Source organism: Actinomycetospora atypica (genome assembly GCF_042653685.1).
Lineage (GTDB): Bacteria > Actinomycetota > Actinomycetes > Mycobacteriales > Pseudonocardiaceae > Actinomycetospora > Actinomycetospora atypica.
Genome location: NZ_JBHSIV010000031.1, coordinates 1 through 57,671 on the forward strand (window position 1 = coordinate 1; position 57,671 = coordinate 57,671).

Genomic DNA, 57,671 nt, shown 5'->3' on the forward strand with positions numbered 1-57,671 from the left:
ACGGACTGCCCTGGTTCCGACCACCCACCTGGCTCGACCCCACCCAGACCCTCCGACACAACCGCCCCTGGCAGGCCGTCGCATGACGCCTCGGAAAGAGCGAGGAGCAGCCGAGGGGTCAGCGCAGGCGGAGCACCGTGACGTGCAGCGTCCCGTTCACGACGGTCTCCCGCTCGAGCACCGGCGACCACGGCGCCAGCGCCTGGAGGGCCGGGCCGAACTCGCCCCGGGCTCCGAGCAGCACCACCTGGGCGCCGCGGGCGGCGTCGAGCTTGCGGCGGTCGGAGGCCGAGAGCGTCGGCATCGTCGAGGAGAGCCCGTGCGCGGGGCCGAGGTACTGGGCGGCGGCGCGGCTCGGGACCTCGTCGGGCAGCGACCCGGCGGCTGGAGGCTCGACCCAGGTCAGAGCCGGGACGTCGGCGGGCGGGACCGCGTCGGCCACCGAGGTCATGGTCGCGTAGGACGAGAGGCGGGAGAGGTCGGGCTGGCCGGTGACGGCGCCGTAGTCGGGCAGCGGGTAGCGCACCTGACCCGGCGCGTAGGAGCTGCGGGGCTGACCGGTGGTGAGCAGGAGCAGGCCCAGGGCGACCACCACGGTCGCCCCGATCCGCCACCACGCGCCGGCGAGCGCACCACCGACCACAGCCACCGCGACGACCAGCGCCGCCACGACCAGCCCGGACGGCACGACGCCGAACCGCAGCGGGCCGGTGACCGACTGCAGCACCGCGAGTCCGAGCACCAGCCCGGCGGTCCACCGCGAGGACGAGAGGCGTGCGAGCACGAGCACCGTCTTCAGGCAGGCGCCGGCCCAGAGCAGCGACGAGTAGAAGTAGTACTCCAGCGTAAAGCCGGTCCCGGCCTGGATCGCGAGGAAGGCCAGCGAGCCGAGCGCCGTCGCGAGCACGACGACGGCCTCGTCGCGCGGGGGTCGCTCCCCCAGCGTCCGGCGCCGTCGGACACAGACGCCCACCCACGCGAGCACGACGACGGCCGGCACCAGCAGGTAGGTCGCGCGTTGCGCCCAGGCCCAGGTCGACGAGTGCCACAGCCGCACCTGGTCGGGGCGCTGCAGGCGGGTGAGCTGGTCGATCGTCGGGCCGAGCAGGTCGGCGCGGCCATAGAGGACCAGGGCCCCGAGCACCATGAGCAGGGTCGCGACGACGATCCCGCCGACGACCAGGGCGAGGTCCACCGCCACCCGCCGGCCACGGGCTCGTCGGACCCCGGCGTGGCGGGAGAACCCGCTGGCCAGAACTGCCAGCAGGGCCGCGGCGACCAGCGGGAACGCCGCGGGGTGAGCGTGGACCGCGAGGCCCAGCGCCAGCCCGGCGAGGGCGCGGACGACGACGCGGCGCGTGCCCGTCGCTGGGAGGACCAGCAGCGGGAGGCCTGCGAGGAGGTAGGCCAGCGCGGCGCCGTCGGGGTAGTCCGAGCCCCACGCCATGAGCACGACCGGCGAGGTGAGGACGACGACGACCGCCAGCGCACCGACCGCGCGCGACCGGTGCCGCAGCCAGAGGTAGGCGGGCACGATCGCGACCAGGGCGAAGACGTAGCGCAGCACGACGAAGCCACCGACGTCGCCGAACGCCGCCGACGCCAGGCGCGCGGGGAGGATCTGGCCGAGGCGGACCCAGAAGTAGTCGTCGGCGCCGAAGCGGTCGAGCAGGTCGGCGCCGTGGCGGGCGTAGGCGGTGTAGAAGTTCGGGTCGACCATCGTCCAGCGGGTCTGCAGCCCCACCGACATGGGCGGGGTGCGCAGCAGGAGCGCGACGAGGCCGGGCGCGAGCAGCAGCCCGACCGCCTCGAGCCAGGGCGGGACGCGGCGGGCGGGTGCGGAGTGGCGGGCGGTGGTCGCGGGCGGGGCGACCTCGAGGGTGCTCATCGCGGAGCTCCGATCACGGTGACGAGTGCGTCCTTGGCCAGCGCGGCTGCGCCCATGCCGCCCGAGCGGGTCGAGGCGTAGTCGTGGGACCCGGTGGCGCGACGCGCGAGCACCCCGAGCCCCCGGGTGACGCGGGCCGACAGGGCGGCACCGTCGACCTCCCGGTAGGCGTCGGCGCGGCGCTCCCACCGACGGGCGAGGCGCTCGAAGTACCAGCCGCCGCCGGCGCCCACCGACTCGAGCCACGTCCCGTACTCCCGGGCGGTCGTCGCGCGGACGGCGAACTGGTCGGCGCCCACCGACAGCGCGCCCCACCACGCCGCGGCCCCGCGCACCGTCGGCGCCCCGGCCACGTTCGCGCCGTGCTGGCGGTAGAGCGCGAGCTCCTCGGCCAGCTCGCACCGACGCCCGCGGGCGAAGGCGATCAGGGAGACGAGGTGGTCGTGGTTCATGGCGCGCAGCGTCTGGTGCGAGTTCGGGCGGATCTGCCACATCAGCTCGTCGAGAGGATTGTGGGGCAGGTCCTCGAGGAGCTCACGGCGGAACACCGTCGCGAACCCCGACGGGACGTGCCAGGGGTCGCCGTGGAGGGGGTCGAGGCAGACGGTCTGACGGGGGTCGGGGTGGTTGAACCCGAGGGGTGCGGCGTCGGCGTCGACCACGCGGGCGGCGTGGTGGACGAGGTCGGCGCCGGTCTCGGCGAGGGCGTCGACGCAGCGCTCGAGCTTGGCGGGCAGCCAGACGTCGTCCTGGTCGCTCCAGGCGATGACCCGTCCCGACGAGGCGCGCAGGGCGTGCCGGAAGTTGTCGGCGAGGCCGGTGCGCGGCCCGTCGAGGACCCGGACGGCGAACGGGGCCCGGCGGGCGAACGCGGCGAGGAGCTCGGGGGTGCCGTCGTCGGAGCCGTCGTCGGAGACGACGAGCTCGTCGGGCAGGCGGGTCTGGGCGGCGAGGCTCTCCAGCTGCGCGGGCAGCCAGCGCGCGCCGCGGAAGGTCGCCATGACGACGGAGACGGTGGGGGTCACGCGGGCCTCTCAGGGGCGAGCGGAGCGACGGGGGGTTCGGCAGCGGCGAGCGGAGCGACGGGAGGGTCGACAGCGGCGAGCGGAGCGACGGGGGAATCGACGGGGCTGGAGGGGGCGGGCGACGACGGCGTCATGGCGAGGGCGGCCGCGGCGAGCAGCGAGTAGCAGCCCTGGCCGACGAGCCAGCCGAGGCCGAGGCCGGTCAGGGTGGAGCCGGGGGGCGTGAAGACGGCCCCGAGGGTGGTCGCGGCGAGGACGAGGCCGGAGCCGACGGTGTTGACCACGGTGAAGGCGACGATCCGGCCGGAGGCGTTGATGACGACGTCGGCGACGTAGTTGAAGGCGCCGAGCAGGCTCCCGAGCGCCATGAGGCGCAGGCACCAGGCGGCCGCGGTGTAGTCGGGGCCGAAGATCGCGAGCACCCAGGGGGCGATCACGACGACCACGAGGACGGCGGGCGCGACGAGCGCGTAGGTCCCCCGCAGGGCACGGCGCACGAAGGCCCGCCGGTCCCCCGACGCGGCCGACAGCTCGGCGAAGAGCGACTGGGAGATCGTCGTCGGGATGGCGTTCAGGGCCGTGACCAGCAGCAGCGCGCACGTGACGTAGGCGCTCGCGGCGGGGCCGAGGAGGGTGAGCGCGATGATCGGGGTGAACGCCAGCGGGGCGATCGAGACGAGCATCGAGACGTAGTTGCCGGAGGAGAACGACAGCTTGCCGGTGAGCGAGGCGAACGCGTGCCGGGCGGGCTCGTCGTCGGGACCGCGGCGCGCGCGGCGCACGCCGACGGTGAAGGAGATGGCGGCGGCGAGCGCGGTCGAGACGAGGAGGGCCGCGAGGAGGCCGTCCTCCCCCGCGCTCGCGAGCAGCGGGAGCGCGGCGATGCGGAGCGCCCCGGCCACCGCGTTCTTCACGACGATGCTGCCGGTCACCCGGAAGCCGACGATCACGGCGTCGACGACCGGGCCGATCGCCATCGCGACGACCAGCGCGACGACGAGCGTGGTCGAGGTGCTCCCGAGCGGCAGCCCGAAGCCGCCGGGGACGAGGACGATCACGGCGGCGGCGAGGCTCGCGACGGCCGCGACGGTGCCGACGGCGGCGAGCACGAAGGCGCGCTGATCGGGCTCGGTGTGCAGGAAGCGGACGACGGTGTTGGGCATCCCGACCCCGGCCGCCGCCGACGCGAACCCGAGCCCGGCGACGAGCGCGGACACGGTGCCGACGGTGGTGGCGGGCAGCATGCGGGCCGCGACGGCCCAGAACGCGAACCCGAGCATCCCGGAGATCACGTAGTTGGCCATGAGCAGGGCGGAGTTCCGGACGAAGCTCTCGCGGCCGAGGTCCCGGAGACGGGTCAGCCGGCCGGGGGCGACGGTGGTCATGCGCGACGCCACCCCTCGAGGACGGCGAGCTCGCGGACCGGGCGGGCGGGGACGCCGACGGCGAGGACCCCGGGCGGGATGACGCCGGTGACCACGGCGCCGGCCCCGATCACGGCGTGGGCTCCGACGAGGGCGCCGGGCAGCAGGGTCGCGCCCCGCCCGATCCAGACGTCGTGCTCGACGACAACGGGGGCGGTCCGGACGGCGGAGAGGTGGTCGACGGCGTGGTGGTCGGTGTCGTGGATGCCGACGAGGTCGCCGACGTGGACGTCGTCGCCGATCGTGATCGAGTCTGTCGCGACGATGCTCGCTCCCTGGTTGACGAAGACGCGGTCGCCGACGGTGAGCGTGCCGCCGCCGGTGGCGCCGAGCTCGACCCGCCCGGTGCGGGAGCGCAGCGAGACCTGCGCGCCGAGCCGGACGGTGCCGTCGGTGTGGACCAGGGGGAAGGAGCCCTCGCAGCGGACGAGGCCGGTGGTCGGGACGCCGCGGGCCCGCAGCAGGGCAGTGCAGGCGGCGGAGCGCAGGGCGAGGCGGACGACGCCGCGGGGCCGGGTCACTGGGGGGCTCTCTCCGGGAGGTCCGACCGGGTGGGGTCCGGGACGGAGCGGGGGGCGGGCACGGCGTGGCGGGGGGTGGGGTACCGCGGGGCGGGGATGGCGAGCCCGGTCGCTCCGCCGCGGACCCCGCGGGTGAACACGTCGCGGATGCTCGAGCCCGAGGGGACGGCCGGGTGAGCCGGCTCGGCCGGGGTGGTCGCCTCGGGCTCGGCGGCGGGCTCGGCCTCGGCGGCGGGCTCGGCCTCGGCGGCGGGCTCGGGCTCGGCGGTCGGCTCGGCCTCGGCGGCCGGTTCGACGGGCTCGGGGACGTCGGCCGGCTCGGCCTCGGCGGCGGGCTCGGCGGGGGCAGCCACGTCCGCAGCCACGTCCGCGGCCACAACATCGTCCGCAGCCACGAGAGCCGGGACCAGGAGACCGCCGTAGACCGCGGCGAGGGCCTCGGCGACGCGGTCGGGTCCGTGCTGACGGCCCTGCGCCACCACGTCGCGGCGCAACTCGGCGAGGCGGGCGGGGTCGGCGAGCAGCTCGCGCAGGGCGGTGGTGAGGGCCGGGGTGCAGTCGGGGTCCTCGGCGGGGACGAGGACCGCGGACGACGGGAGGTCGGCGCGCAGACCCGGGAGGTCGGTCGCGACGATCGCGGCGCCCGCGGCGACGGCCCGGTTGAGCACGCCGCTCTGCGTGGCCGAACGGTAGGGCAGCACGACGACCGCGGCGGTGGCGAGGAGGTCGTCGAGCTCGGCGTCGGAGACGGACCCGGAGAAGGTGACGTCCGGGCCCCGCCGGCGCAGGGCCGCCGCGTAGCGGTGGTCGCGGCGCCCGAAGGCGCGGAACAGGCCGCGACGGGGGCGGACGGCCCCGGCGAGGACGAGGTGGGCGTCGGGGACGTCGGCGACCGCGTCGATCGCGCGCTCGAAGCCCTTGTCGGGGTGGAGATAGCCGAAGCAGAGGACCCGGGCGGGGTCGGGGGTGGCGTCGGTGGTCGCGTGACCGAAGGCGCCGTGCGGGATCGTCGTGACGGCCTCGTCGGGAACGCCGCAGGTCAGCAGCGCGTGCCGGGCGCTCGGCGTGTGGACGACGATCATGTCGGTCGCGTCCGCGACGGCGCGGAAGAGCCGGCGGGCGAGGGGGCCGAGCATCGCGAGCTCGCGGGTGACCTCGTGGAGGGTGACCACCACGCGGACGCCGTCGGCGCGCAGGGCCCGGCAGGCGCGGACCAGGGCGTAGGTCGCGAGGCCCCAGGCAGGGACCGTGACCTGCACGTGCACGGTGCGGGCGCGGCGGGTCGCGGCGACGACGCGCCGGGCGGTGACGCGGCGGAGGCGGGTGACGTCGGCGGCCTCGGGGCCCGGGGACGGGGTCACGACGTCGACGGACGTGCCCTGCGCGCGGAGGGCCGCGACGAGGTCGGCGCTGTGGCGGGCGAGGCCGTCGGGCGCGGGAGCCCAGGGGGTGAGCAGGACGGTGTCGTGGCGACCCGCGAGCTCGTCGTACAGGTCGGCGTAGCGGCGGGCCGCCTCCTGCGGGTCGCGGGTGAGGGCGTGGAGGGCGGCGTGCCGGCCGAGGCACTGGCGCAGCGGGGCGCCGGCCAGGACGACGGTGCGCAGGGCCTCGGCGAGGGCGCCGACCGGCTCGCGGCCGGGCGGGTAGCGCAGGACGGCGTTCTCGGGGAGGTCGGCGAAGGCGGGGAGGTCGGGGACGAGGCACGCGGCGCCCGCGGCCATCGCGTGCAGCACCGAGGCGCTGGTGGTGACGTGGCGGAACGGGAGGACCACGGCGTCGGCGGCGGCGAGGAGCTCGGCGAGCTCGAGGTCGGGCAGGTGGCGCAGGTCGAGGTGCACCCGGTCCATAGGTGGTCCGTTTGTGACGTCCAGCGTCAGCATGGCCGCAGTGCTGACACCGGCGGCGCCGGCGACGACGAGGTCGACCCGCGGGAGGGCCGGCTCGTCGGTGAGCCGGCGCATCGCCGCGAGCAGGTCGTCGACCCCCTTGTAGGGCTCCACCTTGCCCACGAACACCAGGAGCACCGAGTCGCGCGGCACGCCGTAGTAGGCACGGACCTGGGCGGGCGTGCGGACGGGCGCGGGGACCCGGGGGGCGGGCAGCGGGATCGTCGTGACGGGACAGGCCGGGGTGAAGCGGGCGCGGACCTCGGCGGCGCCGGCGTCGGTCGGCGCGACGATCGCGTCGCAGTACCGGACGAGCGTGCGCCGCGCGGCCTCGTCGTCGTCGAAGACCGGGGCGTGGGGCATCGTGTTGTGCGCGGTCCAGACGATGCGCATCCCGAGCCGGTGCGCGGTCGCGAGGCAGAGGGCGAACCACCAGCGGAAGACGACCGCCAGGCGTCGTCCGGAACACCAGCCCGGCACGAACCCGAACACCCAGTGCACGTGCAGCACCCGGGTCCCGGCGCGGCGGGCCGCGATCAGCAGGAACGGGGCGAGCAGCAGGTTGAGCGATCGCGAGGGGGTCGGGCCGTCGAGGTAGTGCACCTCGTGGCGGTCGGCCATGGGTACGTAGAGCTCGTCCTGGAAGGGTCCGGGGTCGCGGGGCAGGGCGAGGATCCTCATCGGATCACCTCCTGGGCTGTCGTGACACGAGGCAGTTCGCGGAGCACGCCGGCGCCGTAGGCGAGGTGGTCGGCGAGCGTGAGCAGGGGCCGGTGGCGGCGGTTGCGCACCAGCGGCACGGCGAGCAGGAGCAGGTAGCCGGGCCACCGCAGGGCGAGGGGCAGGCCGAGCAGGAAGGCCGCGTAGACCGCGGGGACCGGGTCGCGGCGCAGCAGCGTGGGCAGCCGGTCGCGGTGCTTGGCGTAGAGCCGGACGCGGGCCCGGCCGTAGGCGTGGGCGCGGCGCAGCTGGCGGCGGGGGCCGCCCCAGTCGTGGGTGACGACCGCGTCGACGACGTTGCGGGCGCGGTGCCCGGCGGCGGCGAGACGCCAGGTGAAGTCGACGTCGGAGCCGTAGGCGAAGCGCTCGTCGAACCCGCCCACCTCGTCGAACGCGGCGCGGCGGAAGGCGAGGTTGATGGTGGGGGCGTCGTCGACGTAGCGGCCGGTCCCCCGCTGGGCGACGCCGCCGTAGAGGTCGTGGCCCGGGGACACGGCGGGCCCGCAGGCGACGGTGTCCTCGCCGCCGAGGATCGGGGCGAGCAGGGTCGCGAGCCAGCCGTCGGCGGGCACGCACCCGGCGTCGGTGAACACGACGACGTCGCCCCGCGAGACCGCGACGCCGACGTTGCGCTGGTGCGCGATCGACGTCGCGACGCCCGGGGGCGGGGTGAAGGCGAACCAGCGGACAAGCGGATGGCGGTCGCGGACGGGGTCGAGGCGCCCGGCGGAGGCGTCCACGACGACGACCTCGACGTCCGGGCCGGCGGTGGCCAGTGCGTCCAGGGTCGCGTCGAGGGCGGGCTCGTCCTTGGAGACGACGACGACCGAGACGGCCACCGCGGGGACGGTTTCGGCGCTCAACGGTGCCGCCACCAGGCCTGGAGGAACCCCACCAGGGTCGCCGCGTCCTCCGCGGCGGCCAGGTAGGAGAAGGCCGCCGACTCGGCGCGGGAGCGGCCGGACCGGGGGTAGAGCAGCACCGGCGCCGCCAGGGCGACCACGGGCATCGTCGGGAAGCGCAGGCCGGCGAGGGCGAGGGCCGCGAGCAGGAGGGGGAACGGGCGCAGCGGCGGCACTCCCCCGGCGCGGCGCCAGGTGCGGTGGTTGCCGCGGCCGTAGGCGCGGGCGCGGCGCAGGACGTCGGTCGGGCGCGGATCGAACTCGTGGTGGAGCACCACGGCGGGCTCGAAGCGGACCGCGGCCGCGCCGAACTCGGTGCGCAGGCGGCGGCAGAGGTCCTCCTCGTCGCCGCCGAAGCGGATGGCCGGGTCGAAGCCGCCGACCGCGTCGAGGGCGTCGCGGCGGACGAGCATGCTGGCGCCGACCAGGGAGGCGACCTCGCGTCCCACGCCGTCGGCCGGGGCCCGGCGGGCGGCGCGGACGTAGCCGGTGAGGCGGTCCAGGGCCGAGCCGGAGGCGGTGTCGACCTCGACCGGGGCGAGCGGGCGGGTGACGGCGGCGTAGCGGCGGGCGGCGGAGTCGGTGGACGCGGCGTGCACGGCTCCCCCGACCGCGACGGCCTGCTCGGGCAGGGCCGCGACGAGGCCGGCGAGCCAGTGCGGGCCGGGGCGGCAGTCGTCGTCGGTGAAGGCGACGAGCGGGGTGGAGGCGGCGGCGATGCCGGTGGTGCGGGCGGCGCCGAGACCGTGGTTGGTGCGGTGGCGCAGAACGGTCGGGCGCAGCGGGTGGGCATCGGCGAGGGCGGCGGTGGCGTCGGTGGAGCCGTCGTCGACGACGACGACCGCGGCCGGCGCGTGCTCCTGGGCGGCGAGGGCGTCGAGGCACGCGACGATGCCGCGGGCGCCGTTGCGGCTGCACACGATCACCGTCACCGCCGCGGTCGTCGGGACGGCCGCCGGGTCGACCTGCGGTGCGAGGGCGGGGGCGGTCACGTCGGGAGGCCGCCGTCGACGAGGACCGGCTCGGGCTCCCGGGGGGCGGGCACGACCGGCGGGCCGACCACCAGCGGGGGGCGCCGGGCGAAGCGGACGCGGCCGAGCGTGTGCAGGCAGGCCACGCCGTCGCGCCAGGTGATCTTCTTGCCCATCGAGTGGCTGCGCCCGTAGTAGCTGACCGGCACCTCGAAGGGCCGCACCCCGTGCCCGAGGAGCCAGGCGGTGAGCTCGGTGTCGAGCGCGAACCCGCGGGTGCGGGGCCGGAACTGGCGGAACAGGGCCGTCGGGACGAGCTTGAGGCAGGTGTGCAGGTCGGTGAGGGCGGCGTTGAACAGGACGTTGGCGGCGAAGGTCGTGAACTTGTTGCCCAGGGCGTAGTGGTAGCTGTGGTAGACGGTGTTCGCGCCGAAGAGCCGGGTGCCGTAGACGACGTCGCAGCGGCCGCGCAGCACCGGCTCGAGCAGGCGGGGGATGTCGTCGACGCTGTACTCGAGGTCGGCGTCGAAGGGCAGCAGGTGGGTCCCGTGGGCGACCGCGGCCGCCGTCGAGAGCGCCGCGCCCTTCCCGGCGTTGCGGGCGTGGGTGAGCACACGCAGGCCGGGGCCGGGCGGGAGGCCCTCGTCGCGCCGGGCCTGCTCCCTCGCGGCGTGCTCGCGCACCACCGCGGCGAGCTCGAGCGGGGTGGCGTCGGTGCTGCCGTCGTCGACGACGACGAGCTCGACCTCGCACGGGTAGCTCTGGGCGAGGACGGTGCGGACCGACTCCGCGATCGTGCGCTCCTCGTCGAGGACCGGCATGAGGACCGAGAGCCGCACCGGCCCCGGGCCGGAGAACATCCGGCCCGTGTGGGCCGAGGGCACGGCGACGTCGCTCACCCGGGGTGACGGGCCCGCGGGGGTCGCCGGCGGTGCCGTCACCGGGAGCGGGGTGGCCGGTGGGGGCACCGAGCGCAGGCTCCGCGCCACCGCCTCCCGCCGCTCCCGCACGCCGGCGCGCACCAGATCTCGAGTCACGTCGCTTCCCCCTGCACTTCTGGCTCCTCGCGACGTCGTCGTCAGCTACTGGCCGAGTTGACTGCTCCATTCGGGCTATCGAGGAGGGTGAGAGGTCTGTTAGCGCCCGGACTGATGACGGGCGGTCACGATCACGTCACGGACTGCGAGCAGGGCGTGTGCGCTGCGTGAGCGGGGGCTCCGGGACCGTGGTCGCCGGCCCTGTCGCGGGACATCGGGCCCGCGACAGGGCCGAACACGACCGGGCTCAGCAGGGGCGCTGCGCCGCCACGGCCTGCGCGTGGGCGCCGACCGCGCTGACGAGCGACGCGGCGTCGGCGCGCAGCGTGGCGGCGGAGGCCCCCCGACGGACGTCGGCCACCAGCACGGCCCGGGCCCGGTCGATCGCGGCCTGGGCCCGCGCCACGGCCGCCGGGTCGGCGGCCCGGCCCGGGAGCAGGCAGGGCTGCGGAGCGGGCGGGGGCGTCGTGGACGGGAGCACGACGGGCGGCTTCGTGGTGGTCGTACTGGTGACCGGGGGCTTCGTCGTGGTCGTGGTCGGCGGGGTGGTGGTCGTAGTGGTCGGCGGGGTGGTCGTCGTGGTCGGCGGGGTGGTCGTCGTGGTCGGCGGCGTGGTGGTGGTCGTGGTCGGCGGGGTGGTCGTGGTCGTCGTCGGCTCCGGCTCCGGCTCCGTCGGCACCTCGACCGGGACGAGCACCCGGCCCGTCTGCGGGTCCTGGTCGCCGGGCAGCATCGGGAGCCCGAAGGTGGTGCCGCCCGAGCCGTTGCGACACGTATCGCCCGCGAGCGTGTAGCCGGACGGGCATCCGAGCGGCGCATCCGCCGCGAACGCCGGTCCCGCCCCCGCGACACCCGCCGCGATCACGAGCCCGACGACCACCCCCGCCGCCCTGCGCCTCGTCGTACCCGTATCCGCGTGCCTGCCCATGGGCCTCTCCCCTCGTCGCCGGTCGGGCAGGGGTCGGCGGGCGGTCGGTGCGTCGTTACCGCGACATGCGGTGCGCCGCGCTCCTCCACTCGATGCGTGGACGACGCTGGACGCGGGGTGCTCGGCGTGCAGGGGACACAGCGTGCTGGGGGTACACCGGGGAGGTGAAGAGCACCGATGTCCTCGCCGACGCCTTCGGCCGGGTCCGCAGCGACGTCCACCGGGCGGTCGACGGCCTCGACGAGGCGGCCCTGAACCTCCCCCTCGACGACCACGCCAACCCCGTCGGCTGGCTCGTCTGGCACCTGACGCGCGTGCAGGACGACCACCTCGCCGACCTCGCCGGCGCCGGGCAGGCCTACACCGCAGCCCAGGAAGACGGGACCAGCTGGGCCGACCGCTTCGGCTTCGACCTCGACCCCGCCTCCATCGGCTACGGGCACACCGCCGAGCAGGTCGCCGCGGTGCACGTGAGCGACCCGGCGCTGCTCACCGGCTACTACGACGACGTGCACGAGCGCACGCTCGCCTACCTGCGCACGCTCTCCGACGACGACCTCGACGAGGTGATCGACGACGCCTGGGACCCGCCCGTCACCCGCGGGGTGCGGATCATCAGCGTGGTCGACGACGACATCCAGCACGCCGGGCAGGCCGCGTTCGTCGCGGGGATCGCGCGGCGGCGCTCCGGGAACTGACCTTCCCGGACGAGGAGGCCGGAAACTGGCACTCAGCGCAACGGTCTCCTCCTAATGCGTGTCCCCTGGTGTGGTTCAGGCAACACCGCTCTGGGCACTCCGCAGGCCACCAGCACCCATCCGATCGGGGAGGACGTCGATGTCGACGACGAGCGAGAGCCGCACCCAGAACCCCACCGCACCCGGCGGGGCCGCCGACCCGACCCGCAGCATCGCCGACCCGGGTCCCCTCGGGCTGGCCGCCTTCGCCCTGACGACCTTCGTCCTGAGCCTGTTCAACGCCGGCCTCGCCCCCGAGGCGCTCGAGCCGACCGTGCTGCCGCTCGCCCTGTTCTACGGCGGACTCGCCCAGCTCATCGCCGGGTTGTGGGAGTTCCGGAAGGCCAACACCTTCGGCGCGACGGCCTTCGTCTCCTACGGGTCGTTCTGGCTGGCGTTCGCGGCGTACGTCAAGTTCATCGAGCCGTCGATCCCCGAGGCCGACCACAGCACCGCGACCGGGATCTTCCTCATCGGCTGGGCGGTCTTCACCGGCTACATGCTGATCGCCTCGCTGCGCACCACCGGCGCGCTCGTCGCCGTGTTCGCCCTGCTGTTCCTGACGTTCCTGCTCCTCGCGGTCGGCGACCTCACCGGGGTCGACGGCATCGCCACCGTCGGCGGGTTCGTCGGTCTCCTGACCGCCATCGCCGCCTGGTACGCGTCGTTCGCGGTGGTCACCAACGCCACGTGGGGCCGCCAGGTCCTGCCGACCGCGCCGCGGTCGTAGAGCGCCTTCCCGACGACGGCCCGCCCGCCACCTCGAGCAGGTGGCGGGCGGGCCGTTCTCGTTCCAGGACGACGGACGCCGGACGACGGACGCCGGGACTACAGGCGCGGCAGGAGCTGCTCGATCGTCGTCAGGACCGCATCGCCCTGGCGGTAGTGCGTCGCGTAGTAGTTCGGCAGCGGGAACGCCCGGCCCTCGCGGACGGCGCGGAGCTGCGCGAACGCCGGCTGGGCGAGCAGGGCGCGCGTGTTGGCCTCCACCTGGCCCTGGGCGTCGGCGAGGTAGAGCAGCACGTCGCAGTCGTCGAGCTGCGAGGCCTGCTCGTAGGACAGGCGCTGGCCCGCACCCGTCCGGCCCGCCGCGGCCCGCCCGAAGCGCAGTCCGGCGTCGGCGAGGACGACCCCGCTCCACGACGTCGGGAAGTCGGTGAAGAAGGCCCCGCCGGAGCTGCCGCGGACCAGGCCCCAGGTGGTGCGCCCGATCGTCGGGGCGAACTGCGCCTTGATCCGGGCCGCGTGCTGGTCGTACTCGGCGGCCACCTGCTGCCCGGCGGCGAGCCGGTTCACCGCGTCGGCGGTGGCGAGCGCGCGCTGCTTCCACGTGCCCGGCTCGGTGCCCGCGTCGAACATGACGGTGGGCGCGATCCGGGTCAGCTGCTCCTCGAGACCCGGCTGCATCGTCGGGACCTTGGTGCCGAGGATGAGGTCGGGGGTGGCGGCGGCGAGGGCCTCGACGTTGACCGAGGTCGGCTGGCCGACCTTGGGGATGGCGTCGTAGGTCTGCTGGTAGGGCGCGAACACGCCGCCGACCGTGGCCTGCGCCGTGGCCACCGGGGTGACGCCGACGTCGAGCAGGGCGTAGGTCGTGTAGAAGTCGACGCAGGCGATCCGCTGCGGGTTCGCCGGGATGTCGACCGGCCCGGCCGCGCCCTGGATCTGCCGGGTCGGGCCGTCGGCGTTCTGCGGGCCGGCCGTCCCGCCGCCGGAGTCGCCGCACGCCGCGAGGGCCGCCAGAGCGGCCAGTCCCCCGGCGCCGGCGAGGATCGACCGGCGGGTAGGGCGGAAGGGCGAGCGCAGCGACGGGGCTGGCTGGGACGTCACGAGTTCTCCTCCTGGATGGTGCGACTGATGGTCTCGCGGACGAATCGGCCCACGGACTCCGCCGCGCCGGGGCGGAGCAGGCCGAGGTGGGTCGTGTCGACCGTGACGAATCGGGCATGTCCGGGCAGCACCCTGCCCCACACCGCGCGGGCGCGCTCGGGGTCGGGACCGGCGACGACGACCGTGACGGGCACGTCGGTGTCGAGCGGCGCCGGGTGGTGGGCCCGCAGCACCTCCCGGGCGTGGCCGACGTGGCGTACCGCGCCGGCGAGGACGTCGGGCGGGTAGAGGGCGGCGAGGTCGGGGTCGGCGGCGACGGCCTTCTCGAGCCCGGCCTCGTCGTCGACCGGCCCCGCACCCAGCACGTCGCCGAGGAACGCCGCCGGGTCCTGCCCGTCGGACATCTCGTCGAGCCCCGGCCACGCGTCGAGCAGCGTCAGCGAGGCGACGTCGGCGCCCGCCACCGCGACCGCCTGCGCCACCACCCCGCCGTAGGACCACCCGACGAGGTCGACCGGCCCGGCGCCCAGCGCCGTGAGCTGCGCGAGGACGTCGTCGACCACCGCCGTCGTCGTGTCGGGCCCCGGTACGCCCAGGAGCTCCGCGCCCTGCAGCGCCCACACCGGGCGGTCGGGCAGCGACGCGGCGAGCGCGGTGTAGGGCAGCGCGGCCCCGCCCGCGCCGGGCAGCAGCACGACCGCCCGGCCCTCGCCGCGGCGCAGCGGGACCCAGCGCGACCCGGGCCCGCCGCCCGACCCGCCCAGCAGCGGCGCGACCTCCGCGACCGTGGGCCGGGCGAGCAGCTCCTGCACCGACACCTCGACCCCGTGCTCCGCGAGCCGCGCCCGCAGCACCGGGAGCAGCAGGGAGTGCCCGCCGAGGTCGGTGAACGCGGTGTGCACGTCGGGCGGGCCGTCGAGGTCGAGCACGTCGGCGAACACGGCGGCCACCGCCCGCTCGGCGTCGTCGCGCGGCGGGGTCGCCGCCGCCCCGGCCGACGGGGGTTCGGGCAGGGCGGCACGGTCGATCTTGCCCGAGGGCAGGGTGGGCAGGGCGTCGACGACGACGAGGTCGGTGGGCACCATCGCCGCCGGCAGCCGGGCGGTGAGGTGCCGCCGGACCAGCGACTCCCCCACGTGGCGCCCCGACGGGACGAGCCACGCGACGAGCCGGCGGGTGTTCCCCGGGCCGGGACGGGTGTCGGCGACGGCCCGGGCGACCCCGGGGGCGGCGGCGACCGCGGCGGCGACCTCACCCAGCTCGATCCGGTACCCGCGGACCTTGACCTGGTCGTCGGCGCGGCCGAGGTGGTCCAGCCGTCCGTCGGTCATCCGCCGCACGACGTCGCCGGTGCGGTACAGGCGTCCGCCGGGCTCGCCGAACTCCGCGCCGAAGGGGTCGGCGACGAAGCGCTCCGCGGTGAGGTCGGGACGGTTGAGGTAGCCGCGCGCCAGGCCCGGGCCGCCGAGGTAGAGCTCCCCCACCCCGCCCGGGGGCACCGGGCGCAGCGCCGCGTCGAGGACGAGCGCGCGGGTGTGTGGGTCGGGCACCCCGATCGGCACCCGCCCGCTCGCGCCCGACGCGGGGTCGGTCTCGCCGAGGGTCGAGTTCACGGCCGCCTCGGTGGGCCCGTAGGCGTTGAACACCCGCAGCCGCGCGGCCCACCGCTCGATCACCGCGGGCGGCACGGCCTCGGTCCCGACGAGCAGCACCGCGCCGTCCGGCAGCACGGCGTCGTCGGGCAGGGCCGCGACCAGTGCCGGCGGCAGGATCAGCACGTCGCCCTCGCCGACCTGCTGGTGGGCGAGGAAGTCGGTGAGCGCGCGGTCGGGCAGGCGCACGCGGGACGGCGCGACGACGAGCGTCCCCCCGAGGGCGAGCGCCATCGTCAGCTCCCAGAACGCCACGTCGAAGCCCGGCGACGCGAACTGCAGCACCCGGGTGCCGGCGCGGACCCCGAGCCGCTGCGCCGCCGTCGCCACCAGCGAGGGCACCACGCGGTGGGGCAGGACGACGCCCTTGGGCCGGCCCGTGGAGCCGGAGGTGTGGATGACGTACGCGGCGTCCTCCGGGCTGAGCTCCGGTGTCAGCACTGCGGCCTTGCTGACACTGGACGTCACAAACGCCGCATCGTCGACGAGCGAGCCGACCTCGAGGCGCTCGACGTCGGGCAGCAGCAACGACACCGACGCCTCGGTGAGCACCACCCGCACGGCCGCGTCGGCGACGGTGAAGCGCAGCCGGTCGGCCGGGTAGTCGGGGTCGAGCGGCAGGTAGGCGGCGCCCGCGCGGAGCACCCCGACGAGCGCGGCCACGAGGTCGGGCGTCCGCGGCAGGGCCACCCCGACGACGTCGCCTGGCCCCAGTCCCCGGGCCCGCAGGGCCGTCGCGACCCGGCCCGAGCGCTCGTCGAGCTCGGCGTAGGTCCAGCTCACGGTCGCGCCGTCGAGGTCCTCCCCGACGACCGCGGGCGCGTCCGCGCGCTCGGCGACCTGCGCGGCGAAGAACTCCGGCCACGTGCGGTCGGAGTCGGGGACGCCGGTGTCGTTCCAGTCGTGCACGACGAGGCGCCGCTCGGCCTCGTCCAGCAGGTCGACCCGGCCCACCGGGCGCTCGTCGTCGACCAGCGCGGCCAGAGCCCGGGCGAGCCGGCCCGCCCAGGCCTGCGCGGCATCGTCGGGAAGGTGGTGCGCGAGGTGCACGTCGAGGCCGTCGCGGCCCGCGGCCACCACGCACAGCGGGTAGTGCGTGCCGTCGTCGGCCTCGATCGGCCCGACGGTGATGCCGGGCGGGCCGGCCGGGGCCGTCCCGTCGACGGGGTAGTTCTCGACGACGAGGAGGGTGTCCGCGAGGTCCGGCCCGGTGCCGGCGGCCCGCTGGATCGTCGAGAGGCCGACGTGCGCGACGTCGGTGAGCGCCGCCTGCTCGTCGCGGACCCGCTCGAGCAGGTCGCCGACGGTGCTCGCCGCGACCGGCCGCACCCGCACCGGCACGGTGTTGATGAACAGCCCGACGGTGCCCGCGACGTCCGCGGAGCCGCCGCGCCCGGAGACGGTCTGGAGCATGACGACGTCCTCGGTGCCGGTCGTCCAGCCCAGGACCAGCGCCCACGCGACCTGCAGCAACGTCGCCGGGGTGACACTGCGGCGGCGGGCGAGTGCCCGGAGGTCGGCGCGCAGGGCGTCGTCGAGCGGGACGGGCAGGCGCGACGGCACCGGGTCGTCGATCGTCGCGTCGGGCACCACGCGCGTCGGGCCGGGCAGGCCCGCGAGGTGCTCGCGCCAGGCGGCGAGGTCGGCGTCGTCGTCGCGGGCGGCCAGCGCGGCGAGGTGGTCGCGGTAGGCGGGGGCCGGCTGAAGCGTGGTCCCCGACCACGCGGCCAGCAGGTCGCGCACCAGGATCGGCATCGACCACCCGTCGACGGCGACGTGGTGGACGGTCAGCACCAGGTGGCCCGGGACCAGGGTGGCCCGGAGCAGCGGACCCCGGGCGAGGTCGAACCGGCGCCGGTCCTCGGCGCGCACGTCGTCGAGCGGGCCGTCGACCGTGCGGAACGACCCGGCCGGAGGGTCGGCCAGGACCACCGCGACCGGGCGCCCGTCGGGGCCGGCGGGCAGGACGGTGCGCAGCGCGTCGTGCCGGGCGACGGTGGCCTCGACCGCGGCCCCGAGGCGCTCCACCGCGGCGTCGTCGACCCCGCCGTCGAGGGGCAGCGTGAGCTGGATCGTGTACGGGTCGGCGTCGGTCGTCTCCCCGCTCCAGAGGAGCAGGCCCTCGGCGAGCGGCGCCGGCGGCGCGACGTCGACCACCCGGGCCGGGGCGACGGCGTCGAGCACCTGCTCGAGCCCGGCGTCGTCGAGCGGGGCGGTGACGGCGGCGCGGGTGGGGTTGGCGAGTGCACCGAGGTCGTCGCGGGTGAGCGCGGCGAGGGCGGGGACGGTCTCGGTCAGGGCGTCGAGGAGCCGGGACACGACCTCGTCGTCGAGCGCGGGCCCCGGCCAGGCGAGGCGGGCGACGAGCGTGTCGCCCTCGAGCACGGCGTCGAGGGAGAGGTGTGCGGTGGCGGGCCGGTCGGGGTCGCCGCCGCCGTGCAGGCCGGGCGCCTCGGGGGCAGGGTCACCAGGCTTCCCGACGACCGCGTGCGCGGGTGCGGAGGTCCGGCCCAGGTAGTTCACCGCGATCTCCGGCGGCGGCAGCGCGCCCAGCAGCCGGGCGCCCTCGTCGTCGAGCCACCGGAGCTGGCCGAAGGTGCGGTCGGGCCCGGGCAGGGCACGTCGAGCCACGACCGCCCGCCGGAGGGCCCGCACCAGGTCGGACGGGGTGAGCCCGCGCAGGTCGAGCCGTACCGGGGCGGCCGTGGTGAACCAGCCGACGACCTCGTCGAGGTCGACCTCGTCGGGCCGGCCGTGGGCCTCGACCTCGACCACCAGCGGGCCGGCCTTGCCCACCCGGGCGACGGCGAGCGCGAGCGCGGCCAGCAGCACGTCCTCGGCGCCGCCGCCGACGAGCGCGCCGACGTCGCCCATCGCGCCCGCGCCCTCGATGCGCAGCTCGCGGTGGTGCACGGCCGACGCGACGTCCCGGTCGGCCTGCAGGGGGCCGCGCAGCGGGAGCGCGGAGTTGTCGCGGCGGAGCACGGCCGCCCAGCCGGGGAGGAGGGTCCGCTGCGCCGGGGCGTCGTCGGCGAGGCGCCGGGCCCAGGCCGCGTAGCCGCGGGCGCGGTCGTCGGACCCGCCCCCGGTCAGCTCGCGGCCGATCCGCAGCCAGCTGACCGCGTCGACGGCGACGTGGTGGATCACGACGACGAGGCGCGCGCCGGCCCGGGTGGTCACGTGCGCGCCGGCAATGACGACGCCCGAGGCCGGGTCGAGCCGGTCCGCCACCGCGGAGGCCGCAGCAGCGAGGTCGTCGGTCTCGACGTGGTCGAGCGGCGGGACGGGAGCGTCGATGAGGACGAGGCGGCGGGCGTCCTCGTCGACCCGCATCCGCAGCGCCGGGTGGCGGCGGACGAGCTCGGCGAGCGCTGCGGCGGGGTCGCCGTCGGGCGCGACGAAGGCCCGCCACTGGTGGAACCGCCGCCACGCGCCGGCCGCGAGGAGGGCCTGGGCGATCGGGACGAGCGGGGCCTCGTCGGGGTCGACGATCTCCGCGGCCTGCTCGTCGGGGGCGTCGGCGGCCACCGCGGCGAGGGCGGCGACCGTGCGGTGGGTGAGCACCTGGCGCGGGGTGACGACCACCCCGGCCGCGCGGGCCCGGGCGACCACCGCGATCGCGAGGATCGAGTCGCCGCCGAGGGCGAGGAAGTCGTCGTCGACGCCCACCGTGTCGCGCTCGAGCACCGCGGCCACCGCGGCGGCGAGGGCCTCCTCGACCGGGCTCTCCGCCGTCCGCGACGACGAGTCGGGGGCGCGGTCGACCGGCGGCAGCGCGCCGCGGTCGACCTTCCCGCTCGGGCTCAGCGGGAACTCGTCCACCACGGCGACCGCGGCCGGCACGAGGTGCTCGGGCAGGCGGCCGGCGAGCCGGGCGACCAGCTCGGCGGTGTCCAGGTCGCCCCGGGCGACGACGTGCGCGACGAGCCGGACGGCCCCGGCGGCCGTCATGACCACCGACGCCACGGCCTGCGCGACCTCCGGCTCGGCCTCCAGCGCGGCCGCGACCTCCCCGAGCTCCACCCGGAACCCGCGGATCTTGACCTGGTCGTCGGCGCGGCCCAGGTGGTACAGCAGCCCGTCGCGGCTGCGGCGCACGACGTCCCCGGTGCGGTACATGCGGGCGCCGGGCGGGCCGTCGGGGTCGGCGACGAAGCGGTCGGCCGTGAGCGCCGGCCGGCCGAGGTAGCCGCGGGCCAGCTGCACGCCGGTCAGGTAGAGCTCGCCGGCGACGTCGAACCCGACGGAACGCAGCCGCCGGTCGAGCACCCGGACGCCGGTGTTGTGGATCGGCGCGCCGATCGGCACCGCGGCCTCGTCGCCCCGGACCTGGGCGGCGGTGACGTCGACGGCGGCCTCGGTGGGGCCGTAGAGGTTGTGCAGCTCGACGTCCCCCAGCAGCTCGCGGCAGCGGCGCGCGGTGGACACGGGCAGGCCCTCGCCGCTGCACACGATCCGGCGCAGCGACGCGGGGGCGCCGTGGGTCTCCACGTGGTCGAGGAACGGGCGCAGCATCGACGGGACGAAGTGCATCGTCGTGACCCCGGCGGTGTCGATGCGCTCGACGAGGTGCTCGGGGTCGCCGTGGCGCCCGGGCGCGGCGAACACGAGGCGCGCGCCGGTCATCAGCGGCCAGAAGAACTCCCAGACGCTGACGTCGAAGCTCGACGGGGTCTTCTGCAGGACGGCGTCGTCGTCGCCGAGGCCGTAGCGGTCCTGCATCCACACGAGCCGGTTGACGATCGCGGCGTGGCTCACGACGACGCCCTTGGGCCGGCCGGTGGAGCCCGAGGTGTAGATGACGTAGGCGGGGTCGTCGGGATCGGGTGTCAGCGATGGCACCTCGCCGGCACTGGATGTCAGCGATGTGCCATCGCTGCCATTCAGGCCGGGACCGAGCACCAGGCTCGCGCCCGAGTCCGCGACCATGTAGTCGACCCGGTCGGCCGGGTAGTCGGGGTCGAGCGGCAGGTACGCCGCCCCCGCCCGCAGAACGCCGACCAGCGCGACGATCAGCTCGGCCGAGCGCGGCAGCGCCACGCCGACCACGTGCTCCGGGCCGATCCCCCGCGCCGCGAGCGACGCCGCGAGGGCGCCCGAGCGCTCGTCGAGCTCGGCGCGCGTGAGCACGGTGCCGTCGGGGCCGACGACCGCCACCGCGTCCCGGTCGCCCGACCGCAGCCCGTCGACGACGAGGCCGGCGAGGCTCGTCGTCGGGACCTCCCGGGTCTCCCCCGGCTCGAGGACGGCGGCACGGGTGGCGTCGTCGAGCAGGTCGACGGAGCCGGTCGCCTCCTCCGGGGAGCGGGCGAGCGCGACCAGGGCGGCCTCGACGCGGTCGAGCAGCGTGTCGGCGTCGACGGACCCCCGGTGGGTCAGCCGCAGCTCCACCCCGTCGCCGCCCGGGGTCACGACCAGCCCGGCCGGGTAGTGCGGCGCGTCGTCGTTGCGGACGGCCGTGACGCCCAGGCCCTCGGGCGCGGCGTCGTCGGCGGCGGACGGGTCGAGGGGGTAGTTCTCGACGACCAGGACGGTGTCGAAGAGGTCTCCGACGCCCGCGGCGCGCTGGATCGACTGCAGGCCGAGGTCCTGGTGGTCGAGCAGGGCGGCCTGCTCGGCCTGGACCCGCCCGACGAGGTCGGCGAGCGGCTCCCGATCACCGAGGTCACTGCCGTGCAGCCGGACCCGCACCGGGACGGTCGTGATGTAGAGCCCGACCGCCGTGTCGATCCCCTCGACCTCCGGCGGTCGGCCCGACACCGTCTGCCCGAGCACCACGTCGTCGCGCCCCGTGGTGCGCGCAAGCACCAGCGCCCATGCGACCTGCAGGATCGTCGCGAGCGTGACCCCCCGGTCGCGGGCCAGCGCGCGTAGGTCGGCGGTGAGGGCCTCGTCGAGGGTGCGGTCGCGGAAGCCGATCGCCGTGTCCCCGGAGCCGCCGGGGAGCGCGTCGGCCAGCAGGGTCGGGCCGTCGAGCCCGGCGAGGGCGTCGGCCCACGCGGCCCGGGCGGCGTCGCCCTCGGGACCCGCATGGCGCTCGGCGAGCCGGGTGAGGTGGCGCCGGTGCGGATACGTCGGTCCCAGCCCGGCCTTCCCGACGAGGGCCGCCGGGTCCGCCTCGGGATGGGCGAGGGCGGCGGTCCAGAGCGCGAACCACTCGCGGACGAGGACCGGGGTCGACCAGCCGTCGAGGATCGCGTGGTGGGCGTCGATGACGAGGCCGGTGTCGGTGGTGCGGTAGCCCCAGTGCTCGCTGACCGGCTCGCGGCCGATCGCGGTGACCCACCGGCCCGACGAGACCTGCGGGAACGTCTCGCGCAGCGCGTCGTGCCGGGCGATCAGGGCGGTCGCGGCCCGGTCGAGGGCGGCGCGGTGGTCGTCGTCGAGCGGGCCCGACAGGTCGATCTCGAGGTGGACGGCGTAGAGGTCGGCGTCGTCGGCGAGCGCGGCCGTGGCGAGCAGGCCCTCGGCCAGCGGGGCCGGCGGGACGACGTCCTCGACGTCCCCGAGCGCGTCGACGTCGGCCTGGGTGAGCGCGACGGTCGGGAAGTCGGACGGGGTCGCGCCGCCGATGTCGGCGGCGGCCAGCTCGCGGCACGCCGCGACGAACCCGTCGGCCAGCGTCGAGACCACGTCGGCGTCGACCGCGGCGGTCGACCAGCGCACCACGAGGTGCGGGCCATCCTCCCGGTCCTCGGTGCGCGCGTTGACCTCGAGGGCGTGGCCGAGCGGCATGGCCTCGTCGGCGCCGCCGGTCATCACCGGGGCCTCGGGGGCGGGCGCGAACGGGCCGTCGTCGGCGCGCACCGCGGAGCGGCCGAGGTAGTTGACGAGCAGCGGCGGGGTCGGGCCGAGGTCCTCCCCCGCGACGGTGCGCAGCAGGCCGTACCCGGCGCCGTCGCCCGGGGTGGCGCGCCGCTGCTCCTTGACCGCCTTGAGCGTCGCGTCGAGCGACGCGTCCCCGGGCAGGGCGAGCCGCAGCGGATGGGTGACGGTGAACCAGCCGACGGTGCGCGACAGGTCGGCGGTGTCGGTCTCGCGGCCGTAGCGCTCGCGGTCGACGACGACGCCGTCGGTCCCCGACCACCGGGTGACGGCCAGCAGCACCGCGGCGAGCACGACGTCGTCGACCGTGCCGCCGATGCTCGTCGGGACCGCCCCGAGCAGCGGGGCCGCGACCTCGGGCGGCACGGTCACGTGGTGGTGGGTCTGCTCCCCGACCGTGCCCGAGGGCCGGTCGGTCAGCACCGGGTCGCCCTCGCGCGGGGCGGCGGCCCGCCAGTGCTCCCGCTCCCCCGCGCGCTTTTCTGCCATGACCGACTGGTCGGCGGTCCAGGTACGGAACGAGGTCGGCACCGGGTCGAGCCGCGGCGTCTCGCCGGCGAGCACCGCGGCGTGCGCGTCGCGCAGGTCGTCGACGATCACCCGCCAGGACACGGCGTCGACGACGAGGTGGTGCGCGGCCAGCACGAGCCGGTCGCCGGTGGAGGCGGCGGCGAGCACCCGGCCGTCCTCGGGGTCGAATCGGCCGACCGCATCCTCGACGGCCACGGCAAGATCATCAGGACGACGAGGATCCAAGGGCTGGGCGTCCGGACCCTCGTCGTCCCGGTGATCATGGACCTCGCCCAGGACGTCGGCGCCCCGCAGGGCATCGGCGGCCGGCACCTCGAGCACCGGTGGCCCGTCGGCCGGGCGCACGAGGCGGGCGCGGAGCAGGTCGTGGCGGGCGAGGACGGCGTCGAGCGCGGCGGTCAGCGACTCCGCGGTCGCCTCCGCGGGCACCGTGAGCGCGACCCGCTGGTGGTACCGGGCGATCGGGCCGCCCCGTGCGAGGAAGTCCCGCGCCACGGGCGTCAGCGCGACCGTCCCGACGCCGTCGTCGACGACCGGCGCCGCCCCCTCGTCGGGAACCGGCACGGCCACCGCGGCGAGCGCTCCGGCGGTCCGCTGCTCGACCACCTGCCGAGGCGTCACCGTCCAGCCCGCGCGCCGGGCGCGCCCGACCAGGGACAACGCGACGATGGAGTCGCCGCCGAGGGCGAAGAAGTCGTCGTCGGGGCCGACGTCGTCGACCTCGAGGACCTCGGCGAGCACCGCGCACAGCGCCCGCTCCGCGTCGGTCTCCGCGGCCCGGCCGGCGCCCGCGACGAACTCGGGCGCGGGGAGGCGGGCGCGGTCGATCTTGGCGTTCGGGGTGAGCGGGAAGGCGTCGAGCACGACGACCGCCGCGGGCACCATGTGCTCGGGGAGCCTCTCGGCGGCGAGGGCACGCAGCGCGGTGGGGTCCGGGGCGCCCTCGCCCGGGGTCACGTAGCCGACGAGCTGGGGACGCCCGCCGTCGCGCCGCACCACGACCAGCGCCTGCCCGACCGCCGGGTCCTCGGCGAGCACCGCCGACACCTCGCCGGGCTCCACCCGGAACCCCCGCAGCGAGACCTGCTCGTCGACGCGCCCGAGGTAGTCGAGCTCGCCCGGCCAGGGGTCGTCCGTGCCGTCGGGCAGCACGGCCGGGCGGCGGCGCACGAGGTCGCCCGTCCGGTACATCCGCTCCCCCGACCGGAACGGGTCGGCCAGGAAGCGCTCGGCCGTCAGGTCGGGGCGGCCGTGGTAGCCGCGGGCCAGGCCGGCGCCCGCGAGGTAGAGCTCCCCCGCGACCCCGACGGGCACCGGCTGCAGCCGCCGGTCGAGGACGTAGGCCCGGCCGCCGGCGTCGACCCGGCCGATCGGCGCGGCGCCGGTGCGGGCGACGTCGTCGGGCCGCAGCGCGCCGAGGGTCGCGTTGACGGTGACCTCGGTGGGGCCGTAGGCGTCGAAGAGGCGTCGGTCGTGCCCCCAGCGTGCGACGAGCTCGGTGGGCACCGCCTCGGTCCCGACGAGGATCGTCATGCCGGTGGGCAGCGGGGCGTCGGCCGGCAGCGCGCCCGACACCGACGGCGGCAGCGCCGCGTGGGTGACGTGGTGGTCGCGCAGGTACTCGGCGAGGGCGTGGTCGGGCGCGCGCAGGGCGGTGGGGACGACGACGAGGGTGCCGCCGAGGCAGAGCGCCATCGACATCTCGAAGAACGCGAGGTCGAAACTGACGCTCGCGAACATCGCGACGGTGGAGTCGGCGGTGACGGCGAGGCGCTCGGGGTCGGTGGCGGTGGCCATGAGGTCGGCGATCCCGGCGTGCGGGACGACGACGCCCTTGGGCCGGCCGGTGGAGCCCGAGGTGTAGATCAGGTAGGCGGCGTCGTCGGGGTGGGGCTCCGGGAGGGTCGGTGTCAGCGATGGCACGTCGCTGACATCCAGCGTCTGCAGAGTGCCATCGCTGACCGGCGACGAGCCGTCCGAGACCACGAGCCGGGCGCCCGAGTCGGCGAGCATGTACGCGAGGCGCTCGGCCGGGTAGTCGGGGTCGAGCGGCAGGTAGGCGGCCCCCGAGCGCAGCACCGCGGCCAGCGCGACGATCAGCTCCGGCGAGCGCGGCAGCGACACCCCGACGACCGCGCCCGGCCCGGCGCCCCGCTCCACCAGCGCGCCGGCCAGACCTGCCGAGCGCTCGTCGAGCTCGGCCCACGTCAGGGTCCCGACGACGGTCGGGTCGGGACCGCCCACGACGACCGCCGGCTTCCCCGGGTCGAGCGCGGCGGCCGCGGCGAACATCGCGGGCCAGGTCGTGGGCGTGCTCCGGCCCGCCGGGTCGGCCGCGGCGGCGACCAGCGCGCGCCGCTCGTCGGAGGACGTCACCTCGATCGACGCGATGGGCGCGTCGAGGTCGGACAGCGCCGCGAGCACCCGGACCAGCCGGTCGAGCAGGGTCCGCGCGTCGGCGTCGGACACGGCGTCGCGCCGGTGCACGAGCCGCAGCCGCGCGGGCTCGTCGCCGTGTGCGGGCAGCGCCACGACGCTCACCGGGTAATGCGTCGCGTCGCGGATCGCCACCGACTCCACGCCCAGCGACGGCGCGAGCCGAGCCAGCTTCGACGGGTCGAGCCCGACGTTCTCCACCACGAGCAGCGTGTCGAACAGCTCGCCCGGCAGCCCGGTCAGGCGCCCGACCGCGGCGAGGTCGGCGTGCTCGTCGGACAGGCGATCCCGACCGCGGCGCGCCAGGTCGTCGAGCAGCGAGCGCACGCTCCCCGATCCCACCGACACCCGCACCGGCAGCGTCGCCACGAACGGCCCGACCATGTCCTCGACACCCTCGAGCGCCGCCGGCCGGCCCGACACCGTCGTCCCGAACACCACGTCGTCGCGCCCGGTCAACCGCGCGAGCACGATCCCCCAGGCCGCCTGCAGCGTCGTCGCGAGCGTGAACCCCTCGGGCACCGGCGGCAGCTCGACCGTCACCGACGCGGGGAGCTCCGCCACCTCGGCGGGCAGCGGCGGGAGCAGCCGGGTCGGCTCGTCGATCCCCGCGAGGTCGTCGGCGATGCGCCGCGCGGCGGCGTCGTGGTCGAGCGTCGCGAGGTGCTCGAGGTGGCGGCGGAACGGCACCGGCTCGGGAGGTGTGCCGCCCTCGGCGGTCGTCAGGACCTCGCGCAGCAGCGGGCCCAACGACCAACCGTCGACCACCGCGTGGTGCAGCGTCACCGCGAACCGCCACGCGCCGTCCGAGAGGTAGACGAGCAGAGCGCGGACCAGCGGCGGGCGCGCGAGGTCGAAGGGACGCCGGCGCTCGTCGTCGACCAGCTCGTCGGCCTCCTCGACGGAGGCGACGGTCTCCGCACGCCACCCGACCCGGGCCGTCGTCGGGACCACCGCCACCGGCTCGCCGCGCTTGCGGTCGCGGATCGCGGCGCGGAGCACGTCGTGGCGGGCGAGGACGGTGTCGAGGGCCGCCTGCAGCGAGTCCGGTCGACCATCGCGGCCGTCGAGGACGAGCTGGATCGTGTACGGGTCGAGCCCCTCCCCGCCGTCGCGGCGCGCGAGGTAGACCAGGCCGCGCTGCAAGGGGGTCAGCGGCAGGACGTCGGCGACGCCTTTCGAGCTCACAGGTCGCTCCCCAGGTCGTCGAGCTCGTCGTCGTCCAGGTCCACCAGGGCCTTCCCGACGACGGCCGTCGTCGCCTCGGCCGCTCGCGCGACGGTCGCGAGGGCCGCGGGGGTCCGCAGGTCGAGCACGTCGGCGACCTCCAGTGACCACCCCGCCGACCGGGCCCGCGACACCACGCGGATCGAGGCGATGCTGTCGCCGCCGAGGGAGAAGAAGTCGGCATCCACCGGGACGGTGTCGACGCCGAGCACGTCGGCGAACACCGCAGCCAGCTCGCGCGCGGTCTGCTCGTCGCCGGCCTCCCCAGAGCCGGACACCGCGGAGCCCGTCGCCACAGCCGCCGACGCCACCGCCGCGACCGTGGCCTCGCCCAGCGCGGCGTCGGGGTCGGCGACGAGGGCGCGCAGCGTGCCTTCCAGCCGGTCGAGGACGTCGGCAGCGGTCGCGGCGTCGTAGAGGTCGGTCGCGTACTCCAGGCGCCCGGTGATCCCGTCGACGCCGCGGGTCTCGGTGAGCTCCAAGGTGAGGTCGAGCTTCGCCGTCCCGGTGCCGCGCAGCTCGGTGCGCACCTCGTGGCCGCCGAGGCGCGGGACGTCGTCGGGGTGGCGGGACTCCCGGTGCGACAGCATCACCTGGAACAGCGGGTGCCGGCCCGGGCGGCGCGGCGGGTCGAGCGCGGACACGACGGCGTCGAACGGGACGTCGGCGTCGGCCACGGCGTCGAGGTCGGCGTCGCGGACCGCGGCCAGCAGCTCCCGACCCGTCCCGGCCCCGGAGGCGTCGACGCGCAGCGGGACGAGCCCGACGAACAGCCCCACCAGCGGGTCGAGCGCCGGGTCGCCGCGCCGGGCGACGGGGGTGCCGACCACCTCGAGCCCGAACGCCGCCACCAGCGCCGCGTGCACGACCATGAACGTCGTCGTCCCGGTGTCCCGCGCCAGCGCCCGGATGCCGCGGTGCAGCCCGGCGTCCCAGGCGACGGGCACCTCGTCGCCAGCGCCGCTCGGGCGGGCGGGCCGGGGTCGGTCGGGCGCGACCGTGATCTCCGGCGGCGCCCCGTCGAGCCGGGCGCGCCACCGGTCGAGCCCCTCCGGCTCCCGCCCGGTCCTCGATGACAGCGCCTTCGTGTGCCGGGAGTACGTGGTCGACAGCGGCGCGAACTCGGGCGCCCGGCCCTCGACGCGGGCCGTGTGGGCGAGCGCGAGGTCGTCGAGCAGCGTCGCGAGCGACCACTCGTCGGCCGCGAGGTGGTGCAGGGCGACGACGAGCGCGGCGTGGCCGGGCGCCCGGACGAGGGTCGCGCGGACCGGGACCTCGGTGCCCACGTCGAGCGGCACCCGCGCGGCCTCGTCGACGGCCTCGTCCAGCGCCGCGTCGTCGGCCGCGTCGACGACCTCGAACGGGACCTCGGCGTCGACGACCCGCTGCCACACCCCGTCGTCGTCCTCGCGCGGGATCGTCCGCAGCGGCTCGTGCCGGGCGGCGACGTCGACGAGCGCGGCCCGCACCGGCTCCGGGTCGAGGTCGCCCGGCACGTGCACGACCAGCGGGATCGTCCACGTCGGCGTCGGGCCCTGCAGCCGGTGGAGGAACCAGAGGCTGCGCTGGGCGGGCGAGAGCGGCGCCTCCCGGCCGTCGTCGGGAACCTCGTCCTCGGCCGGACGAGCGTCGAGAGGCAACCGCGCCGCGAGGTCGGCCAGCGTCGGGGCGTCGAAGACGTCGCGCACCGTCAGGCCACCGAGCCGGGCCACCAGCCGCGCGGCGAGCAGGGAGTGGCCGCCGAGGGCGAAGAAGTCGTCGTCGGGGCCGGCGTCGCCCCCGACGAGCTCGGCGACCACCGCGCACACGGCCTTCTCCGCGTCGCCCTCGGGCTCCCGCACGGCCCGCCGGCCGGCCGTCGCGGCGGGCAGGCGGGCGCGGTCGATCTTGCCGTTGGGGGTCTCGGGGAAGGCGTCGAGCACGACGACCGCCGAGGGCAGCAGGTGCGCGGGCAGGGTGTCGGCGAGACGCTCGCGCACGACGGGTGTCGAGAGGTCGCCGGTCCCGACGAGGTAGGCGACGAGCCGGTCGTCCACCACGGTGACGAGGCTGCGGGTGACGCCGTCGAGCGCGTCGAGGGCGGCCTCGATCTCCCCGGGCTCGATGCGGTGCCCGCGGACCTTGACCTGCTGGTCGGCGCGCCCCACGTAGTGCAGCGCGCCGTCGGCGTCGCGGCGGGCGAGGTCGCCGGTGCGGTACATCCGCTCCCCCGCCGGGCCGTGCGGGTCGGCGACGAAGCGCTCGGCGGTCAGCCCCGGGCGGCCCAGGTAGCCGCGGGCGAGGCCGGCTCCGGCGAGGTAGAGCTCCCCGACGACGCCCGCGGGCACCGGGGCGAGCGCGGCGTCGAGGACGTGCGCGCGGTAGCCGGTGATCGGGTGGCCGATCTCCGGACCGTGCGACGTGGTCGCCCACACCGTCGCCTCGGTCGGCCCGTAGAGGTTCGTGACCTCGGCGCCCGCGGCGCGCAGCTCGGCGAGCAACGACGCGGGCAGGGCCTCGCCGCCGACGAGGACGGTGGCGTCGCCGAGGACCGCACCACGCTCGTCGTCGGGGAGGACGTCGAGCAGGGCGCGGTAGAGCGTCGGGGTGGCCTGCACCGTGAGCGGCCGCGGGGTGTCGCGCAGGAGCGCGGCGAGCGCGGACGGGTCCTGCACGGTGTGCCGGGGTGCGACGACGAGGCGGGCGCCCGCCAGCAGCGGCGTGAGCAGTTCCAGGGCGGCGATGTCGAAGCCGACGGTGGTGACCGCGACGAGCGTCGAGTCGGGGGTGAGCCGGGTGCGCGGCAGCATGTCGAGCAGGAAGGTCGCCATGGCGTCGCGGGGCACGACGACGCCCTTGGGTCGCCCGGTGGAGCCCGAGGTGTGGATGACGTGGGCGGGGTGCTCGTCCCCTGATGTCAGCGATGGCACGTCGCTGACATCAGACGTCTGCGAGGTGCCATCGCTGACGTCCACGGTGGGCACCCCGGGCGCCGCCGCCGCGAACCCGTCCGCCGTCTCCGCGGCCACCACCGCGACCACGGGCGACGCGTCCTCGAGGATCCCGTTCAGGCGCGCGGCCGGGACGTCGAGGTCGAGCGGCACCCACCCGGCTTCGGCGTAGATCGCGGCGAGCACCCCCACCACGAGGTCGACCGACCGGGACAGTGCCAGCGCCACGAGCCGCTCCGGGCCCGCACCCGCCGCCTCGAGGACAGCCGCCAGGGCGCGGGCCCGCCGGTCGACCTCCGCGTAGGAGTCGGTCCCGACGAGGGGCCGGTCGCCCCCCGCCGCCATCGCGTCGCCGAGCAGGGCCGACAGCGGTCGCGGGGGCTCCCCGACCGGCCCGGTGCCCGCCTCGAGGGCCTCCGCGCGGTCGTCGGGACCCAGGATCTCCAGCGTGCCGACCCGCCGGGACCCGTCGCCCCCCGCGAGCCCGGTGAGGAGATCGAGCAACCGGCGGCTGATCCCCGCGAGCTGGTCGGGCGAGTACGACGCGGGGTTCGCGTCGACGTCGACGGCGAGGGTCCCGTCGGGGGCGCGCTGCACGTTGACCGCGAGGTCGTGCACCGGGCCGCCCGAGACCGGCCGGGCCGTCGCGTCCACCCCGCCGCCGAACCGCAGGTGGTCGGCGAACGGCTTGACGTTCACCCACGGCAGGGCGGTGTCGGGGCGCCCGCCGGTGTCGCGTCGCAGGTCCTCGGTCGTGTAGCGCGAGTGCTCCCGGGCGGCCGCGACCTCGGCCGCCACGGTCGCGACGAGCGCGGCGACCGACGCGGCGTGGTCGACGGGCACGCGCACCGGCACGATCGTCACGAGCATCGCCGGGGTGCGCGACGCGAGCGCGCGGGTCGACCCGGAGAGCCGGTTCATCATCGGCACCCCGAGGACGACGTCCGCGCCCGACCCGTGCCGCGCGAGCAGCACCGCGACCGCCGCGAGCACCGCGTCGGGCCACGACGCGTCGGCCAGGTCGTCGAGCCCGGTGACGACGTCGGCGGGCAGCATCGCGCTCTCGCGCAGGAACGTGTGCGAGGTCAGCGCCGCGGCGCCCGACCCGAGGGTGGTGGGCTCGGGCATCGTCGGGAACCGCTCGGCGAAGAAGGCGCGGTCGTCCTCGCGGGAGGCCTGCGTCGCCGCGATCTCGCCCTCGTAGAGCTCGGCCGCCGACCCGAAGCGCCGCTCGGGGACCTCCTCGTCCGCGACGAGCGCGGCGGCCACGGCCGCGGTGCGTCGCGCGATCAGGGAGAAGCCGTACGCGTCGATGACGAGGTGGTGGTAGCGGTGGAACCAGACGGAGCGCTCGTCCGCGAGGCGCAGCAGCGCCTGGCCGAACAGTGGCCCCGGCGCGGCCGGGTCGAACGCGCGCTCCTGCAGGGTCCGGGTCATCCAGGCCGAGGCGGCCGCGTCGGGGTCGTCCTCGCCGCGCAGGTCGACCTGCTCGAGCTGCCAGTCGGGGCGCTCGTCGGGATCGAGGAACTGCGCGAGGGGCTCGCCGTCGACCTCGACGATCCGCACGTGCAGCGCGTCGGCCTCGGAGATCGCCGTGGTGAGCGCGCGGGTGAACACGTCGACGTCGAGCGGGCCGTGCAGGTCGACCCGCTCGCCCGTCGTGTAGATCGGGTTGGCCGGGTCGAGCCGCTGGGCGAACCACAGGCCCGCCTGCGCCGCCGTCAACGCCCGACCGGCTCGCGCCGCGTCCACCCTCACCCGCACCTCCTCGATTCCCCCACCAGCCCACCGGTCGGCGAGTAAAGCAACCCTAAGAACGGCAGGACAAGGACCATCCGGATCCCGGTCCTCTCACCGTGGGAACACTCACGGAGGGCGAGCGCACGGTCGCGCAGCGGTGGTTGTGAGGACCCCGACATGGTATGGGTAGCCTCACCTACTCAGCGGCGACGGGCGAGATCGGGGAGGTGCTGCCGGCGTGCGGTCACTGATGATCGACGTGTCACCGCTGCGGTCGAGTCCGGAGTTCCGGCTCGTCTTCTCCGCCCGGATCGTCTCGCTGTTCGGCATCGCGCTGACCACGGTCGGCGTGCCGTGGCAGGTCTACGAGATGACCCGCTCGTCGCTCGCCGTCAGCGGGGCGGCCGCCCTGGTCGGCGTCACGACGCTCGTCGGGACCCTCGCCGGCGGGATCGTGGCCGACCGCTACGACCGCCGGAAGGTGATCCTCCTCTGCCGCGGCACCGCGGCGGTCGTGTTCGGGGTGCTCGCGGTGAACGCGGCCATCCCCTCCCCACAGCTCTGGCTGCTCTACCTCTGCGTCGCCGTCAACGGCGCCACGGCGGTCAGCCAGTCGGCGCTCATGGCGGTCACCCCGGCCATCGTCGCGCGCGACCAGCTGGCCGCGGCGGGCGCCCTCGTCGCGCTCTCGACCCAGATCGGTGCCGTCGTCGGCCCGTCGGTCGCGGGCCTGCTCATCGCCGGCCCGGGCCTCACGGTCAACTTCGGGCTGTGCGCCGTGGCCTCGGCCGTCACGACGATGCTGCTGTGGTTCCTGCCCCCGCTGAAGCCGGTCGGGGCGCCCACCTCGAAGCCGCTCGAGTCGCTGCGCGAGGGCGCGTCGTTCGTCGCGAGGAACCGCGTGGTGCGCGGCGTCCTGCTCGTCGACATCGCCGCGATGCTCTTCGCGCTCCCCCAGGTGCTGTTCCCCCAGGTGGTCATCGAGGTCCTCGAACGCGGTCCCGAGGCGGCCGGCCTGCTCTACACCGCCCCCGCCGTCGGCGCGATGGTCGCCGCGCTGACCAGCGGGTGGACGACGACCGTCCGCCACACCGGGCGCGTCCTGCTGATCGCCGTCGGGTTCTACGGGGCGGCGATCGCGGCGTTCGGGCTCTCCTCCGGGCTGTGGTGGGCGCTCGGCTTCCTCGCAGTGGCCGGCGCGACCGACATGATCTCGGAGATCCTGCGCCGGGCCCTGCTCGCCGACGCCACCCCCGACCACCTCCAGGGCCGCGTCTCCAGCGTCTGGCTCGCGCAGGCGACGGTCGGCCCGTCGGCCGGCGGGGTCGAGGCCGGGGTGGCCGCGCGGCTGCTCGGGCCCGGCCCCGCGATCGCGGCCGGCGGGGTGGTGTGCGTCGTCGCGACCGCGGCCCTCGCCTCGTTCCTGCCCCCGCTGCGGCGCGCGAGCCTGCACACGGAGGAGGACGCCGAGCAGCCCCTGCCCGGGGTCGCGGAGCACGCGCCGATGGAGCCGGAGGTCGCGGGCCACGAGAGCGACGCCCGCTAGGGAGTGTCAGCACTGCGGCCATGCTGACGCTCAACGTCACGATCGGACCATGTACGGCTACACCGCCAGGTCGTGCTCCACGCCCGCCCGCCACACCGTGCGCAGGTTCCGCGTCGCGGTGACGTCGGTCAGCGGGTCGCCGTCGACGAGCAGCAGGTCGGCCCGCTTCCCCGGCGCGACCCGACCGCGGTCGCCCAGGGAGAACACGTCCGCCGCCCGCGAGGTGGCCGCCGCGAGGGCGTCCGCGGGCGTCATCCCGGCCCGCACCAGCAGCTCGAGCTCCAGGTGCATCGAGGCGCCGTGCAGCACCGCCGCCGGCCGCCCGGGCACGTCGTTGGCGTCGGTCCCCGCGACGATCGTCGCGCCCGCCTCCACCAGCCGCGCCAGGTTCTCGGCCGCGTGCCCGTACGACGCCCCCGCCGCCGACGAGGTCGGCAGCCCACCCCGGTCCCCCGCCTCGAGCCCGGCCACCACGTCCGCGGGCAGCCGCGCCGTCAGCCGGGGGTCGGCGACGAGCTCGCGCTGGGAGTCCGCCGAGCTCAGCGCGGCCATCATCGTCATCGTCGGCACCACGACGAGGTCCCCGTCGACGTCGTCGAGGGGCCCGTCGAGCGGCAGGTGGGTGAGCACGTCGACCCCGGCCGTCCGCGCCGTCGCCACCGACCACCGCGTCGGGGCGTGCGCCACCGTCCGCAGCCCCTGGGAGCGCGCCGCTGCGCAGACGGCCGCCACGGTCTCCGGCGACAGGGTCGGCCGCGTGACGTCCGCGGCGTTCTCGACGAAGACCTTCAGGTAGTCCGAGCCCTCCCGCCGGCGGTCCGCGACGAACTGCTCCGCGTCCTCGGGACCGCTCAGCCCGGGCATCCGCCAGCCGCTCGGGTCGGGCGGCAGCATCACGGCGGGCCACCCGTCGACCGCCCCGGCCATGAGCCCGGAGCTCCGCACGTCCGCCTCGTCGTGGCGTCGCGCGGCCCGCCCCCGCAGCATCGCGGTGAACTGGGGCGGCGCCGAGAACATGTCGAGCACCGTGGTCACACCGTGGCGCAGGTCCTGCCCGAGGTTGCCGGCCCCGCGCAGGTGGACGTGCGCGTCGATCAGCCCCGGAAGCAGCGTCGCGCCGCGGGCGTCGACCTCGCCCTCAGCCGGTTCGCGCTCCCCCGGCTCGACGGACCCGATCGTTCCGTCGTCCTCGACGAGGACCGTCGCCACCCCCAGCGCCCGCTCACCGTCGAACACCTGCGCGCCCACGATCGTCGTCCCCACGCGCCGGGAGTCTGCCGCTCCCGGCCCGCCGACGCGACGTCCGTTCAGGCCCCGGCGTTGCGCCCCGCACACGGTCGGGCGGAACTCGATCGGGAGCGCCCCTGGCGTTGCGTCCCGCAACGCCTTCCCAGCGATGCGTCGGTCCGGCCGGCCGTGTGCGTCCCGCAACGCCTTCCCGACGATGCGTCGGTCCCGCCGGCCGTGTGCGTCGCGCAACGCTCCGCGCCCTTCGCGTGGGCGCTCGAGGCTGCGCGAGGAACCACCAGCGCCCACTCGACCCGACACGTCGCACCGCGTGGGCGCTCGAGGCTGCGCGAGGAACCGCCGGCGCCCACTCGGGAGGCGGGTCAGTCCCCCGCGTGGTGGTCGTGGTTGACGACGCCGCGGCGCCAGTACCCGTCGACGTCGACGCAGCGGGAGTCGAGCGCGGGGTGGCTGCGGAGCATGCGGCGCACCGGCTTGAGGGCGCCCGCCTCGCCGGCGACCCAGACGAAGCCGCGGCCGGTCGGGAACTCGAACTCGAAGCCCGCGAGCGCGTCGGCGAGCAGGGTCGACTCCCCGGCGGGGATGCCGTCGCGGTGCAGCCAGACCAGGTCGACGTCGGCGGCCGAGGGCAGTTCCTGCTCCTCCCCCGCGTCGGCGACCTCGATGACCGCCCGGACCGAGACCCCGGCGGGCAGCTCGGCGAGCCAGCGGCCGATGGCGGGCAGGGCGGTCTCGTCGCCGGCGAGGACCAGCCAGTCGAGCGTGGAGTCGACGATCTCCGAGCCGCGCGGCCCGAGCACCCCGACCTTCATCCCCGGCGCCGCCGCGGCCGCCCACGTGGACCCGAGGCCCCCGGCGTGCAGGACCATGTCGATGTCGATCTCGCCGGCGGCCCGGTCGACGCGGCGCAGCGTGTAGTCGCGGAAGGCGCGCGGGGTGCCGGGCGGCGGCGGGATCAGCCCGTTGGGGCCCACCTGCGGCATGACGGGCAGCTCGTCGCCGTCGAGCGGGAAGAAGACCTTCACGTGGTCGGTGGGGGCGCCGCCGAGGAGCTCGGAGAAGTCGCCGGCCAGGGTCACGCGGACCATCCGCGGCGTCAGGGTGACCACGCGGACCACCTCGGCGAGCCGGGGCGTCACGGCGAACAGTCGGCGCTCGACGGGCGCGGGCGCGGCCTCGATCCACGGGTGCGCGGCGGTGGTCACGGTCTCGCTGGTGGTCACTGGTTCCCCCCGGTGGTCGCGCCGATCATCGCGTCAGCGGCTGAGGCTAGGCTTCCTTCTCCGGCTGGGCCGTTCGGGTCAGTGGCCGTGCCGTCAGCGGTCGTCGTGGTGCGGTCGGTGCGCTCCCGGAGGCTCCGCGGCCGCAGGTCGGTCCAGTGCTCCTCGACGTAGGAGACGCACTCGGCGCGCTCGGCACCCTCGTCGCCGTCGCCGAACACGACGGTCCAGCCCGACGGCACCTCCGCGAACACGGGCCACAGACTGTGCTGGTCCTCGTCGTTCACCAGGACCCGGAAGCGGCCCTGCTCGTCGTCGAACGGGTTCGTCATGAGGTGCTCCGCAGCAGGTGGGGGGCAGGGAGGGGGACGGCTCAGGTCCGGTCGAGCAGGCGGGACCAGGCGTCGAGCGTCGGGGTCTCCGCGAGGTCGATGAACCCGACCTCGGCCCCCTCGTCGCGCCAGCGCTCCACGAGGCTCATGAGCCGGATCGAGTCGAGACCCCGGTCGAGGAGGTCGTCGGAGTCCGCGATCTGCTCCGGGGGTTCGCCGAGGGCCTCGGCGACGTCGGCTCGCAACCGTTCCAGGTTCATTGAGGGCACCCTAACCTAAGCGGTCTCCCCTGCCAGTGGCCGCCGCCACATCTCGCGGGGCCCGCCGGGCCTCCCGCGTGGCCGGAACGATCATGGGCGTGCCCGTCTGCGGGTCGGGGATCACCTCGCCGACCAGCCCGAAGACCTCCTCGAGCAACGCCGCGTCGACGATCTGCTCCGGCGGCCCCTGCGCGACGATCTCGCCGGCCCGCATCGCGATCAGGTGCGTGGCGTAGCGGCAGGCGTGGTTGAGGTCGTGGAGCACCGCGACCAGGGTCCGGTCGCCGCCGGCGTGCAGGTCGGCGAGCAGGTCGAGCACCTCGAGCTGGTAGGCGATGTCGAGGAAGGTCGTGGGCTCGTCGAGCAGCAGCAGCGGCGTCGACTGGGCGAGCACCATCGCGATCCACACCCGCTGGCGTTGCCCGCCGGAGAGCTCCCCCACCTCGCGCTCGGCGAGGTCGGCGACCCCCGTGGACGCCATCGCCGCGGCCACCGCCTCCTCGTCGGCCGGTGACCACTGCCGCAGCAGCGACTGGTGCGGGTACCGCCCGCGGGCGACGAGGTCGGACACGGTGATGCCGTCGGGCGCCACGGGGCTCTGCGGCAGCAGCGCGAGCCGCCGCGCGACCTCCTTCGACCCGTACTCGGTGATGGCCTTGTCGTCGAGCAGCACCCGACCGGAGGCGGGCCTGATCATGCGCGCGAGCCCCCGCAGCAGCGTCGACTTCCCGCACGCGTTCGGCCCGACGATCACCGTGAGGGACCCGTCGGGGATCGTGACGTCGAGGCCCGAGATCACGGTCCGCGCGTCGTAGGCGAGCGTGATCCCCTCCGCCTTCAGCCTGGTCACCGGCCCGCCCTCCATTCTCTCGCCAACAGCCACACCAGGTAGAGCCCGCCGATCGCGGCGGTCATCGTCCCGGCCGGGTACTGGGCCGGGGCCGCGAGGCGCTGCCCGAGCACGTCGCCCGCGAGCAGCAGCACCCCGCCGAGCACGCCGGCCGCCACCATGCCCGGCCCGGTGGTCCCGGTCAGGCGCCGGGCCAGCTGCGGCGCGGCCAGCGCGACGAACGCGATGGGGCCGACGGCCGCGGTCGCGAACCCCACGAGCACCACCCCGACGACGAGCGCCACCAGCCGCGTCGACACCACCGGCACGCCGATCGAGCCGGCCGCCTCGTCGCCCATCCCCAGCAGGTCGAGCCGTCGCGACACCGCGAGCGCCGGCACCCCCAGCACCAGCAGGCCCACCGCGACGGTCACCACCGTCGTCCAGTCGCGCCCGTTGAGGTCGCCGACCAGCCACGTCTGCGCCGCCGCCGCGACCGACAGCTCGGAACGCAGGATCAGGAAGTTGTTGAGCGCGATGAGGATGGCGTTGAGCCCGATCCCCACGAGCACGAGGCGGTAGCCGCCGGTCGCGCCGCCGAGCAGCGCGAGGGCGACCCCCGCGGTGACGACCGTCCCGACGACCGCCCCGGTCGCCGTGCCGAGCGCCCCGGCCCCGAACACGACGATCGCGACGAGCGCCCCGGAGGCCGCGCCCGTGGTGAAGCCGAGCAGGTCGGGGCTCGCGAGCGAGTTGCGGGCCAGGGACTGGAACACCGCGCCCGCCACCCCGAGCGTCGCGCCCACCACCAGCGCGAGCACCACCCGCGGCGCCCGCAGCTCGAGCACGACGAACCGCTGCGCGCGCGTGCCGGAGCCGAGCAGGGTGTCGACCACCCCGGAGAGCGGCAGCGGGTAGTCGCCGAGGGTCATCGCGACCGCCCCCAGCAGCACCGCCAGCACCAGCAGCCCGGCCACCACGAGGACCGGCCGGGGCCGCACCCGGATCGACGCCGACCCGAGGACGAGCGTGTGCACTTTCTGACGTCCGACGTCAGCGATGTGCCATCGCTGACGCTCCAGCAGGCCGCTCCCCGGACCACGACTCACAGCGCCACCACCCGGCGTCGGCGGGCGATCGCGAGGAACACCGGGGCCCCGACGAAGGCCGTCACCACGCCCACCTCGAGCTCGGCGGGCGACGCCACCACCCGGCCCACCACGTCGGCGCCGACCACCAGCACCGCGCCGAGCACCATCGAGTACGGCACCACCCAGCGCTGATCGGGGCCCGTCACCGCGCGCGCCAGGTGCGGCACCGCCAGCCCGACGAAGGCGATCGGCCCGCAGACCGCGGTCGCGCCGCCGCAGAGCAGCACGATCGCGAGCCCCGTCACGGCGCGGACCCGGGTGACGCGGACCCCGAGGGCCTTCCCGGTCTCCTCCCCCAGCGCCAGCGCGTTGAGCGACCGGCACACCCCGAGCGCGAGCAGCACGCCGAGCAGCAGGATCGGGCCGACCTGCACGAGCGCGCCGGGGTCGCGGCCGGTCAGCGACCCGACCCGCCACACCCGGAACTGGTCGAACGAGCGCTGGTCGACCAGCACCACCGCGTAGACGATCCCCTGCAGCGACGCCCCGATCGCGGTCCCGGCCAGGGCGAGCCGGGCGGGCGTCGCGCCCGAGCGGCCCGACTGCCCGAGCAGGTAGACGACCACCGCCACGACGGCCGACCCCACCAGCGAGAACCACACGTACCCGGTCACCGACGCCACGCCGAACCCGACGATGCCGAGCACGATCGCCGCCGACGCGCCCCACGTGATCCCGAGGACCCCGGGGTCGGCGAGCGGGTTGCGGGTGAGCGCCTGCATCAGGGCCCCGGCCGCGCCGAGCGCGATCCCCGCGGCGAGCCCGAGCAGGGTCCGCGGGAGGCGCTGGTCGAGCACCACGACCGCGTCGACGCTGCGGGGGTCGGAGGGGTCGCCGAACCGCAGCGCGGGCTCGAGCAGCACGTCGAGCACGTGGCCCGGCGCGATGCCGCGGGAGCCGACCGCGAGCGAGGCGAGGACCGCCACCACCAGCGCCAGGGTCCCGACGACGAGGCCCGCGGCCCGCCGGGATCGTCGGGACCGGGCGGGGGCCGGCGCCGCCGAGGTCGCCGGGCCGGCCGGAGTCGTCGGGGCCGCCATCAGGACGCCGTGACCCCCGAGCGCGCCACCGCGAGCGCCTCCAGCACCTCCGCGGCCGTGCTCACGGTGCCGCAGCGCTGCGCGGTCCACTCGAGCGCCTGGTCGTGGCGGTCGCGGGAGAAGTCGCCCAGGGCGTCGGCGACGAGGAACGGCTGCACGTCGCGCATGAAGGCGTCCACGGCGGTCACCATGCACCCGATGTGCGCGTAGATCCCGGTGACGAGGAGCTGGTCACGTCCCCACCCGGTGAGCCGCTCGGCGAGCGGGCTGCGGGCGAACGCCGAGTACCGCCACTTCGTCAGCACCTCGTCGCCGGGCTGCGGGGCCAGCTCGTCGAGGATGTCGACGATCGCCGGATCCTCGCGGTACGCGGCCGCGGGGCCGGCGCCCCAGAAGTCGTTGAGCAGCGCGCGGTCCTCGGGGGGCTGCTCGCCGGGCTGCGCCGTGTAGACGACCGGGACCCCCGCCGCCCGCGCCGCCGCGAGCAGGGCGGCGACGTGCGGGACGAGCACGCTGAAGGGCTCGGAGTCGCGGGCGAACGGCGCGAGGAAGTAGCGCTGCATGTCGTGGACGAGCAGCACCGCGCGGTCGGGGTCGAGCGTCCAGTGCACCCGTTCGACCGGCAGGTCCCCGGCCCGCGGCATCGCGTAGGGGGCGATCGTGGGGAGGCTGGTGGTCACGAGGTCTCCTCTCGATGGCGCTGCTCGGTATGCCGCTGGGCCAGCGCGGCCCGCAGCTCACGGCGGCTGGTCTTGCCCACCCCGGTCGCGGGGAAGGAGGTCACGACCTCGACGGCGTCGGGCACCTTGTAGGCCGCCACCCCGCGGTCGCGGACGAAGCGGCGCAGGTCGGCCGGGGACGGGGCCTCGTCGGGATCCCGCGGGAGGACGTAGGCGTGCGTGCGCTCGCCGAGGAACTCGTCGGGCACCCCGACCACCGCCGCGTCGAGCACCGCGGCGTGGGCCATGAGGTGGTTCTCGACCTCCTCGGCCGCCACCTTCTCCCCGCCCCGGTTGATCTGCTCCTTCACCCGGCCCGTCACCACGACGTTCCCGCCCGGGTCGAGCCGGACGAGGTCCCCGGTGCGGTAGAAGCCGTCGGCGGTGAACGCGGTCGCGTTGTGCTCGGGCGCCCGGTAGTAGCCGCGGATCGTGTACGGCCCGCGGGTGAGCAGGGCCCCGACCTCGCCCGGGGCCACCTCGCGGTCGTCCGGGCTGTCGGGGTCGACCACGCGCAGCTCGTCGTCGGGCGAGATCGGCCGGCCCTGGGTGTGCAGGACGACGTCGTCGGGGTCGTCGAGGCGCGTGTAGTTGACGAGCCCCTCGGCCATGCCGAACACCTGCTGCAGCGTCGCCCCGAGGGCGGGCCCGATCCGGGCGGCGAGCTCGGAGCCGCACTTCGCGCCGCCCACCTGCAGCACCTCGAGCGTCGGCAGCTCGGGGGAGTTCTTCTCCGCGGCCGCGACCCACACCGCGGCCAGCGGGGGCACCACCGCCGCGATCGTCACGCCCTCGTCGGCGACGAGGCGCAGGCACGTGTCGGGGTCGGGCGACGGCGCGGTGACCACGCACCCGCCCGCGTGCATCACCCCGAGCAGGCCGGGCGAGGACATCGTGAAGTTGTGCGCGGCCGGCAGGGCGGCGAGGAACACCGTCCCCGGGGTGAGCCCGCAGATGTCCGCGCTGGCCCGGACGCTGTAGAGGTAGTCGTCGTGGGTGCGCGGGATGAGCTTGGGCAGGCCCGTCGTCCCGCCCGAGAGCTGCAGGAACGCGACGTCGTCGGGCTCCGGCGCGGACGGCGTCGCCGGCTCGCCGGTCGGCAGGCCCTCGTCGACGACCAGCACCTCCCGCACCGACGCGACGTCCTTCGCGACCCGGCGGGCCGCGTCGGCGTGGTCGTGCCGGTCGTGGCGGGTCACGGTGACCACGGCGACCGCCTCCGCGTGCTCGCAGAAGTAGCGGATCTCCGACTCCCGGTGCGCGGGCAGCGCGAACACGGGGAGCGCGCCGAGGGTGAAGAGGCCCCAGATCACCTCGAGGTACTCGGGGACGTTCGGCAGCCACACCACCACGCGGTCGCCCGGGGCGACGCCGAGCCCGGCCAGGCCCGCGGCCAGGCGCCGCGCGCGGTCGTCGAGCTCGGCGTAGGTCCACCGCTGCCGCTGCCGGTGCACGTCGCGCCCGACGACGGCCGGGCGGCCGCCGTGCTCGCGGGCGGCGGTGGCGAGGAGGTCGGGGAACGTCTGCCCGGTCCAGTACCCGGCGTCGCGGTAGCGCCGGGCGGCCTCGTCGGGATAGGGGTTCTCGAGCTTCACGGGGCGGCCTCCAGACCGAGCGCCGCCAGCAGCGGCCGGAACTTCGCCATCGTCTCGGCCACCTCGGCCTCGGGCCGCGACCCGGACACCACGCCCGCCCCGGCGTGCAGGCGCGCGCGGCGTCCCGAGACCTCGGCACAGCGGATCGTCACGGCCCACTCGCCGTCGCCGGCGTCGTCGCACCAGCCGACGAGCCCGGTGTAGTAGCCGCGCGGGACCTCCTCGAGCCCCGCGATCGCCGCCCGCGCGACGTCGGTGGGGGCCCCGCAGATCGCCGCCGTGGGGTGCAGGGCGATCGCCATCGCGAGCGCGCCGGGGGCGTCGTCGCGCAGCTCGCCCTCGATGCGCGTCGACAGGTGCCACAGCGCCCGGTTCGACGACAGCTCCGGTCCCTCGGGGACGTGCAGGCGCCGGCAGAACGGCGCCAGGCGCTCGGCGACCTGCTCCACCACCAGCGCGTGCTCGTGGAGGTCCTTCGCCGATCCGGCGAGCTCGGCCGCGCGGCGGGCGTCCTCGTCGGGGTCGGGGCTGCGCGGGACCGTGCCCGCGAGCGGGTTCGACACCACGGTGGCGCCGCGGCGGGCCAGGAGCAGCTCCGGGCTCGCGCCGAGCAGCACCGACGGGACCGGCGTCTCCCCCGGCCCGACGGGCCGCGTGACGTCGGCGGCGAAGACGTAGGCCTCCGGGTCGCGCGCGGCGAGCCGGTCGAGCACCTCGTCGACGTCGATCGGCTCCGGGGCGGTGACCCCGAGCGAGCGGGAGAGCACCACCTTCTCGACGAGGCCCTGGTCGATCATCGTGACCGCGCGCCGTACCGCCGTGGCGTAGCCCGCCGGGGTCGGCTCGGTGCGGACGTCCCAGCGCGTCCCGCGCCCGGCGGGCGCCGTGGGCGGGAGGTCGGTGGGAGGGGCGGCCGTGCCGGTCTCCGGGACCTCGGGTCGCGGCTCCCAGGTCCGGCGGTCGGGCACGACGAGGGCCGGCGGCACGGCGCCCAGCACCCGATCGCCCAGGACGTCGCCCCCGGGGACGCCGGTGCCCGCGTCGAAGCCGACCGCGCCGACCAGCAGCGAGCCGGGCCCGGCGGCGGCCAGGGTGCGGGCGGCCGCGTCCGTGACCGGCTCCCCGGCCTCCGGCTCGACGCGCGCCCGGACCCCGTGGGTCCGGACGGTCCCGGCGGCGCCGACGAACACGAAGCGGCCGACGCGGTCGTCGGGATCGGGGACCACCGGCGGCTCGGGCAGCGGCGGCGCCTCGGGCGTGGCGCCGAGCGAGGCGGTCGGGTCACGGTCCAAGGGAGGCACCACCGTCGACGTAGAGGGTCTGGAGGGTGACGTGCCGCGCGGCGTCGGAGAGCAGGAACGCGACGGTCCCGGCGACGTCCTCGGGGTCGGCGACGCGACCCAGCGGGATCCCGAGCTTGAAGTTCTCCGGGGACCCGGCGACGAGGGCCTCGGGGTCGGCCGGCAGGTCCATCCCGTGCAGCATCGGGGTGTCGGTGGAGCCGGGGCAGACGACGTTCGCGCGTACCCCGTGCGGGGCCAGCTCCAGGCCGGTGCACCGGGTGACCGCGAGCGCGGCCGCCTTCGACGCGGCGTAGGCGGCCATCCCGGCGCGCGGGACCCCGGCGGCGTTGGAGGCGACGGTGACGATCGCCCGGCCGGGAGCGGGTGTGGTGCTCCACCGGGAGGCGACCGCCCGGCAGGTGTGCATGACGCCGGTGGCGTTGACCGCGAGGCAGGCCGCCCAGTCGGCGTCGTCGAGCAAACCGACCGCGCCCGTGCGCAGCACCCCGGCCACGTTCGCGAGCCGCGTCAGCGGGCCCAGCGCGTCCTCGGCCCGGGACACCGCGTCCTCGACGGCGGCCGCGTCGGTGACGTCGGCCTGCAGCGCGAGCGCCCCCTCCCCCAGCTCGCGGGCCAGTGTCGTCACCCCGTCGCCGTCGACGTCGAGCAGGGCGACCGGGATGCCGGTCCGCGCGAGGTGCCGGGCCGTCGCGGCCCCGATCCCCCGCGCGGCGCCCGTGACCAGTGCCGTCATCGACCGAGCAGCGAGTCGAGGATCTCCCCGGCGCGCACGGCGCTGTTGGAGAGCAGGGTCGAGGAGATGCCGTGGGAGTGCTCGGTGGGGCCCTGCAGGTAGACCGGCGCGGCGAGCGGGCCGTCGGTGGCGATGCGGTAGTCGCGCTCCACCACCAGCTCGCCGTCGGGCCCGCGCCGGCACCAGGCGCCGACCTCGCCGAGCAGGCCGGTCGGGTCGACGGGCCGGTAGCCGGTGGCGTAGACGACGACGTCGGCGCCCACCGTCTCGGCGGCACCGGTCGGCAGGAACTCGACGTCGATCTCCAGCCCGCCCCGTCCCCAGGCCACGGGGGCCTCGTCGTCGGGAACCCGCAGTTTGGTGACCCGGCTCGCCCGCCGCACGTGCAGGCGGACCTCCCCCGCGACCTTCTCGGCGTAGGAGCGCTTGTAGAGCTCGTCGATCAGCTCGCCGTCGACGCAGGAGTAGTTCGTGTTCGCGTGGTAGTCCATGAGCATTGAGCGGACCTCGGGCGGCGCCTCGTGGAAGTCGTCGACGGCCTCGGGGTCGAAGATGCGGTTGGCGAACGCCGAGTCGTCGGCCGGGCTGTAGCCGTAGCGGGCGAACACGGCGTGGACCTGCGTGCCGGGGCGCTCGTGCAGGTGCGCGGCCGTCTCCGCGGCGCTCTGCCCGGCCCCGACCACGACGAACGTGCGCGGTACCTCCGCGTCGGTCCCGCCCGCGTCGACCTCGGCCAGGCGCGGGAGCAGCTCGCTCGTGTGCCAGACGCGGGGGCCACGCTCGACGCCGTCGGGCAGCGAGGGCTGCAGGCCGCTCGCGACGACGAGGGCGCGGGTGCGGACGGTGCGGGTGGCGCCGTCGCTGCCGACGGAGTCGCGCAGGACGACGTCGAAGGCGGTGACGTCGGCGTCGGGGGCCTCGCGCACCGGGAGGACGGCCACCGCCCGGGTGCCGTAGGAGACGAGGTGCTCGACCCGGCGGGCGGCCCACTCGAAGTAGTCGTGGAACTCGAGGCGCGTGGGGTAGGAGCTGCCGGTGTTGATGAAGTCGGCGACCCGGTCGTGCTCGTGGAGGTAGCAGAGGAACGACGCCGGGCTCGTCGGGTCGCGCATCGTGACGAGGTCCTTGAGGTAGTGCACCTGCATCGTCGCGCCGGGGATCAGCATCCCGCGGTGCCACCCGAACTGCTCCTGCTGCTCGACGAACTCCGCCGCCAGCGAGCCGCCCGCCGCGTTGTGCTCCTCGATCGCGAGGGCGAGCGCCAGGTTCGACGGCCCGAAGCCCACGCCGAGGACGTCGAGCACCACGCCGTCCTGCTGGCCCGCCCCGTCCTGCTGCCCCGACTGCGTGTCCAACCCGGCCTCCTCGTCAGCGACGACCTTAGGGAAGCCTCACCTTGGCCCAGTCCGAATTCAACCGCAAAGTCGGGCCCACCACAGCCCACCGTGACGACTCGTGTACGGCCGGCGAAGGGGGACTGGTCCGGTCGCCGTCGCCACTGGGCCGTCCGGCCGATCACCTTGAAGGAGCGAACGGCACTCCCGCTGCTTCTATGTGCGCGAGAGTGCCGTTCGCTCCGCGAGGGGCGGCCTACGACGCCGGCGGGATCTCCGGGGCCGGCACCTCGAACGCGTTGAGCAGCGCCGAGGTGGCCAGGTACATGCCGATGAGGTGGACCATGTCGAGCACGCCGTCGCGCCCGAAGCTCTCGAGCGCGGCGGCGTAGCTCTCGTCGGAGACCCGGTGGTCGCGGACCAGCTCGGCGGTGAAGCGGTGCGCGGCGAGCTCGTCGGCGCCGAAGCCCTCGGTGGAGCCCGACCGGATGCCCTCGATCACCGTCCCGGAGAGCCCGACGGCCCGGCCCACCGCCACGTGCGCGTAGATCTCGTAGTCGGCGTCCCACGCGACGCCCACGGTGAGGATGACGACCTCGCGGATCGCCTTCGGCAGCGACGAGGTCCGCTGGTCGTTGGCCACCCACCCGTTGAACGCGCGCCCCTGGCCGGGCCGCAGCGCGAGGGCGTTGAACGGGCCGATGAGCCCGCCCGCGTCGTCGGTGGGGGCGAACCCGGAGCGCTCGGCCCACCGCGCAGTCCGCTCGTGGATCTCCGACACGGCGGCGCGCTGGTCGTCGTCCAGGTCGATCGACTCGTTGCGGGGCAGGCGGCCGCCCCAGTCCTTCGCGTCCGCGGCAGGGTGCATCGTCACGAGCCGTGGACTACCCCGCGGGCGGCGGCGTCCACCGGAAGAGCGTGGAGTCGCGGCGCACGAAGCCGCAGCGCTCGTAGAGCCGGATCGCCGACTCGCGCGAGGGCCGGGACGTCAGGTCGACGGTGCGCGCGCCGACCGCGACGGCCCGGTCGAGCGCCGCGCGCACCAGGGCCTCCCCCACCCCGCGGCCGCGCACCACGTCCTCGACCACCACGTCGTCGATGTGCGCCCGCAGGCCGGTCGGCAGCGGGTAGGTCACGAGGGTCAGCGCGCCCACCACCACGGAGTCGACCGTGGCCGTGAGCAGCGTGCACGCCTCGTGCGAGACCACCCAGGCGATCGTCCGCTCGTCGAACGTCGCCGAGCTCGAGAGCTGCGGGAGCAGGCGCTCCATGGCGGCGAGCAGGGCGTCGTCGAGGACGTCGACGGTGTCGATCGCGACGGTCCCGGGCTCGGTCATCGGATCACGGTAGACCCGGCGCTCCGCGCGTCTCCGCGGTCGTCCTCGGTGGCGGTGACACAGCTCTCCCGGATACTTGCTGACACTCACTGCCACGTCCGCGATGCAGCGGGTACCAACGAGCGTTGGCGTCCGTCATCGACCCAGGGAGGACCGGCCGTGTCGACCGACACCGATCTCGACCCCCGGCCCGCCACGGTGGACGCCCCGGTCGCCGACGCCCCGCGCCGTCCCGTGGCCGAGCCGCCGGCGCCCACCCCGGCCCCGGCGCCGCCCGCGTCGGCCGGCAACCCGTGGATCATCCCGCTGCTCGTCCTGGTCGCCGGCATGTTCATGTCGGTCCTCGACATCAGCATCGTCAACGTCGCGATCACGACGATGCAGAACGACTTCGGCGCGACCACCGACGAGATGCAGTGGGTCTCCACGGCGTACTCGCTGGCCGAGGGCGTGGTGGTCCCGGCGAGCGCGTGGCTCGGGACGCGCTACGGCCTGGGTCGCGTCTACACGATCGCGATGGTCTTCTTCGCCCTGTTCTCCACGCTCTGCGGCCTGGCCTGGGACATCAACTCGATCATCGCGTTCCGCGTCCTGCAGGCGATCCCCGGCGGCGTCATCCCCGTGGTCGCGCTGGCGGCGCTCTACAAGATCGTGCCGAAGGACAAGCTCGGCGCCGCGATGGGCATGTACGGCCTCGGCATCATCTTCGCGCCGGCGATCGGCCCGACCCTGGGCGGCTACCTCGTCGAGTACGTCAACTGGCGGCTGATCTTCTTCATCAACGTCCCGATCGGCGTCATCGGCGTCCTCGCGGCGATCTTCTACCTGCCGAAGTTCCCCGCCACCCGCGGTCAGAAGCTCGACGTGCCCGGCTTCGCCGCGGTCGCCGTCGGACTGTTCTCCCTGCTCCTGGCCCTGCACGAGGGCCCGACCTGGGGCTGGACCTCCTACCCGACGCTGATCCTGCTCACCCTCGGGACGCTCTCGCTCGCCCTCTTCGTGGTGATCGAGCTCGAGGTCGACCAGCCGCTGCTCGACCTCCGGGTGTTCACCCACTGGGCGTTCACCAACTCGCTGCTGCTGATCGCGATCATCTCGGTCGGGCTGTTCGGGGTGCTCTTCTACATCCCCGTGTTCCTGCAGCAGTACCAGGGCATGGGCGCGTTCGAGACCGGTCTGCTGCTCCTGCCCCAGGCGCTCGTCATGGCCTTCGTGATGCCGGCGGCCGGCTTCCTCTACGACAAGATCGGCGCCCGCGTCCCCGCGACGATCGGCCTCGCGATCGTCGCCTACACCACCTGGGACCTGGCGAGCCTCACGATCGACGTCTCGCACGGCCACCTCGAGCTGCTCCTCGCGGCCCGCGCGGTCGGCATCGGCCTGGCGATGATGCCGATCATGACCGGCGGGCTCGGCTCGCTGCCGAGCTCGCTCTCGAGCAACGGCAGCGCCGTCAACACGCTCGTGCAGCGGGCCTCCTCGGCGATCGGGCTGGCCGCCATGACCGCGATGATGACGATCCAGCAGGCGCAGGCCTCCGCCGACCGCAGCGGGATGGTCGACTCCTCGGCCATGGGCGGCATGTCCGGCACCGCCGCGGGCGCCTCCGACGGCGCGATGATGCAGCAGTACCAGATGTACTCCCAGCTGCAGAGCCAGGTGTTCACCACCGCGATGAACGACCTGCTCTACGTCACCGCGATCCTCACCGCGATCGGGGTGCCGCTCGCGCTCATGCTCCGGCACGGGAAGCCGGCGCCGTCGGACGCTCCGATGGCCCATTAGGTGAGCACTTGTGAGCACTGATCCGTGTCCAGACGCGGATTAGTGCTCACATGCCGGAGGCACCCCCGGGGCATGGGCCTCAAGGACAAGATGCAGCACGTGGTCGACAGGGCGAAGGGTGAGGACGGCCCGCTCGGGCAGCCCGAGGCCTCTCACCCCTCGGAGCAGGACGTCCCGGCCGACCCGGCCGTCGCGAGCAGCCGGGCGACCGGCGGCGAGCACGAGGGCACCGTCGACGACTCCGGCGCCTTCAGCGACGCCACCTCGGTGACCGGCACTGGCGAGACCGGCGACTTCGTGGGCCGCGTCGCGGGCGACGACCCCGCCTACGCCGGCGAGACCGGCGCGGAAGCGCGACGCGCCGCCGAATAGCCCGAAAGGGTGTAGCAGACTAGCCCGTTCAGCGCAGTGCTTCCGTAAGATCACGGTCGTGGACGACGACTCGGGGGCAACGGGTGACCCCATGACGTTGCGCGTCGACGACCGCGGCGTGCTGCGGCTGGTCTGGGCCCCGCGGCTCCGGATCACCGGTGAGCTGGCGAAGGACTCCGTGCGCTGGGCGGAGGACCTCAGCGACGGGGTCCCCCGCCCGATGCTGGTCGACATCACCGGCGAGGCCGTCACCACGCGCGAGGCCCGGCACGTCTTCGCCGACACCACCTCCGTGGCGCGCCTGGCCCTGCTCGGCCGCTCGGCGGTCAACCGCGTGATCGCCAACTTCACCCTGTCCGTCGATCCACCGGCGATCCCGGTCCGCTACTTCACCGACGAGGCCGCGGCCCTGGAGTGGTTGCTCGATGACGACGCACGCCGGTGAGGACCTGGCCCGCCGGCTCGACGAGCTCGCGGGCTTCGTCGTCGAGCTCGCGGCGGGCCGGCTCGACGCCCGCCTCGACCCCTCCGACGAGTCGGACGAGATCGACGCCATCGTCGTCGGGCTCAACATGCTCGCCGAGCAGCTGCAGGACCTGACCTGCGACCTCGAGGGCCGGGTCGAGAGCCGCACCCGCGAGCTCGCGGACGCGCACGCCGAGCTCGAGCGGCTCGCGCTCAGCGACCCCCTGACCGGGCTCGCCAACCGGACGCTGCTCGCCGCCCGCCTGCGGGCCGCCGGGGCCGGCGTCTCGGTGCTGGTGCTCGACCTCGACGGCTTCAAGGCGGTCAACGACAGCTTCGGGCACGACGTCGGCGACGACCTGCTCGTCGCGATCGGGGCGCGACTGCAGAGCGTGGTGCGCGAGACCGACACCGTCGCCCGGCTCGGCGGGGACGAGTTCGCGATCCTCGTGCGCGACGCCGGGGCCGAGCAGGTCCTCGACGTGGCCGAACGGGTCCGGGCCGCCGTGGCGGCGCCCGTCGTGGTGCACGGGCGCTCCTGCTGGGTGACCGCGAGCATCGGGGTGCGCCTCGGCGGCCGGGTCCCCGAACCCGACACGTACCTGCGCGACGCCGACACCGCCATGTACACCGCGAAGTCCCGCGCCCCCGGCGGCGTCAGCGTGTTCGTCCCGTCGATGCGCCGCGAGGTGCAGGCGAGGACCCGGCTCGCCGACGAGCTGCGCACCGCCCTGGCCACCGACCAGCTCGTGGTGCTCTACCAGCCGATCATCGACCTGGAGACCGGGCGGGTGGCCGCCGTCGAGGCGCTCGCCCGATGGCGGCACCCCGAGCGCGGCTTCCTCACCCCCGACGCCTTCATCTCCGTCGCCGAGGACACGGGTCTGATCACCGCCCTCGACATGTGGGTCCTCGAGGCCGCGTCCACCCAGGTCGCGCACTGGCGCAAGGAGCTCCTCGACGACGAGCCGTTCTCGGTGCACGTCAACGTCTCCCCCGTCGAGCTGCGCGCCCCGGGGTTCGTCGACGGGGTCGTCGACTGCACCCGCCGGCACGGTCTCCGGCCGCAGGACGTGTACCTCGAGATCACCGAGCACCAGCTCCTCGGCGAGGACGCGCTCACCCGCGGCGCCCTCGAGGCCCTGCGCGAGGCGCAGATCGGGGTGGCGATCGACGACTTCGGGACCGGCAGCTCGTCGCTGGGCTACGCCCGCCGCTCCTTCGTCGACGAGGTCAAGATCGACCGCTCGCTGGTGCGCGACCTCGACGTCGACCCCCAGCAGTTCCGCATCACCGCCGCGATCCTCGTGATGGCCCACGCGTTCGACCTCGTCCCCATCGCCGAGGGCGTCCAGACCGCGGGCGAGGCCGAGGCGCTGCGCCAGCTCGGCTGCCGCTACGGGCAGGGCTACTTCTGGGGCGCGCCGATGCCGGCCACCGCGCTGGAGCGTCTGCTGCGCTAGAGGTCCCCGCGCCGGACCTTGCCGGCGTCGTCGCGCAGCGGGTGGTCGACGAACGCGACCGAGCGCGGGATCTTGTGCCGGCTCAGCCGCTGCGCCAGGTGCTCGAGCAGGTCGCCCTCGATCGCCGGGTCCCCCTGGACCACGGCGTGCACCACACGTCCGAGGTCGTCGTCGGGGCGCCCGACGACGACCGCGTCGTGGACCCCGGGGTGCGTCAGCAGCGCCGCCTTGACCTCGGCCGGGTACACGTTCGCCCCGCCCACGACGACCATGTCCGCGCGCCGGTCGGCGAGGTACAGGTAGCCGTCGTCGTCGAAGGAGCCCATGTCGCCGAGGGACTCCCAGCCGTCCGCCTCCCGCGGCTCGGCACCGAGGTAGTGGTAGGTCGGCCCGCCGTCGGGGCGCATCCAGATCTCGCCCACCGTGCCGGTCGGCACCTCGCGGCCGTCGTCGTCGCGGATGCTCATGTGCCCGCGGGTCACCGGCCCCACCGACCCGGGGTGGGCCAGCCAGTCCCGCCCGTCGATCATCGCGCTCGCCTGCGACTCGGTGCCCGAGTAGAGCTCGACGAGGACCTCCGGGCGCGGGAGCCGGGCGAGGAAGCCGCGCTTGACCTCGGGCGGGCACGGGGCCCCGACGTGCAGGGCCGTGCGCAGGCTCGTCAGGTCGGGCCAGGCCTCGTCGGGAAAGGCCTCGTCGGGGAGCCGCAGGATGCGACCCATCATCGTGGGCACCAGGTAGAGCCAGGTGACGCGCTGCTCGGCGACCAGCGCGAGCGTGCGGGCGGCGTCGAAGCGCTGCATGAGCACCACGTGGTGGCCCTGCAGCAGCGCCATGAGGCTGAACATGTAGGGCGCGTTGTGGTGCAGCGGGGCCGTGGCGAGGAAGACCCCGTCGTCGGCGCGGTCGATGCGCAGGCCGTCGGCGCGGGCGAGAACGTGCTCGGTGCAGGCCGCCTGGCCCGAGACGATCACCTTCGGCCGCCCGGTCGACCCCCCGGACGTCGGCGCCTTCCAGCTCGGGCCCACCACCTCGGGCAGCGGGCTGCGGTCGTCGTCCGAGGGCAGCGGCTCGTCGAGGACCAGGGCGGGCTTCCCGACGAGGAGGATGGCCTCGCGTTCGGCCGGTGGCAGCCGCGTCGAGAGCGGCTGCGGGACCGCGCCCAGCTTCCAGGCAGCCACGCTCGCCGCGACGTGGTCGACGGTGTTCGGCAGGGCGATCGCGACGAGGTCGCCACGGGAGACCCCGCGCCCGGCGAAGGCGCGGGCCAGGCCGTTCGTGTGCCGGTCGAGCTCGGCGCGCGTGAGGGTGCTGTCGCCGTCGGAGACCGCCGGGTGGTCGGGGTCGGCCGCGGCGAGCTCGCGCAGCCGGGTGGAGAGCGGCGTGGCGTCCGGGGGCACGGCGGGCTCGGGGAGGCGGCTCACGGGCGCCGATCCTGCGCCTCCCCCGCCCGCATCGCAGAGCTGGTCCGCTCAGCGGCTCCAGGCGGCCCGCGAGCAGGTGCTGCAGACGCGGCGCTGCTCGTCGAGGTCGGCGCCGGCGGCCCAGGCGCGGACGGTCTCGACGTCGGGGGCCCGGCGGTGCACGGGCACGTCGGCGTCGTCGCGGTGGTGGTGCACGGAGCCCTCGGCGAGGGCGGCCGTGAGCGCGTCGACGCCCCGGCGGACGGTCGTGCCGAGGTCGCCGCCGCGGTCGTGGCCGTGGCGGGACCGGGGGATGCCGAGGGCGAGGGACTCGATGACGGTCATGTCCGGGGCAACGGCACGAGGGGCCGCGGGCTTGATCGTCGACCCGACGCGCGGGAGGCCCCGGCAGGTCCACCGGGTCGGGTGACGGCGTCCCCTGTCCCGCCCAGCGTCACGGGTCCGACCCGCCGGTCCTGCCTGCTCGGAGCGGGTGCGGGGTGCGGCATCGGTGGCGGGCCGGCGCGGGTGGCGGAGCGGCGACAGCGGTGCGCGACGTTCCCGGGTTCACCCGAAGGCGTGGCGCGGCGTGGCGGGGTCCGGCCCGTGTGGCAGCGATGGCACTCCGCTGACGCCGGACGTCAATCGGGCGCCACGCTCGATCCGGCCCGACGAGCCGCCCGGCGCCGGTCGATCACGGCTCGGCGCCTGCCCGGATGCGACGACCGGAGCCCGGGGCGCCCCGGACCGGACAGGAGCGCGATGCGCCCGTGCGGCCGGGTGGCCCAACGCTGCTCCGACAGGCCGAGCGCCCGACCCCGGGTCGGCCGCCCGACGTGCACTCCCCCGCGCCGGACGGCACCCGACGGCCTCGTCGGGACGGCATCACGGACCCGACCGCTGGGCGCCGAGGTCACGGAACGGTCTCGCTAGCGTCACGATCGGCCCGTCACCCGACGGGCCGGGCCCGGTCCCGCACCTGGACCGCCGTACCCGTCCGGCGGCCCGCTCCCCCTGGTGTGGTCCGGTCCACCGAGATCGCCCTGCGGTCGAGGACGGGAACGGTGTCACCCCGAGGACGCCGTGGACGACCGAGAAAGTGCCGCCATGCCCGGACGCCACGCTGCGACCGCCGGTCCCCGCTCGCTCCCCCTCTCCCTGTCCGACAGCTCCTCGCTCACCCGCGCCGGCATCGCCGCCGCGCTGGTCACCGCGAGCGCCGCCGCCGTCGCCGGCTCGACCGGCGCCATCCCGTCGTTCGGGTCGGACGTGGCCCCGGCCGCGGCCACGCTGACCACCGACACGCTGGCCTACCCCCCCGCCGCGATCCCGGCTCCCCGCGCGCCGGTGGTCACGCCCGTGGTCGCGTCGGCCCCGGTCGCGAAGGCCGCGCCGGTCACCAAGGAGCCGGCCCGGAAGGCCGCGACGCCCACCAGGGCGAAGGCGAAGGCCAAGGCCGTCCCGACGAAGGCCGCCGCCCCGGCCGCCGCCGCGGGTCTCGGCTCGCTGGGCACCCGGATCGTCTCGAAGGCGGCGTCCTTCGAGGGCACGCCGTACGTCTACGGCGCCACCGGTCCCAGCTCGTTCGACTGCTCGGGCCTCACGAGCTACGTGTTCAAGAAGATGGGGATCAGCATCCCGCGGACCGCGCAGCAGCAGTACGACGCCGCGCAGCACCTGAGTCGCAGCCAGGCGCAGCCGGGCGACCTGATCTTCATGGGCTCGCCGTCGAACATCTACCACGTGGCGATCTACGCCGGGAACGGCAAGATCTGGACGGCGCCCGAGCCCGGCGAGTCGGTCAAGCTCGGGAACCTGTGGGGCAACTGGCACGTCGGCCGCATCCGCTGAGGGTTCCCACCCGGGCGTTTCCGCCGACCGGCCCGCGGCCCATCCGGGTCGATGACACGCACGGGCCGCAGCGGCGGCGCCCTCGTCCTCGGCGCGAGCCGCGGGCTCGGCCTGCTCATCGCGACCGAGCTCGGGCGGGCGGGGTACGACCTCGCGGTCCTGGCCCGCTCGGCCGAGGAGCTCGAGGAGTCCCGACCCGAGCTCGAGGCCACCGGCGCGCAGGTGACGACGCTGCCCGCCGACCTCTCGGTGCGCGCCGAGGCCGAGGCCTGCGTCGACGAGGCCGTGCGTGCGCTCGGCGAGCTCGACGTCGTGATCGCCAACGCCGGGGTGATCCAGGTGGGGCCGCTCGAGGCGATCCCGGTGGACGACCTCGTCCACGTCCACGACAACGTCTTCTGGGCCACCGTCTACCCGGTGCTGCGCGCCGTCGAGGCGATGCGCCCCCGCGGACGGGGACGGATCGGCATCGTCGGGTCGGTCGGCGGCGCGGTCCCGGTGCCGCACCTGCTCGCCTACTCCGCGGCCAAGTTCGCGGTCCGCGGGTTCTCCGAGGGCCTGCGCACCGAGCTCGCCCCGCACGGGATCACCGTGACGACGCTGATGCCCGGCCTCATGCGCACGGGCTCGCCGCCCAACGCGCAGGTCGCGGGCGACCGCGAGCGCGAGTACCGCTGGTTCGCGGCGCTCGACAGCCTCCCGCTGGTCTCGACGAGCGCCCCGCACGCGGCCCGGACGATCGTCGCCGCGACCCTCGCCGGGCGCGCGGAACGGTTCCTCACGCCCGCCGCGATGGTCGGCGCGCGGGTCCACGGCCTCGCGCCGGGTCTCACCACGCGACTGTCGGGCCTCGTCGCGCGCATCCTCCCGGGGCCCGGGCCGAACCCGGAGGCACCCCGGCCGGGCCACGACCTGCCTCCGCAGCCGCGCTGGTTCCGGGCGCTCACGGCCCTGACCGGCCGCGCCCAGGCGGACCACCAGCCGAGCGGGACCGGGCGGAGCTGACGGGGCAGCACGAGGGTCCAGCACCGCGGGCACGACCCGCGCGACCGGTAGGGCAGGTCGGGCTTGAACCGACGTCTAACGGATTATGAGTCCGCTGCTCTGACCAGCTGAGCTACTGCCCCCCACGGCGTCACCCGGTCAGGGGTCCGCCGCGCGCGACACTGTAGTGCCGCCCCACCTGGGCCCGTGCGCCGAGGACCCCGGCGCCCGCCCCACGACGGCGGGGTCGCTGCGGACGGGATGGGACGGCGCGTCGTCGCTCCCGGTCCGCGACCTCATCGGGCGTGTCGGTTGCCGACACGTTTCCGAGACGTACCCGCGACGTCACGGACCGGTCGATCGTCGCGAACCGGGCGAACCCCCCGTGAGCTGCACGGGAGCCACCGGTGACGGCCCCGTGGGCTCGCACCCCGATGATCTTCTCGTTACCGATCCGGCCGGGCCGTCATCGCCGTGGGTGAGCCTTCGTTGCGCCGATCGACACCGACGCGGTGTCCGTCCGGACCAACCACCCGGACGCTGCTCGTCCCTTCGGGAAGGACCCCCCATGCCTTCGAACCGCTCCCTGCGCCTCGGCCTCGCCGCCCTCGTCGGCCCGGCGCTCGCCCTCGGTGTGGCCGCGCCGGCCGCGAACGCCGCCGAGCTCACGCCGGTCGCGCAGTACCTCGACCACACCGTCGCCGACACCGAGGCCGAGGTCGGCGGCGCCCTCGACGCCCTCGGCCTGGAGGCCGCCGAGTAGCCGCCACCGCCGGGCGAGGGCCCGGTCCGGACCGCTCCCCTGGTGTCCGGGCCGGGCCCTCGTACGTGTCGGTCGCGTTGCTTCTCCGCCGGGATCTTTCCCAGCACTGGACAGCGCGCCCGCCGCGGCACACCATCGACGGACCCCACCTCAGGAGGAGGCAGAGATGCGACTGGGACGCCGACTCTCCACCGGGATCGCCGAGGACCCGCCCGTGCCCGCCGAGGTCTCCGAGCCCGTCGCCGCGCTCGACGTCCCGGGCGCGCCGCAGGCCGCCGTGCCCGAGCCCCGCCCGGCCCGCACGCCCGACCCGGCCGTCTCCGGAGGCTGACCGTGCCCGCCCTGTTCGGGCGGGCACCCCGCCACGCGGCCGAGCCCTCGGCGACCCGCCCCGCCCTGCCGGGGTGGAAGATCGCCTACCCGATGCTGTCCGCCGACGGCACCACGGTCGGCTTCAACGGCGTCGCGCTCGGGCGCAGCCAGGTCTACGGCCTCGTCGCGGAGGCCGTGTGCGTGCAGTCGCCGCGCCACCGCTGCCCGTCGGCGTGGTGCGACTGCGGCTTCTACTGCTTCCACGACGCCGAGCAGGCCCGCGCGCTCGCCTGCGACGAGCAGTACGAGCGCAGCGTGCTGCTCGAGGTCCTCGCCTCGGGCCGCTACGTCTCCTACGAGCTCGGGCTGCGCTACCAGCGCCAGACGATCTCCTCGGTGCGCATCGGGCGCTGCCGCTGCGGGCGGGCCGCCGCGGCCCTCGACGACGTCGGCGGCGGCATCGTCGGGTGGCGCCGGCTCGAGGCCGTGTGCCGCGAGTGCGCCGGACGCCGGGCGGTCCTCTCGCTCGAGCAGCTCTCCCGGCTCGCCGGCGTGCCGGTCACGGTGGACGAGGGCGCCGAGCGCTCCGTCCTGGCCCCGCTCGCCCCGCTGCCCGAGCGGGCTCCCGAGGCCGCGGACCTCCCGCCCGAGGCGGAGATCCCGCTGCTCTCCGCCGAGGTCACCTTGCTGCAGGCCCGGCTCGACGAACTCCAACGACGCCTGGAAAGGCTGACCGACGGCCGGTGAGGCAGTCTGTCGGTGTGACCCCCGTCCCCGCGCTCGCCCTCGGCCCGATGCTCCGCCACGTCGGCTCCACCACGGCGACGCTGTGGATGGAGACGTCGCGCCCGGGAACCGTCGAGATCCTCGGCCGCTCGGGAGACGCAGCGGAGCCGAGCTCGACCATCGGCACGGCCACGACCTTCACGGTCTGCGGCCAGCACTACGCGCTCGTCGTGGTCCGGGACCTCGAGCCCGGCAGCAGCCGCACCTACGAGGTCACCCTCGACGGGACGCGCGTGTGGCCGCTGTCCGGTTTCCCGGACAGCCGCATCCGCACCCGCTCCACCACCGGCGACCCCACCGAGCGCGTCCAGCGGATCATCTTCGGCTCCTGCCGCTACCCCCCGACCGGCGATCCCGAGATGGAGGCGTCCTACGGGGTCGACGCCCTCGACGCCTACGCCGCCCGGGCCCTCAACCGCCTGCGCGGCGCCGAGGACCCGGAGGCCGCGGCCGCCGAGCTGCCCGACTCCATCTGCCTGCTGGGCGACCAGGTCTACGCCGACGACACCACGCCCCGCACCCAGCAGTGGATCCGGGAGCACCGGGGCCGCACCGACGACGACGGCCCCGGCGTCGAGGAGATCCTCGACTATCCCGAGTACGCCCACCTGTACTCCGAGACCTGGTCCGATCCCGAGATCCGGTGGCTGCTCTCGACCGCCCCCGTCGCGATGATCTTCGACGACCACGACATCCGCGACGACTGGAACACCTCGCAGGCGTGGCGCGACGAGATGGCCAAGCAGGAGTGGTGGCACCAGCGGGTGCGGGCCGGGCTCGCGTCGTACTGGGTCTACCAGCACCTGGGCAACCTCGACCCCGACTCGCTCGCCGACGACGCCCTCTACCGCAAGGTCATCGAGTCGCAGGACGACGTGTTCGGTCTGCTCGAGGAGCACGCCGGCCGCGCGGACGCCGCCGTGGGCCGCCCGGAGGGCGTGCGGTGGAGCTACCGCTGGGACATCGGGCGCACCCGGCTGCTGATGGTCGACTCCCGGTGCGGACGCGTCCTCAACGACGACGAGCGCCTCATGATCAACGACGAGACGTTCTCCTGGATCGAGGCCCAGGCCGCGGACGATCCCGAGCACGTCGACCACCTCCTGCTGGGCTCCTCGATCCCCTGGCTCATGCCGCCCGCAGTGAGCCAGGTGCAGTCGATGAACGAGCGCTCCGCCGCGCGCGGCAGCCGGTCGGCCGAGTGGGTCCGCCAGGCCGCCGACCTCGAGCACTGGCCGGCCTTCCGGGCGTCGTTCGACCGCCTCGCGCGGCTGATCGAGCGCACGGCCGCCTCGTCGTCCGCGCCGGCCACGATCTCCGTGCTCTCCGGCGACGTGCACCACTGCTACGCCGCGGCCGCCGAGTTCCCCAACCCCACGCGCTCCCGCGTCTACCAGCTCACCTGCTCGCCGGTGCGCAACGGCGTGCCCTGGTTCATGGAGTACGTCTTCGCCGCCGGCTGGACGCGCACCATGACCCGGGCACTCCGCCGGATCGGCCGCCGGTGGGGCGTGCCGCCCGAGCCGGTGGAGTGGGAGGCGGTCGGCGGGCCGTACTTCGGCAACGCGATCGCGACGCTCGAGGTCCACGGCCGGTCGGCCCGGGTGCGCTTCGAGCGCTCCACCCGCC

Annotated in this window: 40 protein-coding genes, 1 tRNA gene and 1 pseudogene (1 of these 42 running past the window's edge); 13 read left to right on the forward strand and 29 right to left on the reverse strand. The window is 75.7% G+C overall.

Annotated elements, in window-relative coordinates:
- Positions 1-118: 118 nt before the first annotated feature.
- From ACFPBZ_RS23035 to ACFPBZ_RS23075, 9 genes are all read right to left on the reverse strand, one after another.
- Positions 119-1,888, reverse strand: a complete 1,770-nt coding sequence (locus ACFPBZ_RS23035; RefSeq protein WP_378038447.1) for a hypothetical protein — start codon at positions 1,886-1,888, stop codon at positions 119-121.
- Positions 1,885-2,913, reverse strand: coding sequence for a glycosyltransferase (locus ACFPBZ_RS23040; RefSeq protein ID WP_378038448.1), 1,029 nt, complete (start codon positions 2,911-2,913; stop codon positions 1,885-1,887). Before ACFPBZ_RS23040 ends, ACFPBZ_RS23035 begins: the two co-directional genes overlap by 4 nt.
- Positions 2,910-4,298, reverse strand: a complete 1,389-nt coding sequence (locus ACFPBZ_RS23045; protein ID WP_378038449.1) for a lipopolysaccharide biosynthesis protein — start codon at positions 4,296-4,298, stop codon at positions 2,910-2,912. The genes ACFPBZ_RS23040 and ACFPBZ_RS23045 overlap by 4 nt, the downstream gene beginning before the upstream one ends.
- The gene (locus ACFPBZ_RS23050) at positions 4,295-4,858 is read right to left on the reverse strand and encodes an acyltransferase (protein WP_378038450.1); all 564 of its coding nucleotides are present in this window, start codon (positions 4,856-4,858) and stop codon (positions 4,295-4,297) included. The genes ACFPBZ_RS23045 and ACFPBZ_RS23050 overlap by 4 nt, the downstream gene beginning before the upstream one ends.
- Positions 4,855-7,425, reverse strand: a complete 2,571-nt coding sequence (locus ACFPBZ_RS23055) for a glycosyltransferase family 4 protein (RefSeq protein ID WP_378038451.1) — start codon at positions 7,423-7,425, stop codon at positions 4,855-4,857. Before ACFPBZ_RS23055 ends, ACFPBZ_RS23050 begins: the two co-directional genes overlap by 4 nt.
- Positions 7,422-8,327: a glycosyltransferase family 2 protein gene (locus ACFPBZ_RS23060; RefSeq protein WP_378038452.1), complete on the reverse strand. Its 906-nt coding sequence runs from the start codon at positions 8,325-8,327 to the stop codon at positions 7,422-7,424. Before ACFPBZ_RS23060 ends, ACFPBZ_RS23055 begins: the two co-directional genes overlap by 4 nt.
- A complete protein-coding gene (locus tag ACFPBZ_RS23065; RefSeq protein ID WP_378038453.1) occupies positions 8,324-9,358 on the reverse strand; it encodes a glycosyltransferase family 2 protein in 1,035 nt (344 codons plus the stop codon). The genes ACFPBZ_RS23060 and ACFPBZ_RS23065 overlap by 4 nt, the downstream gene beginning before the upstream one ends.
- On the reverse strand, positions 9,355-10,374 hold the full coding sequence (locus ACFPBZ_RS23070) for a glycosyltransferase family 2 protein (RefSeq protein WP_378038454.1): 1,020 nt from the start codon (positions 10,372-10,374) through the stop codon (positions 9,355-9,357). Before ACFPBZ_RS23070 ends, ACFPBZ_RS23065 begins: the two co-directional genes overlap by 4 nt.
- Positions 10,375-10,621: 247 nt before the next feature.
- A complete protein-coding gene (locus tag ACFPBZ_RS23075; RefSeq protein WP_378038455.1) occupies positions 10,622-11,302 on the reverse strand; it encodes a hypothetical protein in 681 nt (226 codons plus the stop codon).
- 164 nt (positions 11,303-11,466) lie between these two features.
- Here ACFPBZ_RS23075 and ACFPBZ_RS23080 point away from each other — a divergent pair, with 164 nt between their 5' ends.
- Both ACFPBZ_RS23080 and ACFPBZ_RS23085 read left to right on the forward strand, forming a co-directional pair.
- Positions 11,467-12,000: a mycothiol transferase gene (locus tag ACFPBZ_RS23080; protein ID WP_378038456.1), complete on the forward strand. Its 534-nt coding sequence runs from the start codon at positions 11,467-11,469 to the stop codon at positions 11,998-12,000.
- 139 nt (positions 12,001-12,139) lie between these two features.
- Positions 12,140-12,769, forward strand: a complete 630-nt coding sequence (locus ACFPBZ_RS23085; RefSeq protein WP_378038457.1) for an acetate uptake transporter — start codon at positions 12,140-12,142, stop codon at positions 12,767-12,769.
- A gap of 98 nt (positions 12,770-12,867) precedes the next feature.
- Here the strand turns inward: ACFPBZ_RS23085 and ACFPBZ_RS23090 are convergent, their stop codons facing one another.
- From ACFPBZ_RS23090 to ACFPBZ_RS23100, 3 genes are read right to left on the reverse strand one after another with little or no spacing between them, the layout of a single operon-like run.
- Complete coding sequence (locus ACFPBZ_RS23090; RefSeq protein WP_378038458.1) at positions 12,868-13,869, reverse strand: ABC transporter substrate-binding protein; 1,002 nt, start codon at positions 13,867-13,869, stop codon at positions 12,868-12,870.
- Positions 13,866-26,501, reverse strand: coding sequence for a non-ribosomal peptide synthetase (locus tag ACFPBZ_RS23095; protein ID WP_378038459.1), 12,636 nt, complete (start codon positions 26,499-26,501; stop codon positions 13,866-13,868). Before ACFPBZ_RS23095 ends, ACFPBZ_RS23090 begins: the two co-directional genes overlap by 4 nt.
- Positions 26,498-31,228: an amino acid adenylation domain-containing protein gene (locus ACFPBZ_RS23100; protein WP_378038460.1), complete on the reverse strand. Its 4,731-nt coding sequence runs from the start codon at positions 31,226-31,228 to the stop codon at positions 26,498-26,500. Before ACFPBZ_RS23100 ends, ACFPBZ_RS23095 begins: the two co-directional genes overlap by 4 nt.
- Positions 31,229-31,448: 220 nt before the next feature.
- Here ACFPBZ_RS23100 and entS point away from each other — a divergent pair, with 220 nt between their 5' ends.
- Entirely contained in the window at positions 31,449-32,756 is a 1,308-nt protein-coding gene (gene entS, locus ACFPBZ_RS23105) for an enterobactin transporter EntS (protein WP_378038461.1), read from the forward strand.
- A gap of 57 nt (positions 32,757-32,813) precedes the next feature.
- On the opposite strand, the gene ACFPBZ_RS23110 is transcribed toward entS, so the two are convergent.
- The 14 genes and pseudogenes from ACFPBZ_RS23110 to ACFPBZ_RS23175 all read right to left on the reverse strand — a co-directional run bounded on the left by ACFPBZ_RS23110 (position 32,814) and on the right by ACFPBZ_RS23175 (position 45,858).
- Complete coding sequence (locus ACFPBZ_RS23110) at positions 32,814-34,019, reverse strand: amidohydrolase family protein (RefSeq protein WP_378038462.1); 1,206 nt, start codon at positions 34,017-34,019, stop codon at positions 32,814-32,816.
- A 347-nt stretch (positions 34,020-34,366) separates the two neighbouring features.
- The gene (locus tag ACFPBZ_RS23115; RefSeq protein WP_378038463.1) at positions 34,367-35,227 is read right to left on the reverse strand and encodes a siderophore-interacting protein; all 861 of its coding nucleotides are present in this window, start codon (positions 35,225-35,227) and stop codon (positions 34,367-34,369) included.
- 125 nt (positions 35,228-35,352) lie between these two features.
- Positions 35,353-35,556, reverse strand: a pseudogene (locus ACFPBZ_RS23120) (MbtH family protein); the annotation flags it as partial.
- 41 nt (positions 35,557-35,597) lie between these two features.
- Positions 35,598-35,816: a phosphopantetheine-binding protein gene (locus ACFPBZ_RS23125; RefSeq protein ID WP_378038464.1), complete on the reverse strand. Its 219-nt coding sequence runs from the start codon at positions 35,814-35,816 to the stop codon at positions 35,598-35,600.
- A gap of 10 nt (positions 35,817-35,826) precedes the next feature.
- On the reverse strand, positions 35,827-36,681 hold the full coding sequence (locus ACFPBZ_RS23130; RefSeq protein ID WP_378038465.1) for an ABC transporter ATP-binding protein: 855 nt from the start codon (positions 36,679-36,681) through the stop codon (positions 35,827-35,829).
- Positions 36,663-37,682 carry a FecCD family ABC transporter permease gene (locus ACFPBZ_RS23135; protein ID WP_378038466.1) on the reverse strand — a complete coding sequence of 340 codons (1,020 nt, stop codon included), beginning with the start codon at positions 37,680-37,682 and terminating at the stop codon, positions 36,663-36,665. The genes ACFPBZ_RS23130 and ACFPBZ_RS23135 overlap by 19 nt, the downstream gene beginning before the upstream one ends.
- Before the next feature lie 68 nt (positions 37,683-37,750).
- On the reverse strand, positions 37,751-38,836 hold the full coding sequence (locus tag ACFPBZ_RS23140) for a FecCD family ABC transporter permease (protein WP_378038467.1): 1,086 nt from the start codon (positions 38,834-38,836) through the stop codon (positions 37,751-37,753).
- Entirely contained in the window at positions 38,836-39,516 is a 681-nt protein-coding gene (locus ACFPBZ_RS23145; protein ID WP_378038468.1) for an isochorismatase family protein, read from the reverse strand. The genes ACFPBZ_RS23140 and ACFPBZ_RS23145 overlap by 1 nt, the downstream gene beginning before the upstream one ends.
- Positions 39,513-41,150, reverse strand: a complete 1,638-nt coding sequence (locus tag ACFPBZ_RS23150) for a (2,3-dihydroxybenzoyl)adenylate synthase (protein WP_378038469.1) — start codon at positions 41,148-41,150, stop codon at positions 39,513-39,515. The genes ACFPBZ_RS23145 and ACFPBZ_RS23150 overlap by 4 nt, the downstream gene beginning before the upstream one ends.
- Positions 41,147-42,442, reverse strand: coding sequence for an isochorismate synthase (locus ACFPBZ_RS23155; protein WP_378038470.1), 1,296 nt, complete (start codon positions 42,440-42,442; stop codon positions 41,147-41,149). The genes ACFPBZ_RS23150 and ACFPBZ_RS23155 overlap by 4 nt, the downstream gene beginning before the upstream one ends.
- Positions 42,432-43,187, reverse strand: a complete 756-nt coding sequence (locus ACFPBZ_RS23160) for an SDR family oxidoreductase (RefSeq protein ID WP_378038471.1) — start codon at positions 43,185-43,187, stop codon at positions 42,432-42,434. The genes ACFPBZ_RS23155 and ACFPBZ_RS23160 overlap by 11 nt, the downstream gene beginning before the upstream one ends.
- Positions 43,184-44,542, reverse strand: coding sequence for a lysine N(6)-hydroxylase/L-ornithine N(5)-oxygenase family protein (locus tag ACFPBZ_RS23165; protein ID WP_378038472.1), 1,359 nt, complete (start codon positions 44,540-44,542; stop codon positions 43,184-43,186). The genes ACFPBZ_RS23160 and ACFPBZ_RS23165 overlap by 4 nt, the downstream gene beginning before the upstream one ends.
- Positions 44,543-44,777: 235 nt before the next feature.
- Positions 44,778-45,395 carry a carboxymuconolactone decarboxylase family protein gene (locus ACFPBZ_RS23170; protein WP_378038473.1) on the reverse strand — a complete coding sequence of 206 codons (618 nt, stop codon included), beginning with the start codon at positions 45,393-45,395 and terminating at the stop codon, positions 44,778-44,780.
- A 10-nt stretch (positions 45,396-45,405) separates the two neighbouring features.
- Positions 45,406-45,858: a GNAT family N-acetyltransferase gene (locus ACFPBZ_RS23175; RefSeq protein ID WP_378038474.1), complete on the reverse strand. Its 453-nt coding sequence runs from the start codon at positions 45,856-45,858 to the stop codon at positions 45,406-45,408.
- A gap of 159 nt (positions 45,859-46,017) precedes the next feature.
- Between ACFPBZ_RS23175 and ACFPBZ_RS23180 the strand changes: the two genes are divergently transcribed.
- The 4 genes from ACFPBZ_RS23180 to ACFPBZ_RS23195 all read left to right on the forward strand — a co-directional run bounded on the left by ACFPBZ_RS23180 (position 46,018) and on the right by ACFPBZ_RS23195 (position 49,943).
- Positions 46,018-47,643 (forward strand): MDR family MFS transporter, encoded by a 1,626-nt coding sequence (locus tag ACFPBZ_RS23180; RefSeq protein ID WP_378038475.1) that lies wholly within the window; start codon positions 46,018-46,020, stop codon positions 47,641-47,643.
- A 72-nt stretch (positions 47,644-47,715) separates the two neighbouring features.
- Complete coding sequence (locus tag ACFPBZ_RS23185; RefSeq protein ID WP_378038476.1) at positions 47,716-48,015, forward strand: hypothetical protein; 300 nt, start codon at positions 47,716-47,718, stop codon at positions 48,013-48,015.
- Between the two features lie 91 nt (positions 48,016-48,106).
- Positions 48,107-48,460, forward strand: a complete 354-nt coding sequence (locus tag ACFPBZ_RS23190; RefSeq protein ID WP_378038477.1) for a DUF7793 family protein — start codon at positions 48,107-48,109, stop codon at positions 48,458-48,460.
- Complete coding sequence (locus ACFPBZ_RS23195) at positions 48,441-49,943, forward strand: putative bifunctional diguanylate cyclase/phosphodiesterase (RefSeq protein WP_378038478.1); 1,503 nt, start codon at positions 48,441-48,443, stop codon at positions 49,941-49,943. The genes ACFPBZ_RS23190 and ACFPBZ_RS23195 overlap by 20 nt, the downstream gene beginning before the upstream one ends.
- Here the strand turns inward: ACFPBZ_RS23195 and ACFPBZ_RS23200 are convergent.
- Together ACFPBZ_RS23200 and ACFPBZ_RS23205 are read right to left on the reverse strand one after the other, a co-directional pair.
- The gene (locus ACFPBZ_RS23200) at positions 49,940-51,367 is read right to left on the reverse strand and encodes an AMP-binding protein (protein WP_378038479.1); all 1,428 of its coding nucleotides are present in this window, start codon (positions 51,365-51,367) and stop codon (positions 49,940-49,942) included. The two genes, ACFPBZ_RS23195 and ACFPBZ_RS23200, sit on opposite strands and share 4 nt — an antisense overlap.
- 48 nt (positions 51,368-51,415) lie before the next feature.
- On the reverse strand, positions 51,416-51,691 hold the full coding sequence (locus tag ACFPBZ_RS23205; RefSeq protein WP_378038480.1) for a hypothetical protein: 276 nt from the start codon (positions 51,689-51,691) through the stop codon (positions 51,416-51,418).
- Between the two features lie 762 nt (positions 51,692-52,453).
- On the opposite strand from ACFPBZ_RS23205, the gene ACFPBZ_RS23210 reads away from it, so the two are divergent.
- On the forward strand, positions 52,454-53,197 hold the full coding sequence (locus ACFPBZ_RS23210) for a C40 family peptidase (RefSeq protein ID WP_378038481.1): 744 nt from the start codon (positions 52,454-52,456) through the stop codon (positions 53,195-53,197).
- Between the two features lie 51 nt (positions 53,198-53,248).
- Positions 53,249-54,202 (forward strand): SDR family NAD(P)-dependent oxidoreductase, encoded by a 954-nt coding sequence (locus ACFPBZ_RS23215; RefSeq protein WP_378038482.1) that lies wholly within the window; start codon positions 53,249-53,251, stop codon positions 54,200-54,202.
- A gap of 48 nt (positions 54,203-54,250) precedes the next feature.
- Here the strand turns inward: ACFPBZ_RS23215 and ACFPBZ_RS23220 are convergent.
- Positions 54,251-54,324 (reverse strand) — tRNA-Ile (locus tag ACFPBZ_RS23220).
- Positions 54,325-54,749: 425 nt separating this feature from the next.
- Here ACFPBZ_RS23220 and ACFPBZ_RS23225 point away from each other — a divergent pair.
- From ACFPBZ_RS23225 to ACFPBZ_RS23240, 4 genes are all read left to right on the forward strand, one after another.
- Positions 54,750-54,944, forward strand: coding sequence for a hypothetical protein (locus ACFPBZ_RS23225; RefSeq protein ID WP_378038483.1), 195 nt, complete (start codon positions 54,750-54,752; stop codon positions 54,942-54,944).
- A 166-nt stretch (positions 54,945-55,110) separates the two neighbouring features.
- Positions 55,111-55,275: a hypothetical protein gene (locus ACFPBZ_RS23230; protein WP_378038484.1), complete on the forward strand. Its 165-nt coding sequence runs from the start codon at positions 55,111-55,113 to the stop codon at positions 55,273-55,275.
- Positions 55,276-55,277: 2 nt separating this feature from the next.
- Positions 55,278-56,003: a hypothetical protein gene (locus ACFPBZ_RS23235; protein WP_378038485.1), complete on the forward strand. Its 726-nt coding sequence runs from the start codon at positions 55,278-55,280 to the stop codon at positions 56,001-56,003.
- Between the two features lie 14 nt (positions 56,004-56,017).
- Positions 56,018-57,671, forward strand: partial view of an alkaline phosphatase D family protein gene (locus tag ACFPBZ_RS23240; RefSeq protein WP_378038486.1) — the 5' portion only. 41 nt of this gene lie beyond the right edge of the window; 1,654 of the gene's 1,695 nt are visible here — the first part of the coding sequence; its start codon is at positions 56,018-56,020; its stop codon lies off the right edge, out of view.

Bases quoted from the DNA above. Each gene is read 5' to 3' on its own strand.
- ACFPBZ_RS23035 (WP_378038447.1), bottom strand. From the start codon at position 1,888: ATGAGCACCCTCGAGGTCGCCCCGCCCGCGACCACCGCCCGCCACTCC.
- ACFPBZ_RS23045 (WP_378038449.1), bottom strand. From the start codon at position 4,298: ATGACCACCGTCGCCCCCGGCCGGCTGACCCGTCTCCGGGACCTCGGC.
- ACFPBZ_RS23055 (WP_378038451.1), bottom strand. From the start codon at position 7,425: ATGAGGATCCTCGCCCTGCCCCGCGACCCCGGACCCTTCCAGGACGAG.
- ACFPBZ_RS23075 (WP_378038455.1), bottom strand. From the start codon at position 11,302: ATGGGCAGGCACGCGGATACGGGTACGACGAGGCGCAGGGCGGCGGGG.
- ACFPBZ_RS23085 (WP_378038457.1), top strand. From the start codon at position 12,140: ATGTCGACGACGAGCGAGAGCCGCACCCAGAACCCCACCGCACCCGGC.
- ACFPBZ_RS23125 (WP_378038464.1), bottom strand. From the start codon at position 35,816: ATGAACCTGGAACGGTTGCGAGCCGACGTCGCCGAGGCCCTCGGCGAA.
- ACFPBZ_RS23130 (WP_378038465.1), bottom strand. From the start codon at position 36,681: ATGGAGGGCGGGCCGGTGACCAGGCTGAAGGCGGAGGGGATCACGCTC.
- ACFPBZ_RS23140 (WP_378038467.1), bottom strand. From the start codon at position 38,836: ATGGCGGCCCCGACGACTCCGGCCGGCCCGGCGACCTCGGCGGCGCCG.
- ACFPBZ_RS23160 (WP_378038471.1), bottom strand. From the start codon at position 43,187: ATGACGGCACTGGTCACGGGCGCCGCGCGGGGGATCGGGGCCGCGACG.
- ACFPBZ_RS23175 (WP_378038474.1), bottom strand. From the start codon at position 45,858: ATGACCGAGCCCGGGACCGTCGCGATCGACACCGTCGACGTCCTCGAC.
- ACFPBZ_RS23185 (WP_378038476.1), top strand. From the start codon at position 47,716: ATGGGCCTCAAGGACAAGATGCAGCACGTGGTCGACAGGGCGAAGGGT.
- ACFPBZ_RS23190 (WP_378038477.1), top strand. From the start codon at position 48,107: ATGACGTTGCGCGTCGACGACCGCGGCGTGCTGCGGCTGGTCTGGGCC.
- ACFPBZ_RS23195 (WP_378038478.1), top strand. From the start codon at position 48,441: ATGACGACGCACGCCGGTGAGGACCTGGCCCGCCGGCTCGACGAGCTC.
- ACFPBZ_RS23205 (WP_378038480.1), bottom strand. From the start codon at position 51,691: ATGACCGTCATCGAGTCCCTCGCCCTCGGCATCCCCCGGTCCCGCCAC.
- ACFPBZ_RS23210 (WP_378038481.1), top strand. From the start codon at position 52,454: ATGCCCGGACGCCACGCTGCGACCGCCGGTCCCCGCTCGCTCCCCCTC.
- ACFPBZ_RS23215 (WP_378038482.1), top strand. From the start codon at position 53,249: ATGACACGCACGGGCCGCAGCGGCGGCGCCCTCGTCCTCGGCGCGAGC.
- ACFPBZ_RS23225 (WP_378038483.1), top strand. From the start codon at position 54,750: ATGCCTTCGAACCGCTCCCTGCGCCTCGGCCTCGCCGCCCTCGTCGGC.
- ACFPBZ_RS23230 (WP_378038484.1), top strand. From the start codon at position 55,111: ATGCGACTGGGACGCCGACTCTCCACCGGGATCGCCGAGGACCCGCCC.